Source organism: Streptomyces sp. NPDC102402 (assembly GCF_044765765.1).
GTDB lineage: Bacteria > Actinomycetota > Actinomycetes > Streptomycetales > Streptomycetaceae > Streptomyces.
This window is the reverse complement of the sequence record NZ_JBIWKR010000007.1, coordinates 96,629-154,299: the sequence shown is the minus strand read 5'-3', so window position 1 is coordinate 154,299 and position 57,671 is coordinate 96,629. Positions and strand designations below refer to the sequence as shown.

The window sequence follows — 57,671 nt, the reverse complement described above, 5'->3', positions numbered from 1 at the left end:
TGACGGACTGGTCGGCCCGCATCAGCTGGGTCCTCGGACTGGCCCTGTTCATCGCGTTCGTCTACTGGCTGATGCGCCAGGGATGGAAGTGGCGCGGCAGGCTGCAGTCCGGCCTCCCCGAGCTCGCGAGCACCCCCGAGGGGTTCGCGGACGGCGAGAGGATCCTCACCCTCACCGGGCGGTACCACGCCTCGACGACCGCCGGGCAGTGGCTCGACCGGATCGTCGCGCACGGCCTCGGGACCCGCAGCCGGGTCGAGCTGACCCTGACCTCGCAGGGCCTGGACGTCGTACGCCCCGGGGCGGCCGACTTCTTCGTACCGGCCGCCGCCCTGCGTGAGGCCAGGCTCGACAAGGCGCTCGCCGGCAAGGTCCTGCCCGAAGGCGGCCTGCTCGTCATCACCTGGGTGCACGGCGACACGATGATCGACTCGGGCTTCCGCTCCGACCACGCGGCCGAGCACCAGGCGTGGGTCGACGCCGTCACCCACCTCACCGGCGCGGCCGGCGAGAACCTCACCAGCACCACCACCAGCACGACGGAAGGCACCGCACGATGACGATCTCCACCCGGGGAGCCGGAAAAGCTCCCGCCGTACTCGTACTGGAGGACGGCCGCTCCTTCCGCGGCCGCGCCTACGGGGCCGTGGGGGAGACCTTCGGAGAGGCGGTGTTCTCGACCGGCATGACCGGCTACCAGGAGACGCTGACCGACCCCTCGTACCACCGCCAGGTCGTCGTCATGACCGCCCCGCACGTCGGCAACACCGGTGTGAACGACGAGGACCCCGAGTCGAAGCGGATCTGGGTCTCCGGCTACGTCGTGCGCGACCCCGCCCGGGTCCCCTCCAACTGGCGCTCCCGCCGCTCGCTGGACGAGGAGCTCGCGAGCCAGGGCGTCGTCGGCATCAGCGGCATCGACACCCGCGCCCTCACCCGCCACCTGCGTGAGCGCGGCGCGATGCGCGTCGGCATCTTCTCCGGCAACGCCGTCCAGGACGAGGGCGTGCTGCTCGCCAAGGTGCGCCAGGCCCCCGAGATGAGCGGAGCCGACCTCGCGGCCGAGGTCGCCACCAAGGAGGCGTACGTCGTCCCCGCGGTCGGCACCAAGAAGTTCACGGTCGCGGCGATCGACCTCGGCATCAAGGGCATGACCCCGCACCGCATGGCCGAGCGCGGCATCGAGGTGCACGTCCTGCCGGCCACCGCGACCCTCGACGAGGTGTACGCGGTGAAGCCCGACGGAGTCTTCTTCTCCAACGGCCCCGGCGACCCGTCCACCGCCGACCACCCGGTCTCCGTCATGCGCGGTGTCCTGGAGCGCAAGACCCCGCTCTTCGGCATCTGCTTCGGCAACCAGATCCTGGGCCGCTCGCTCGGCTTCGGCACCTACAAGCTGAAGTACGGCCACCGCGGCATCAACCAGCCCGTGCAGGACCGCACGACCGGCAAGGTCGAGGTCACCGCGCACAACCACGGATTCGCCGTGGACGCTCCGCTCGACAAGGTCTCCGACACGGAGTTCGGCCGGGCCGAGGTCTCCCACGTATGCCTGAACGACCAGGTCGTCGAGGGGCTGCAGCTGCTCGACCAGCCGGCCTTCAGCGTCCAGTACCACCCCGAAGCAGCCGCGGGCCCGCACGACGCCGCGTACCTCTTCGACCGTTTCGTCACCCTGATGGAGGGCCAGCGTGCCTAAGCGCTCCGATATCCAGTCCGTCCTGGTCATCGGCTCCGGTCCGATCGTCATCGGCCAGGCCGCCGAGTTCGACTACTCCGGCACCCAGGCCTGCCGCGTGCTCAAGGCCGAGGGCCTGCGCGTCATCCTGGTCAACTCCAACCCGGCGACGATCATGACCGACCCGGAGATCGCCGACGCCACGTACGTCGAGCCGATCACCCCCGAGTTCGTCGAGAAGATCATCGCCAAGGAGCGCCCCGACGCGCTGCTCCCGACCCTGGGCGGCCAGACCGCGCTCAACACCGCGATCTCCATGCACGACAACGGTGTGCTGGAGAAGTACGGCGTCGAGCTCATCGGCGCCAACGTCGAGGCCATCAACAAGGGCGAGGACCGCGACCTCTTCAAGGGGGTCGTCGAGGCCGTCAAGGCGAAGATCGGCTACGGCGAGTCCGCCCGCTCCGTCATCTGCCACACCATGGACGACGTCATCGCCGGTGTGGACACCCTCGGCGGCTACCCCGTCGTCGTCCGCCCCTCCTTCACCATGGGCGGCGCCGGCTCCGGCTTCGCCCACGACGAGGACGAGCTGCGCCGCATCGCGGGACAGGGCCTCACGCTCTCGCCGACCACCGAGGTGCTCCTGGAGGAGTCCATCCTCGGCTGGAAGGAGTACGAGCTGGAGCTGATGCGCGACAGGAACGACAACGTCGTGGTCGTCTGCTCCATCGAGAACTTCGACCCGATGGGCGTCCACACCGGTGACTCGATCACCGTCGCCCCGTCGATGACGCTCACCGACCGCGAGTACCAGCGGCTCCGCGACATCGGCATCGCGATCATCCGCGAGGTCGGCGTCGACACCGGCGGCTGCAACATCCAGTTCGCGATCGACCCCGCCGACGGCCGGATCATCGTGATCGAGATGAACCCGCGCGTCTCCCGCTCCTCGGCGCTCGCCTCCAAGGCCACCGGCTTCCCGATCGCCAAGATCGCCGCCAAGCTGGCCGTCGGCTACACGCTCGACGAGATCCCCAACGACATCACCGAGAAGACCCCGGCCTCCTTCGAGCCGACCCTCGACTACGTCGTGGTCAAGGCCCCGCGCTTCGCCTTCGAGAAGTTCCCGTCGGCCGACTCCACCCTCACCACCACCATGAAGTCGGTGGGCGAGGCCATGGCCATCGGCCGCAACTTCACCGAGGCCCTGCAGAAGGCCCTGCGCTCCCTGGAGAAGAAGGGCTCGCAGTTCGCCTTCACCGGCGACCCGGGCGACAAGGCGGAGCTCCTCGCCGAGGCGGTGCGCCCCACGGACGGCCGTATCAACACCGTCATGCAGGCGATCCGCGCCGGCGCCACCCAGGAAGAGGTCTTCGACGCCACGAGGATCGACCCGTGGTTCGTCGACCAGCTCTTCCTGATCAAGGAGATCGCCGACGAGCTGGCCTCCGCCGAGCGCCTCGACACCGAGCTGCTCGCCGAGGCCAAGCGGCACGGCTTCTCCGACGCACAGGTCGCCGACATCCGTGGCCTGCGCGAGGACGTCGTACGCGAGGTCCGGCACGCGCTCGGCATCCGCCCGGTCTACAAGACGGTCGACACCTGTGCCGCCGAGTTCGCCGCGAAGACGCCGTACTTCTACTCCTCCTACGACGAGGAGAGCGAGGTCGCGCCCCGCACCAAGCCCGCGGTGATCATCCTCGGCTCCGGCCCGAACCGCATCGGCCAGGGCATCGAGTTCGACTACTCCTGCGTCCACGCCTCCTTCGCCCTGAGCGACGCGGGCTACGAGACCGTGATGGTCAACTGCAACCCGGAGACCGTCTCCACGGACTACGACACCTCCGACCGGCTGTACTTCGAGCCGCTCACCCTCGAGGACGTCCTGGAGATCGTGCACGCCGAGTCGCTGGCCGGCCCGATCGCCGGCGTCATCGTGCAGCTCGGCGGCCAGACCCCGCTGGGCCTGGCGCAGGCGCTCAAGGACAACGGCGTCCCCGTCGTCGGCACCTCCCCGGAGGCGATCCACGCCGCCGAGGACCGCGGAGCCTTCGGCCGCGTCCTCGCCGAGGCGGGGCTGCCCGCTCCGAAGCACGGCACCGCCACCACCTTCGGCGAGGCCAAGGCCATCGCCGACGAGATCGGCTACCCCGTCCTCGTCCGCCCGTCGTACGTGCTCGGCGGCCGCGGCATGGAGATCGTCTACGACGAGACGCGCCTCGCCTCGTACATCTCCGAGTCCACCGAGATCAGCCCCACCCGGCCGGTCCTGGTCGACCGCTTCCTCGACGACGCCATCGAGATCGACGTCGACGCGCTCTACGACGGCACCGAGCTCTACCTCGGCGGCGTGATGGAGCACATCGAGGAGGCCGGTATCCACTCCGGCGACTCCGCCTGCGCGCTGCCCCCGATCACCCTCGGCGGCTACGACATCAAGCGGCTGAGGGCCTCCACCGAGGGCATCGCCAAGGGTGTCGGCGTACGCGGACTGATCAACATCCAGTTCGCGCTCTCCGGCGACATCCTCTACGTCCTCGAAGCCAACCCGCGCGCCTCGCGGACCGTCCCCTTCACCTCGAAGGCGACCGCGGTGCCGCTCGCGAAGGCCGCCGCCCGCATCTCGCTGGGCGCGACCGTCGCGGAGCTGCGCGAGGAGGGGCTGCTGCCGAAGCAGGGCGACGGCGGCACCCTGCCGCTCGACGCGCCGATCTCCGTCAAGGAGGCCGTCATGCCGTGGTCGCGCTTCCGCGACATCCAGGGCCGCGGCGTCGACACGGTCCTCGGCCCGGAGATGCGCTCCACCGGCGAGGTCATGGGCATCGACTCCGTCTTCGGCACCGCGTACGCCAAGTCGCAGGCCGGCGCCTACGGACCGCTGCCCACCAAGGGCCGCGCCTTCATCTCGGTCGCCAACCGCGACAAGCGCACGATGATCTTCCCGGCCCGCGAGCTGGTAGCCCACGGCTTCGAGCTGATGGCCACCTCCGGCACCGCCGAGGTCCTCAAGCGCAACGGGATCAACGCCACGGTCGTGCGCAAGCTGTCCGAGGGCGAGGGTCCGAACGGTGAGAAGACCATCGTCCAGCTGATCCACGACGGCGAGGTCGACCTCATCGTCAACACCCCGTACGGAACGGGCGGCCGGCTCGACGGCTACGAGATCCGCACCGCGGCCGTCGCACGGTCCGTGCCGTGCCTCACCACGGTCCAGGCGCTCGCCGCCGCCGTCCAGGGCATCGACGCGCTCAACCACGGCGGGGTCGGCGTACGTTCCCTCCAGGAACACGCCGAGCATCTGACCGCGGCACGCGACTAGAAGCCAGCACAGGGGGACACCGGAAACGGTGTCCCCCTCTTCATGAGGACACCGTGATGTACAAACTCTTCTTCCAGCTGGTCTTCAAGCGGATGGACCCCGAGCAGGCCCACCACATGGCCTTCCGCTGGATCCGCCTCGCCGCCCGGGTCCCCGTGCTGCGCACCTTCGTCGCCGCCGTGCTCGCCCCCCGGTACGAGGAACTGCGCACCGAGGCCCTCGGCCTGCGGATGCACGGTCCCTTCGGCCTCGCCGCCGGCTTCGACAAGAACGCCGTCGCCGTCGACGGCATGTCGATGCTCGGCTTCGACCACGTCGAGATCGGCACCGTCACCGGCGAGCCGCAGCCCGGCAACCCCAGGAAGCGGATGTTCCGCCTCGTCCCGGACCGGGCGCTGATCAACCGCATGGGCTTCAACAACGAGGGCTCCGCGGCCGTGGCCGAGCGCCTCGCCGCCCGCACCCCGGTCTTCCGTACGACCCTCGGCGTCAACATCGGCAAGACCAAGGTGGTCCCCGAGGCAGAAGCCGTCGGCGACTACGTGAAGTCCACCGAGCGGCTCGCCGCCCACGCCGACTACCTCGTGGTGAACGTCTCCTCACCCAACACGCCCGGCCTGCGCGACCTCCAGGCCACCGAGGCGCTCCGCCCGCTGCTCACCGCGGTGCGCGAGGCCGCCGACCGCACCGTCACCGACCGGCGCGTCCCGCTGCTCGTCAAGATCGCCCCGGACCTCGCGGACGAGGACGTCGACGCGGTGGCCGACCTCGCCGTCGAGCTCGGTCTGGACGGCATCATCGCCACCAACACCACCATCGCCCGCGACGGGCTCGGCCTGACGTCCGACGCGTCCCTGGTCCAGGAGACCGGCGGGCTCTCCGGCGCGCCCCTCAAGGAGCGCTCCCTGGCGGTCCTGGGCCGCCTGTACGCCCGTGTGGGCACCCGGATCACCCTGGTGGGCGTCGGGGGCATCGAGAACGCCGAGGACGCCTGGCAGCGCATCCTGGCGGGCGCCACGCTCGTCCAGGGCTACAGCGCCTTCGTCTACGAGGGTCCGTTCTACGCCAGGGCGATCCACAAGGGCCTGGCCGCGCGCCTCGCCGCATCCCCGTACGCCACCCTCGCCGAAGCCGTCGGCGCCGAGACTCGGAAGGCCACGCAGTGACCCCTGAACCCTTCGGCGCGCGCCTGCGCCTCGCCATGGACACCCGCGGGCCGCTCTGCGTCGGCATCGACCCGCACGCCTCCCTGCTCACCTCCTGGGGCCTGAACGACGACGTCGCCGGCCTCGAGCGCTTCACCCGCACGGTCGTCGAGGCCCTGGCCGACCGGGTCGCCGTGCTCAAGCCGCAGTCCGCGTTCTTCGAGCGCTTCGGCTCGCGCGGCGTCGCCGTCCTGGAGAAGGCCGTCGAGGAGGCCCGCGCGGCGGGGGCCCTCGTGCTCATGGACGCCAAGCGCGGGGACATCGGCTCCACGATGGGCGCCTACGCGGCCACCTACCTCGACAAGGACTCGCCGCTCTTCTCCGACGCGGTCACCGTCTCGCCGTACCTCGGCTTCGGCTCGCTGCGGCCGGCGCTCGACGCCGCCGCGGTCTCCGGCGCGGGTGTCTTCGTGCTCGCGCTCACCTCCAACCCGGAGGGCGCCGAGGTCCAGCGCGCCACCGCCGCGGACGGGCGCTCGCTGGCCCAGCTGATGCTCGACCACATGGCCGCCGAGAACGCGGGCGCGACACCGCTCGGCTCCGTCGGCGCGGTGGTCGGTGCGACGCTCGGGGACACGGGAGCCGATCTGTCGATCAACGGTCCGCTGCTCGCTCCCGGGATCGGTGCCCAGGGCGCCACTCCGGCGGATCTGCCCCGCGTCTTCGGCGCCGCGGCGGGCAACGTCGTACCGAGCGTGAGCCGGGGCGTGCTGCGCCACGGACCGGACGCGTCAGGGCTGCGCGAAGCCGCCGGACGGTTCGCGGAGGAGATCCGTGCGGCCGTCTCGGAAGCTTGACCATGCCACGTAACTGCCTGTTGGCGGAATCCTGACCAAAATTCCGGGTTGTTATGGCCGGAATGTCCGGCTCAGTTGAGGCTGACCAGGACTTTTCCGCTGTTCTCGCTGACTCAGGCGGCCTTGGCCGCTAGTCTCCGTCGAGAGCCAACGAGTACACGTTGTTCGTTGGCTCACCAGGTGCGGAGCCATCAGGTTCCTCGCCGGTCCGTATCCGACAGATCGACATCCGAGGTGACGTAGGCGTGGCTCTTCCGCCCCTTACCCCTGAACAGCGCGCAGCCGCGCTCGAAAAGGCCGCCGCGGCTCGCCGGGAGCGGGCCGAGGTCAAGAATCGACTCAAGCACTCCGGCGCCTCGCTCCATGAGGTCATCAAGCAGGGCCAGGAGAACGACGTCATCGGCAAGATGAAGGTCTCCGCTCTTCTCGAGTCCCTGCCGGGCGTGGGCAAGGTCCGCGCCAAGCAGATCATGGAGCGTCTCGGCATCTCCGAGAGCCGCCGGGTCCGGGGTCTCGGCTCCAACCAGATCGCATCCCTGGAGCGTGAGTTCGGCGGCAGCGCCGCCTGACGTTCTCAGGCACTCCTGAGAGCGGGGATAATCGCCCCATGGCTGCAACATCCCGGGGGACGTCCCCCGTACCCCCGGACGTACGTCCGCGGCTGACCGTGCTCTCCGGCCCCTCCGGGGTCGGCAAGAGCACGGTCGTCGCTCATATGCGCACAGTGCACCCCGAGGTGTGGCTCTCGGTGTCGGCGACGACCCGCAAGCCGCGCCCCGGCGAACGCAACGGTGTCCACTACTTCTTCGTCGAGGACGAGGAGTTCGACAAGCTGGTCGCCAACGGCGAGCTGCTGGAGTGGGCCGAGTTCGCCGGCAACCGGTACGGCACGCCCCGCCGTGCGGTGCTCGACCGCCTGGAGGCGGGCGAGCCGGTGCTGCTGGAGATCGATCTGCAGGGTGCCCGGCTGGTCCGCCAGTCGATGCCCGAGGCGCAGCTGGTCTTCCTCGCGCCGCCCAGCTGGGACGAGCTGGTGCGCCGGCTCACCGGCCGGGGGACGGAGGCACCCGCCGTGATCGAGCGCCGGCTCGCGGCGGCGAAGGTCGAGCTGGCCGCGGAGGCCGAGTTCGATACGACGCTCGTCAACACCTCTGTCGAGGACGTGGCGCGCGAGCTGCTAACGTTGATGCTGCAGGCTTCCGGCCTCCACGGTACCGACGGCTGACCTCAGCGGTCGCCCCGCCGGTCCGCGGACGCAGAGCATCACCACTGCGGAACCAGCATGATCAAAGATCTCTTTGATCTCTATCCCCTTCGGAAGGCAGAGAGTGTCCTCTTCCATCACCACGCCCGAGGGCATCATCAACCCGCCGATTGATGAGCTCCTCGAGGCCACCGACTCGAAGTACAGCCTCGTGATCTACGCCGCCAAGCGCGCGCGCCAGATCAACGCGTACTACTCGCAGCTCGGTGAAGGCCTCCTCGAGTACGTCGGTCCGCTCGTCGACACCCACGTGCACGAGAAGCCGCTCTCGATCGCGCTCCGCGAGATCAACGCGGGCCTGCTGACCTCCGAGGCCATCGAGGGCCCCGCGCAGTAAGCAGGCGTCACGCAGGAAACGCACCTTCACCACAGGCCCGGCGGTCGGTACCCGCCGGGCCTGTGGTGTGTCCGGTGCCGGACCCGCCGGTGGGAGCGCGGTGCGGTGAGGCAGCATGGAGGGCGTACGTCACGAGGCCGCACGCGAGTGCGCGGAGACACGAGTGCGGGGAGACGCAGTGGAGAAGCCGAAGGTCGTCCTGGGGGTCAGCGGAGGCATCGCCGCGTACAAGGCGTGCGAACTGCTGCGCAGGCTGACCGAGTCCGGCCACGACGTGCGGGTCGTCCCGACCGACGCGTCGCTGAACTTCGTCGGGGCGGCCACCTGGTCGGCCCTCTCCGGGAACCCCGTGTCGACCGAGGTCTGGGACGGCGTGCACGAGGTGCCGCACGTACGGATCGGCCAGGCGGCCGACCTGGTCGTGGTCGCCCCCGCCACCGCCGACCTGCTCGCCAAGGCGGCCCACGGCCTCGCCGACGACCTCCTCACCAACACCCTGCTCACGGCGCGCTGTCCGGTCGTCTTCGCCCCCGCGATGCACACCGAGATGTGGGAGCACCCCGCCACCCAGGAGAACGTGGCCACGCTGCGCCGCCGCGGCGCCGTCGTCATCGAGCCCGCCGTCGGCAGGCTCACCGGGGTGGACACCGGCAAGGGCCGGCTGCCCGACCCGGGGGAGATCTTCGAGGTCTGCCGCCGTGTCCTGGCGCGTGGTCCCGTCGTCCCGGACCTCGCCGGCCGTCACGTGGTGATCAGCGCGGGCGGCACCCGTGAGCCGCTCGACCCGGTGCGCTACCTGGGCAACAGGTCCTCGGGCAAGCAGGGCTACGCCCTCGCGCGCACCGCCGTCGCCCGCGGGGCCCGGGTGACGCTGATCGAGGCCAACACGGGGCTCCCCGATCCGGCGGGAGCCGACGTCCTGCGGGCCGGCACCGCCGTGCAGCTCCGTGAGGCGGTGCTGAAGGCCGCGGCCGACGCCGACGTGGTCGTGATGGCCGCGGCGGTCGCCGACTTCCGTCCGGCCGCCTACGCCACAGGGAAGATCAAGAAGAAGGACGGCCAGGAGCCGGCCTCCGTCGCGCTCGTCCGCAACCCCGACATCCTCGCCGAGGTCGCTGCGGACCGGGCCCGGCCGGGACAGATCGTCGTCGGATTCGCCGCGGAGACCGACGACGTCCTGGCCAACGGCCGCGAGAAGCTCCGCCGCAAGGGCTGCGATCTGCTCGTGGTGAACGAGGTGGGGGAGCGCAAGACCTTCGGGTCCGAGGAGAACGAGGCGGTCGTGCTCGGGGCCGACGGCGGCGAGACCACTGTGCCGTACGGGCCCAAGGAGGCGCTCGCCGACACGGTGTGGGACCTGGTCGGGGCGCGTTTCCGTTAGATTGCGTAAGCGCCGTTCCGTCGGGAAGGAACCCACGGCAATCGGCTCTGTCGCGCACCCGGAAGGAGGGATTGTCGTACTGCAGTCAACAGTGCCGCAGGTCACAGACCTCCCAAGGGGCGAGACGCGTGACCCAAACACCGGAAGCGACCGATAAACTGGTCGACGGAATGTGCCGGGCGCAGCTCCCGGAGTTCCATCAATGATCAGCCAGCAGCCGCTGCAACCCCAGGGAGCGATGTGTCCCGCCGTCTCTTCACCTCGGAGTCCGTTACCGAGGGCCACCCCGACAAGATCGCTGACCAGATCAGCGACACGATTCTCGACGCGCTCCTGCGTGAGGACCCCTCCTCGCGCGTCGCCGTCGAGACCTTGATCACCACCGGTCTGGTGCATGTCGCGGGTGAGGTCACGACCAAGGCCTACGCCGACATCCCCAACCTCGTGCGCAACAAGGTGCTGGAGATCGGCTACGACTCCTCCAAGAAGGGCTTCGACGGAGCCTCCTGCGGCGTCTCGGTGTCCATCGGGGCGCAGTCCCCGGACATCGCCCAGGGCGTCGACACGGCCTACGAGAAGCGCGTCGAGGGCGACGAGGACGAGCTCGACAAGCAGGGCGCCGGCGACCAGGGGCTGATGTTCGGCTACGCCTGCGACGAGACGCCCGAGCTGATGCCGCTGCCGATCCACCTGGCGCACCGGCTCTCGCGCCGGCTCTCCGAGGTCCGCAAGAACGGGACCATCCCGTACCTGCGCCCCGACGGCAAGACCCAGGTCACCATCGAGTACGACGGTGACAAGGCGGTCCGCCTCGACACGGTCGTCGTCTCCTCGCAGCACGCGAGCGACATCGACCTCGACTCGCTGCTCGCACCCGACATCCGCGAGTTCGTCGTCGAGCACGTGCTGAACCAGCTCATCGAGGACGGCATCAAGCTGGACACCGAGGGCTACCGCCTGCTGGTGAACCCGACGGGCCGTTTCGAGATCGGCGGCCCGATGGGCGACGCCGGCCTGACCGGCCGCAAGATCATCATCGACACCTACGGCGGCATGGCCCGCCACGGTGGCGGCGCCTTCTCCGGCAAGGACCCGTCCAAGGTCGACCGCTCCGCCGCCTACGCCATGCGCTGGGTCGCCAAGAACGTCGTGGCGGCCGGGCTCGCCACCCGTTGCGAGGTCCAGGTCGCCTACGCGATCGGCAAGGCCGAGCCCGTCGGCCTGTTCGTCGAGACCTTCGGCACCGCCGCGGTCGACACGGAGAAGATCGAGCACGCCATCGGTGAGGTCTTCGACCTCCGCCCGGCCGCGATCATCCGCGACCTCGACCTGCTCCGTCCGATCTACGCCCAGACCGCGGCGTACGGCCACTTCGGCCGTGAGCTCCCCGACTTCACCTGGGAGCGCACCGACCGCGTGGACGCCCTGCGCCAGGCGGCGGGGCTCTAGCACCGCCTGCCGTCCTTCACGCCGGGGCCCGGACGCCGTAGAGGTGTCCGGGCCCCGGCGTGTCCGGCTGCTCCGGGCGGCCCGGGGGTGTCAGTGGTGTCTGGTAGGAATGTGGCTGTGAGCAGCGACGACGAGGGGCCCGACGAGCCCGGTTCCGGGGCGCCGGAGCAGCTTGCGCTCATCCGGGAGACGGTGCGCCGGGCCAAGGTGCCGCGCGCCAAGCCGCGGACCTGGCGGGGCGCCGCGCTCGCCGGGGAGCTGCCGGTCGCCCGTGTCCTGGTGAACAAGGGCGCGCTCCACCTCGACCAGTACTTCGACTACGCCGTACCCGAGGAACTGGACGCGGACGCACAGCCGGGTGTCCGGGTCCGGGTCCGCTTCGGGGCCGGAGGGCGCCAGGTCCGCGGCGGGCGGCGCGAGGGCGGCGGGCTGATCGACGGCTTCCTGATCGAGCGCCGCGCGACCTCGGACTACCAGGGAGCCCTCGCGGCCCTCGCCTATGTCGTCTCACCCGAGCCGGTCCTCGGGCCGGAGCTTCTGGAGCTCTCGCGAGCCGTCGCCGACCGCTACGCCGGCAGCCTCGCGGACGTGCTCCAGCTCGCCGTGCCCCCCAGGAACGGCCGCGCGGAGGGCAGACCGTCGCCCGACCCGCTTCCGCCTCCCCCCGTCCCGTCACCCGGCACCTGGGAGCGCTATGCGCAGGGGCCCGGTTTCCTGCGGGCGCTGGCCGAGGGCGGGGCGCCCCGGGCCGTGTGGACGGCGCTGCCCGGACCTCACTGGCCCGAGGAGATCGCCCGTGCCATGGCCGCGACCCTCGCCTCGGGCCGGGGCGCACTCGTCGTCGTGCCGGACGGCCGGAGCGCGGGGCGTGTCGACGCCGCGCTCACCGCTGTCCTGGGGGAGGGGCGCCACGCCCTGCTGACCGCCGACTCCGGACCGGAGAAGCGGTACCGGCAGTGGCTGGCCGTCCGGCGGGGCTCCGTGCGCGCGGTGGTCGGGACCAGGGCCGCGATGTTCGCCCCGGTCGCCGATCTGGGCCTGGTGGCCCTCTGGGACGACGGGGATTCCAGCCACAGTGACGACAACGCCCCCTTCCCGCACGTCAGGGAGGTCCTCGAGCTGCGGGCGGCACACGGCCGCTGCGCGTTCCTGCTGGGCGGGATGAACTGCACGGTCGAGGCCGCCCAGCTCGTCGAGAGCGGCTGGGCGCTGCCCCTGCGTGCGGACCGGGAGCAGCTGCGGATCGCCGCCCCCCTCGTGCGTACGGTCGGCGACGGGGAGCTCGCGCGCGACGGTGCGGCACGCTCGGCGCGACTGCCCAGCCTGGCCTGGCAGACCGTACGGGACGGGCTGCGCACCGGCCCGGTGCTCGTCCAGGTGCCGCGCCGGGGGTACGCTCCCCGGCTGGCCTGCGAGCGCTGCCGGGAACCCGCGCGGTGCCGGCACTGCGCGGGGCCGTTGCAGGCCCCGGACCAGCGGGACCTCGACTGCGCCTGGTGCGGGCGGGCGGAGACGGCCTGGAACTGCACGGCCTGCGGCGGCGTGCGGCTGCGGGCGCAGATCGTCGGTGCCCGCAGGACCGCGGAGGAGCTGGGGCGGGCGTTTCCCGCGGTGCCCGTGCGGACGTCCGGACGGGACCATGTGCTGGATTCCGTGCCGGACCAGCCCGCCCTCGTCGTGAGCACGCCGGGGGCGGAGCCGGTGGCCGAGGGGGGCTACGCGGCCGCGCTGCTGCTGGACGGCTGGGCGATGGTCGGCCGGCCCGACCTGCGGGCGGGCGAGGAGGCGCTGCGGCGCTGGACGGCGGCGGCCGCGCTGGTGCGGGGGCAGCCGGAGGGCGGCACGGTCGTGATCGTGGCCGAGCCGACCCTGCGGCCCGTGCAGGCGCTGGTGCGCTGGGATCCGGTCGGTCACGCCCGCCGCGAGCTCGCGGAACGCGCGGAGCTCGGCTTCCCGCCGGTGTCCCGGATGGCCTCGGTGACGGGCCCGCCGGAGGCGGTGGCCGCGTATCTCGCCGGTGCGGAGCTGCCCCCGGAGGCGGAGGTGCTCGGCCCGGTGCCGGTACCGGGTGCCGCTTCCGGCAGACCCCGCAGGCAGGGCGACGCCCCACCCGGAGAGACCTGGGAGCGGGCGCTGGTCAGGGTCCCACCGGGGAGGGGAGCGGCACTGGCGACCGCCCTGAAGACGGCTCAGGCGGCCCGGACGGCCCGGGGGACCGGGGATCCCGTACGGATCAGGATCGACCCGCCGGACATCGGCTGACACGGCCGGGAGCGGGCACGGCACCGGCACGCGAACCCGGTGTGCGGCGGCCGAGCGTCCTCGACCGCCGTCCCGGCCAGGGGCCGGCTCTCCTCGCCCGTCGTCCCGGCCGTCCCCGCCGCCGCTTCGTCAGCCGTTGCGCGGGCCGGGGAAGGCACCCGGCCGGTCCGAGGGCTGCGGGGGCATGGAGCGGGCCGAGGGCACCACGGGGGAGGAGCCGGGCCCCGCGGGCACCGCGCGGTTCACGGTCTCCGGAGCGGCCTCCGCCGCCCCCGGCTGCGGTGTGGCTCGGCGCGCCCCGTACCGCCGGTGCACCGCCTGCTTGGTGACCCCGAGGGCGGAACCCACCGCGTCCCACGAGAAGCCCAGCGAGCGGTCGAAGTCCACCGCCGCGGTGACCAGCGTCTCGACACTGTCCCGCAGTTCCTGGGCCAGCCGTACCGTCGGGGCCGGCGCCCTGCCGTAGACGACGAAGCCCGCGGACGGGCCGGAGCGGCGGGGGCGGTAGACGTTGCCCAGCTGCGCGGTGAGCGTACGCAGAGCGTCCACCTGCCGCCGGACCCGCTCGATGTCCCGCACCAACAGGTGCAGACTGGCACGCGCTTGGGCGTCGTGGGTTGCGTGGTCGGCCATGAACAAGCCTCTCGAACCGGCGTTGAAAGGGATCGGACCGCGCGGCGGCGGTCCACTTCGGTCAATCTCACTTGACCAACGCGTCACCCGGCCCTGTGGTCACGCATCAGGGGCGTATGTGCATATGCGCGGGGCGCACAGCCATGCGTACGCCCCCTGGCCGCGGGGTCCGGGCGGGCCGGGGCGGGCCGCCCGGCACCCCCTAGACTGGTGTGCTGCTCGCCACGTACGTTCCGGCCCGAGAGGCAGTCCGCCACCCATGAAGCTCGTCTTCGCAGGCACCCCCGAGGTCGCCGTTCCCGCTCTGGACGCCCTGATCGCCTCCGACCGCCACGAGGTGGCGGCCGTGGTGACCCGCCCCGACGCACCGGCCGGGCGGGGACGCCGGCTGGTGGCCAGCCCCGTGGCCGAGCGCGCCGAGGAGGCGGGCATCGAGGTCCTCAAGCCCGGCAGGCCGCGGGACGAGGACTTCCTGGCGCGGCTGCGGGAGATCGCGCCCGACTGCTGCCCGGTGGTCGCCTACGGCGCGCTGCTGCCCAGGACCGCGCTGGACGTGCCGGCCAGGGGCTGGGTCAACCTGCACTTCTCGCTGCTGCCCGCCTGGCGCGGGGCCGCACCCGTGCAGCACGCGGTGATGGCCGGCGACGAGGTCACCGGCGCGTCGACCTTCCTGATCGAGGAGGGCCTGGACTCGGGACCGGTGTACGGCGTCCTGACCGAGGAGGTCCGGCCCACCGACACCAGTGGTGACCTGCTCACCCGGCTCGCCTTCGCGGGCGCGGGACTGCTCGCGGCGACCATGGACGGCATCGAGGACGGCACCCTGCACGCCGTGCCCCAGCCGGCCGAGGGCGTCACCCTCGCCCCCAAGATCACCGTCGAGGACGCCCAGGTGCGGTGGTCCGCGCCCGCGCTCCGGGTCGACCGCGTGGTGCGCGGCTGCACGCCCGCCCCGGGGGCCTGGACCCTCTTCCGAGGGGAACGCCTCAAGCTGGTCCAGGCCGTGCCCGTCCTGGACCGCACCGATCTGGCCCCGGGCGAGCTGTCCGCCGGAAAGAACAACGTGTACGTCGGCACCGGCTCGCACGCCGTGGAGCTCCTCTGGGTCCAGCCCCAGGGCAAGAAGCCCATGAGGGCCGCCGACTGGGCCCGCGGCGTGCGCATCGCCCATGGGGAGCTGCTGGGCCTCTGAGGGCCCGGAGGCGGGCCGGACGGGGCTCGGGACCAGGTGACGCGGGGCGGCGACGTACGCTGGACGGGTTCGCCCCCTCACCATCAGCGGAGCACCTTTCACGTGAACGACCAGCAGCGTCGACGTCCCGCCAAGCCCCATCGCCGCCCGCAGAAGGACCCGGTCCGGTTCCTCGCCTTCGAGGTTCTCCGGGCGGTCGACGAACGCGACGCCTACGCCAACCTCGTCCTGCCCCCGCTGCTGAAGAAGGCGCGGGCCAAGGGCGACTTCGAGGGCAGGGACGCGGCACTGGCGACCGAGCTGGTCTACGGGACCCTGCGCCGTCAGGGCACGTACGACGCGATCGTCGCCGCGTGCATCGACCGGCCGCTGCGCGAGGTCGACCCGCCGGTGCTCGACGTGCTCAACATGGGTGTCCACCAGCTGCTCGGCACCCGCATCCCGACCCACGCGGCCGTCTCGGCCAGCGTGGAGCTGGCGCGGGTGGTGCTGGGCGAGGGCCGCGCCAAGTTCGTCAACGCGGTGCTGCGCAAGGTCTCCGCCCACGACCTCGAGGCGTGGGTGGAGCGCGTCGCGCCCTCGTACGAGGAGGACGCGGAGGAGCACCTCTCGGTCGTCCACTCGCACCCCCGCTGGGTCGTCTCCGCCCTGTGGGACGCCCTGGGCGGCGGCCGCGCCGGGATCGAGGACCTGCTGGAGGCCGACAACGAGCGGCCCGAGGTGACCCTGGTGGCCCGCCCCGGCCGCTCGACCCCCGACGAACTGCTGGACGCCCTCGGCGAGGAGAGCGGCCTCCCGGGCCGCTGGTCGCCCTACGCCGTGCGGATGGCCGAGGGGGGCGAGCCGGGCGCCCTGGCCGCCGTCCGGGACGGCAGCGCCGGAGTGCAGGACGAGGGAAGCCAGCTCGTCGCCGCGGCCCTGGCCAACGCTCCCGTCGAGGGCGAGGACACCCGGTGGCTGGACGGCTGCGCCGGTCCGGGCGGCAAGGCCGCGCTGCTGGCCGCCCTCGCCGCAGGACGCGGCGCGACGCTGCTCGCCGCGGAGAAGCAGCCGCACCGCGCGCGGCTCGTCGAGCGGGCGCTGGCCGGCAACCCGGGTCCGTACCAGGTGATCACCGCCGACGGGACGCGGCCGCCCTGGCGGCCCGGTTCCTTCGACCGGGTCCTCATGGACGTACCCTGCTCCGGACTGGGCGCGCTGCGGCGGCGCCCGGAGTCCCGCTGGCGGCGGCGCCCGGCGGACCTGGAGAGCTTCGCCCCCCTGCAACGCGGCCTGCTCCGCGAGGCGTTGAAGGCCGTCCGGATCGGCGGGGTCGTCGGCTACGCGACCTGCTCGCCGCATCTCGCGGAGACCCGCGTCGTCGTCGAGGACGTGCTCAAGGGGCGCGGCGGAGCGCCCGCGGAGGCGGAGTGGATCGATGCCCGTCCGCTGCTCCCCGGTGTGCCCGCTCTGGGTGACGGACCCGACGTCCAGCTGTGGCCGCACCTGCACGGCACGGACGCGATGTACCTCGCGCTGCTGCGCCGTACGGCCTGACCGGGGGGAAAAGGGCGGGATTGCGCGAACCGTGATGATCCCGTGAGGCTTTGAGGCGCACCGGGGCGGGGAAGTGGCCCGGAGCATGGCAGGCTTGGGTGCATGGCCCAGATCAACCCCAGCATCCTGTCCGCCGACTTCGCCCGTCTCGCCGAGGAGGCGAAGGCCGTGGAAGGCGCCGACTGGCTCCATGTCGATGTCATGGACAATCACTTCGTGCCCAACCTGACGCTGGGCGTGCCCATCGTGGAGGCGCTGAGCAAGGCCACGGACACCCCGCTGGACTGCCATCTCATGATCGAGGACGCGGACCGCTGGGCACCGCAGTACGTCGAGGCCGGCGCGGGCTCGGTCACCTTCCACGCGGAGGCCGCCGCCGCGCCCGTGCGTCTGGCCCGGGAGATCAGGGCCAAGGGTGCCCGCGCCTCCATGGCGCTGAAGCCCGCGACGCCCATCGAGCCGTACGAGGACCTGCTCCCCGAGCTCGACATGCTGCTGATCATGACGGTGGAGCCTGGATTCGGGGGGCAGGCGTTCCTCGACATCATGCTGCCGAAGATCCGCCGCACCCGTGAGCTGATCTCGAAGCACGGCCTGGAGCTGTGGCTCCAGGTGGACGGCGGTGTCTCCGCCGCCACGATCGAGCGGTGCGCCGAGGCCGGCGCGGACGTCTTCGTCGCCGGCTCCGCGGTCTACGGCGCCGAGGACCCCGCCGAGGCGGTGCGGGCGCTCCGCGCGCAGGCCGACTCGGTCACGGCTTCGGCGTCCTGGGCATGCGGCCACTGAACCAAGCTGAGATGAACGCGGCCCGACGGGCCTGATCAAGGATCGCCGGATCTGACAGGATGGACGGCGTATCGAGCGTGTGAACAGCAGTGAGGAGATCGCGGTGTCTGGCATCTCGGCGGGTCGGTCAGCCATGCGGATGGGACCCGCGGAGCTGGTCCAGGCGGCGGCCATGGCCCGCCGGTTCTACCTTGAGGGAAAGTCGAAGATCCAGATCGCCGAGGAGTTCGGCGTCAGCCGCTTCAAGGTGGCCCGGGTTCTGGAGACCGCCCTCGAGCGTGATCTCGTACGGATCGAGATCCGGGTACCGGCGGAGCTGGACGCGGAGCGCTCCGACGCGCTCCGCGCCCGCTACGGCCTGCGGCACGCGGTCGTGGTCGAGTCCCCGGCGGAGGAGCAGGACGACGCGGCCGACCCGGAGAACCTGGGCGAGGTCGCTGCCGATCTGCTCGGCGAGCTGGTGAACGAGGGCGATGTGCTGGGGCTGGCCTGGGGCCGCTCCACCATCCACATGGCCGCCGCCCTCGACCGGCTGCCCCCGTGCACGGTCGTCCAGCTGACCGGGGTCTACGACGCGGGGACGGCCGAGCGCGGCTCGGTCGAGGCGGTCCGCCGCGCCGCGCAGGTGTCGGGCGGCGAGGCGCACCCCATCTACGCGCCGATGCTGCTCCCCGATCCGGCGACGGCGGCGGCGCTGCGCCACCAGACGGGCATCGCCCGCGCCTTCGAGTACTTCGACAAGGTGACGGTCGCCGCGGTCTCCATCGGTTCCTGGGAGCCCGGGATCTCCACCGTCCACGACATGCTCTCGGACGAGGAGCGGGCCCACTACGCCTCCCTGGGCGTGGCGGCGGAGATGTCCGCCCACCTCTTCGACACCGAGGGGCGCCGGGTCGGCCGGGACCTCGGCGAGCGCTGCATCACCGTGGAGGCCGACCGGCTGCGCCGGATCCCCGAGGTCGTGGCCATCGCCGGCGGACAGCGCAAGGCGGCCGCGATCGGCGCGGTGCTGCGTTCGGGCCTCGTCACCAGCCTGGTCACGGACACGGCGGCGGCCGACTACCTCCTGACGGAGTCCGCGGCGGGCCAGCGGCCCGCGCTGGAGCGGGCCGACCCCGACGACTGACACCGGCCACGACGACTGGCACCGGCCACGACGACTGGCACCGGCCACGACCCGACGAGGTCATGACGGAGGCCGGGCACCTGCGCGGTGCCCGGCCTCCGTCATGACCTCCTCAGCCCGGGCCGTGGCCCGCTCCCAGCCGCGCCTCGCCGCTGTCCCGCCGCACCGGGTCCGGGACCGGCGGGATGCCGCCGGAGCCGGGCCGCGGCGGACTCGCGCTCACGCCGAGGACGGACTCCTCCAGATACGCGTCCGGCTCCGCGTACTGGCTGACGTCCGCCGGGTTGTAGCGGGGCGTCTGACGTGACCAGTCGAGGTTTCCGCGCATCCAGCTGCGCATCCCGTCGAGATACGGCACCAGCAGTCCGGCGAGCTCGGGATAGAGGCGGAGCAGCTCGCCCTCGGCGGTGAGGAACCGTGTCGTCTCGGCGGCTATCTCCGCGCACACGTGCTCGAGCGCCTGCTGCTTGCCGTAGCCGCGGTGATGACGGACCAGGTGCACGAGGTTGTGGATCTCGCCCAGCACCTGTTCCTTCTCGTAGGAGTAGACGTCGTTCGCCCAGCACACGACGTTGCAGGAGGCTTCCAGCGCGGTGATGAACCGGGCGTCGTTGTGGACCGACTCGGGCGCCCCGACTCCGGCCACGATCTCTATCAGGTCCATGCACACGTGGATCGCCCCGGTGTGCCGTCGCCGGGCGATGTAGGTCTCCTCGGACGGCACGACACCGTCGGCCCGGTTCCCCGCCTCCCAGGTGGTGGCGGTCGTCAGGTACGTCATGAGGTGCCAGGTGAAGCGGGCGCGCCAGTGCGGGGAGGCCTGCGGGACCGTACGTTCCCACAGGTCCGCGAGGGCGACGAGTGCGGCGGGAGCCTCCTCGCCCGGCAGGGGGCCGGGGGCCCCGCCCTCGACCACGTCACGCATCCGCTCGACCACGTCGCGTACGCGTTCGGGGCTGCGGCCGAGGTGTCCGTCGTCGAGCTGGTCGTCGACGAGGAAGAGCCAGACGAACCAGTCGGCGACCAGGTCGAGGTGCTCGCCGTCCGCCGTGGGATAGACCATGCCCACGAAGGCGCCGAAGTCGGCCTGCTCGAAGCGTCGCCGCGCGGACGGGCGGTGGACCAGGCCGGTGTGCCGCGTCCATGTGTCGAGATGCTCGCGGGTGTGCTCCACATGCGGGTTGCTCCGTCGGGGGAACGGGCAGTAGATGTCGGGCAGTTCGCTCTCCACAGGCGGATCCCCATCCTCTCCGGCCAGACGCGCGACAGGTGTTCCCGGCCTTTCGGCGCTGCACCGCCTCCTGCGGGACGACCTGCGGATTTGAAGCTACCTGACCCCTCGTCACTCGGTCCAGGGATGGTGATCACGAAGGATCGAATCCTGTTCGGGTAGGGTCCCTGGGTAAGGCAGGTTTCCACTTGCCCCGCCCCCGGGCGGTTTCCTTGGAGGAACCGACGAACGCGGGGGCGTATCGCTGTGTCTTCGTGGAAGCGACCTGCACCGTTTCGTATGAAAAAATGAGTGTTATGCGTTTTCTTGAGCCCGGTACCGGTCGCTACACGACCTCTCCCTCGGTCCCTTACGACCTCACGTACGACGACGTCTTCATGGTCCCCGGCCGCTCCTCGGTCGGGTCCCGGCAGGCCGTGGATCTCTCCTCGCCGGACGGCAGCGGGACCACCATCCCGCTCGTGGTCGCGAACATGACGGCCATCGCGGGCCGCCGGATGGCGGAGACGATCGCCCGCCGCGGCGGCCTGGTCGTGATTCCCCAGGACATCCCGATCGACGTCGTCACCGAGGTCATCGGCTGGGTCAAGAAGCGCCACCTCGTCCTCGACACGCCGATCGTGCTGGCTCCCGGCCAGACGGTCGCCGACGCGCTGTCGCTGCTGCACAAGCGGGCCCACGGTGCGGGCGTCGTCGTCGACGCGGAGAACCGGCCCGTCGGTGTCGTCACCGACCACGACCTGACCGGCGTGGACCGCTTCACCCAGCTGTCCGAGGTCATGTCCAAGGACCTGGTCGTGCTCGACGCGGACATCGACCCGCGTGAAGCCTTCAACAAGCTCGACGGCGCCAACCGCAAGCTCGCTCCGGCGGTCGACGCGGACGGCCGCCTCGTCGGCATCCTCACCCGGAAGGCCGCGCTGCGCGCGACGCTCTACACCCCCGCGACGGACGCGGACGGCAAGCTGCGGATCGCCGCGGCCGTCGGCATCAACGGCGACGTGGCGGGCAAGGCCAAGCAGCTCCTGGACGCCGGTGCCGACGTGCTCGTCGTCGACACCGCCCACGGGCACCAGGAATCCATGATCAGCGCGGTGCGGGCCGTCCGGGCGCTCGACCCGCGGGTCCCGATCGTCGCGGGCAACATCGTCGCCGCCGAGGGCGTGCGTGACCTGATCGAGGCGGGCGCCGACATCATCAAGGTCGGTGTGGGACCCGGCGCGATGTGCACCACCCGGATGATGACCGGCGTCGGCAGGCCGCAGTTCTCGGCCGTGCTGGAGTGCGCCGCCGAGGCGAGGAAGCACGGCAAGCACGTCTGGGCCGACGGTGGCGTCCGCCACCCGCGTGACGTGGCTATGGCACTCGCCGCCGGCGCGTCCAACGTCATGATCGGTTCCTGGTTCGCCGGCACGTACGAGTCGCCGGGCGACCTCCAGCAGTCCGCCGACGGGCGTTACTACAAGGAGTCGTTCGGGATGGCGTCGGCGCGCGCGGTCAAGAACCGCACCTCCGAGGAGTCCGCCTACGACCGGGCCCGCAAGGCGCTCTTCGAGGAGGGCATCTCCACCTCGCGGATGTTCCTGGACCCCACCCGTCCCGGTGTGGAGGACCTGATCGACTCGATCATCGCGGGAGTCCGCTCCTCCTGCACCTACGCGGGTGCTTCCTCGCTGGAGGAGTTCGCCGAGAAGGCGATCGTCGGCGTGCAGAGCGCAGCGGGTTACGCGGAGGGCAAGCCGCTCCACGCCAGCTGGCAGTGACACCGCGGGCCGTACGGCCCCCTCGTCACAGGTGCCCCTCCCGGGCGTGCGCGCCGGGAGGGGCACTTCTGCGTGCGGACCCGACGTGGAGACCGGTGCCCGCGCTCATGGGGCGGGACCCGCGTGGAGCCCGTCAACTTGTAGGCCCTTCAACTTGGTTGAAGGATAAGTAATATGAGTCGCAATCAGCTGCCCGCCCCTCTGCGGTAAGGGATTCCATGCCTTCCTTCTTCACCGACCTGGCCCAGCAGTACATCGACGGCGAGTGGAGGCCGGGGAAGGGGGCCTGGGACATCATCGACTTCAACCCGTACAGCGGGGAGAAGCTCGCCTCGATCACCGTCGCGACGGCCGGTGAGGTCGACCAGGCGTACCGGGCCGCGGAGCGGGCGCAGCCCGGGTGGGCGGACACGAATCCGTACGCCCGGCGGACGGTGCTGGAGAAGGCGCTGCGCGTCGTCGAGGACCGCGAGGCCGAGATCGCCGAGGCGATCGTCGCGGAACTCGGCGGGACCCGCCTCAAGGCCGGCTTCGAGCTGCACCTGGCCAAGGAGTTCATGCGGGAGGCCATCCAGCTCACCCTGCGGTCCACCGGGCAGATCCTGCCCTCGCCCACCGAGGGCAAGGAGAACCGCGTCTACCGCCTGCCCGTCGGTGTCGTGGGTGTCATCAGCCCCTTCAACTTCCCCTTCCTGCTGTCGCTCAAGTCGGTCGCGCCCGCGCTGGCCCTCGGCAACGCCGTGGTCCTCAAGCCGCACCAGAACACGCCGGTCTGCGGCGGCACCCTCATCGCCAAGGTGTTCGAGGAGGCGGGGCTGCCCGCCGGGCTGCTCAACGTCGTGGTCACCGACATCGCGGAGATCGGCGACAGCCTGCTGGAACACCCTGTCCCGCAGGTCATCTCCTTCACCGGCTCGGACACCATCGGCCGCCACGTCGCGACGGTCTGCGCGGCCAACCTCAAGCGCGCGGTGCTCGAACTGGGCGGCAACAGCGCGCTGATCGTCCTTGACGACGCCGATGTGGACTACGCCGTCGACGCGGCCGTCTTCAGCCGCTACATCCACCAGGGCCAGGTCTGCATGGCCGCGAACCGCATCCTGGTGGACCGCTCGGTGGAGCGGGAGTTCACCGAGAAGTTCGTCGCCAAGGTCGCCTCCCTGCGCGTCGGGGACCCGGCGGACCCCGCGACCCACATCGGCCCGCTGATCAACTCCTCGCAGGCCGACGCGGTGTCCAAGCTCGTCGACGAGACGGTGGAGGCGGGCGCCACGGCACTGCTGCACGGCCGGGCCGACGGCAATGTGGTGAGCCCGTCCGTGCTGACCGGCCTCCCCGCCGACTCGCCCGTCCTGCAGCAGGAGATCTTCGGTCCGGTGGCCCTCCTCGTCCCCTTCGACGGCGAGGACGAGGCCGTCCGGATCGCCAACGACACCCCGTACGGGCTGAGCGGCGCGGTGCACACCGCCAACACCGAGCGCGGCGTACGCGTGGGACAGCGGATCCGCACCGGGATGATCCACATCAACGACGGCACCGTCCACGACGAGCCCATCGTGCCCTTCGGCGGGGAGAAGAACTCGGGGCTCGGGCGTCTCAACGGGGAGTCGATGCTCGAGGCCTTCACCACGCAGAAGTGGATCTCGGTCCAGTACGGGCGCTCGCAGTTCCCCTTCTGACCGGCCGCTCCCCGCGGCGGGCGCGTCCCCCGCGGCGCGCCCGTGGTCTACTTCGGGGGCGGCCCGTGCCGCCCCCGAACCCCACCGCCGCATAGATAGCGATCCGCCCGAAGTGCGCCTGAACGACCTCGACGAACGCATCGTCCACGCCCTCGCCGAAGACGCCCGCCGCTCCTACGCCGACATCGGCGCGCTCATCGGACTCTCCGCTCCCGCGGTGAAACGCCGGGTGGACCGGCTGCGCGCGGAGGGCGCGATCACGGGGTTCACCGTGCGGGTCGACCCGGCGGCGCTCGGCTGGGAGACCGAGGGGTTCATCGAGATCTACTGCAGCCGCAACACCGCCCCCGAGGCGATCAAGCGGGGCCTGGCCGCCTATCCGGAGATCGCGTCGGCCTCCACGGTGACCGGTGACGCTGACGCGATCGTGCAGGTCTTCGCGGCCGACATGCGGCACTTCGAGCAGGTGCTGGAACGCATCGCCGGCGAGCCGTACGTCGAGCGGACCAAATCGGTCCTCGTGCTCTCCCCGCTGCTGCGGCGGTACTCGCCGGCTCCGCCGGCCTGACCGGAGCCCGTCGCGGGAGCCGGGCCCCGCCGTCCACCCGGGCCGCGTCCCGGGGAGACCGAAATCACTCGCCTGACCTGCGAAGACGCCGTACGCAACGAATCGCCGCCCGATCCGCCTCCCACGCAACGGATCGACCGTGCACGCGCAACATCCGCGGCTTGTCGGCCCTGATCCCCGCGCCGTACCTTCGATACGTCTCCCCACCCCGCCCGTCCCGCCCGAGGTCAGCCATGCCGTCGTTGCGCACCGCCCTGCTCCAGAGCTCCGGACGGACCGGCTCCGTCGACGCCAACCTCGCCGCGCTCGACGAGGCCGCCGGGCGCGCCGCCGCAGCGGGTGCGCGACTGCTGGTCTGCCCGGAGCTGTACCTCACCGGATACGCCATCGGCGGGGCCGTCCCCGAGCTCGCGGAGTCCGCCGACGGTCCCTCCGCCCGCGCGGTCGCCGACATCTGCGCGCGCCACGGCCTCGCCGTCCACTACGGCTATCCGGAGCGGGCCGGCGAGGCGGTGTTCAACGCCGCGCAGCTCATCGGCCCCGACGGCACCGCGCTCGCCAACTACCGCAAGACCCACCTCTTCGGCGGCTTCGAGGAGGAGTGGTTCACCCCCGGGGACACGCCCGTGGTGCAGGCCGAGCTGGACGGCGTACGGGTGGGACTGCTCATCTGCTACGACGTCGAGTTCCCGGAGAACGTACGCGCGCACGCCCTGGCCGGCACCGATCTCCTGCTGGTCCCGACCGCGCTGATGCACCCGTTCCCCTTCGTCGCCGAAGCCGTCGTGCCGGTCCGCGCCTACGAGAGCCAGCTGTACATCGCGTACGTCAACAGGACCGGCCCGGAAGGCGGGTTCGACTTCACCGGGCTGAGCTGCCTGGCCGGCCCCGACGGCACGGTCCGCGCCCGCGCCGGGCGTGGCGAGGAGCTGCTCGTCGGTGAGGTCGACCCCGGCCTGCTCGTCACGTCGCGCGCCGCGAACCCGTACCTCCGGGACCGCGTCCCGGGCCTGTACGGCTCCCTGGTATGAGCACCCACCCCCTGATCCACGCTTCCCCGCAAGGAGTCCGTACCCCATGACGTCCACGGTGCCCACCGCCGTCCAGCACACCGACGCGCAGCCGCCGATCACCATGTTCGGGCCGGACTTCCCCTACGCCTACGACGACTTCCTGGCCCACCCGGCCGGGATCGGGCAGATACCGGCCACCGAGCACGGCACCGAGGTCGCCGTCATCGGGGGAGGGCTCTCCGGCATCATCACCGCGTACGAGCTCATGAAGATGGGCCTGAAGCCCGTCGTCTACGAGGCCGACCGGATCGGCGGACGGCTGCGCACCGTGGGCTTCGACGGCTGCGACCCGTCGCTCACCGCGGAGATGGGCGCCATGCGCTTCCCGCCGTCGTCCACGGCGCTCCAGCACTACATCGACCTGGTCGGCCTCCGGACCAAGGCGTTCCCCAACCCGCTCTCCCCGGCCACCCCGTCGACCGTCGTCGACCTCAAGGGGGAGTCCCACTACGCGCGGACCATCGACGACCTGCCACAGGTGTACCGCGAGGTGATGGACGCCTGGAACTCCTGCCTCGAGGAGGGCGCCGACTTCTCCGACATGAACCGCGCGATGCGCGAGCGCGACGTGCCGCGCATCCGCGAGATCTGGGCGAAGCTCGTCGAGAAGCTCGACGACCAGACCTTCTACGGCTTCCTCTGCGGCTCCGAGGCCTTCGCCTCCTTCCGGCACCGCGAGATCTTCGGACAGGTCGGCTTCGGTACCGGTGGCTGGGACACCGACTTCCCCAACTCGATCCTCGAGATCCTCCGTGTCGTCTACACCGAGGCGGACGACCACCACCGGGGGATCGTCGGCGGCAGCCAGCAGCTGCCGCTGCGCCTGTGGGACCGTGAACCGCAGAAGACCGTGCACTGGCCGCCCTGCACCTCGCTGTCCTCCCTGCACGGCGGGGAGCCGCGCCCCGCCGTGACCCGGCTCGACCGCACCGCCGGGAACCGCATCACCGTCACCGACGCCACCGGCGACATCCGCACCTTCAGGGCCGCGGTCTTCACCGGCCAGTCCTGGCTGCTGCTCTCCAAGATCGCCTGCGACGACGCGCTCTTCCCCATCGACCACTGGACGGCGATGGAGCGCACCCACTACATGGAGTCGTCCAAGCTGTTCGTCCCGGTCGACCGGCCGTTCTGGCTCGACAAGGACGAGGTGACCGGCAGGGACACCATGTCGATGACGCTCACCGACCGGATGACCCGCGGTACCTACCTCCTCGACGACGGGCCCGACAGGCCGGCCGTCATCTGCCTCTCCTACACCTGGTGCGACGACAGCCTGAAGTGGCTGCCGCTCTCCCCGAACGAGCGCATGGACGTCATGCTCAAGTCCCTCGGCGAGATCTATCCCGGTGTCGACATCCGCAAGCACGTCATCGGCAACCCGGTCACCGTCTCCTGGGAGAACGAGCCCTACTTCATGGGCGCGTTCAAGGCCAACCTGCCCGGCCACTACCGCTACCAGCGGCGCCTGTTCACCCACTTCATGCAGGACCGGCTGCCCGCCGACAAGCGCGGCCTGTTCCTCGCGGGCGACGACATCTCGTGGACGGCGGGCTGGGCCGAGGGCGCCGTGCAGACCGCGCTGAACGCCGTATGGGGCGTGATGGCGCAGTTCGGCGGCTCCACCGACCCGGCGAACCCCGGTCCGGGCGACGTCTTCGACTCGATCGCGCCGGTCGAGCTCCCGGAGGGCTGAGAGGGCGGCCGAGGAACGGCACACGGGACCGCCGGGGGCCGGGCGAAGCGTTTCAGCGGCACGGGGTGAGCAGGAAGCGCCCCACCAGGCCGGTCCCGGCATCCAGCCGTGCCCTGAACTCCTCGGCCAGGGGCGGCACTCCCCGCAGCCGCCACAGCATCCGGGCCGCCGACCACGACGCCTCACGGGCCCTCTCCAGGCTCCAGGCCCCCGCGAGGTGGGTGAGCGGATCGGCGACCTCCAGCAGATCGGGACCCGGCATCAGATCTTCGCGGATCTGCTCCTCCAGCAGGACGAGGAGATCGCCCACCCGGTCGAACTCCTCCTCCAGGTCCGCCGGAGCGCAGCCGAGCGTACGGCAGGTGTCCACGACGGCCAGTGCGAGATCGTGCCCGATGTGCGCGTTGATACCGGCCAGTGCGAACTGCAGCGGGCGTACGCCCGGATGGCGCCGGAACTGGAACAGGGGGCGCCAGCAGGCGGGCGGGCAGCCGCCCGAGCCGGCCGTGTCCACCGCCGTCAGATAGTGCTCGGCGAACCGCACGTCCAGCGCGGACACGGCCTCCGGTCCGGGAAGGCGCCGTCGGTGATGTGCCGGCGCAGGGTCTCCGTGACCGTCAGATAGACCTGGTTGAAGACCGCGACGCCGTCCCCGGGCGGCCAGCCGGAGCGGAAAGCACGCATCCGCTCGATCACCGCGCCGACATCGGTCACCGTGCCGGCCGCGCCGGCCGGACTTGCGAACTGCTCGATCCGGTCCATGCGGGCAGCGTCCCAGCCATAGGCTCGCCACGGCGCCGACGGGCCGGAGACTTCATCGGAACGGACGAACACCGGGCGCCGGGGGAGGGGACCAGGGGTGTCGGGCGTACGCGCGGGGGACAGGGCCGAGGTGAGGCGCGGGAGGCGCGCCGCACGCCGCCACGCCATGGCGGCGCTGGCCACCGCCGTCGTGGCCGCCGGTGCGGCGACGGGGGTGCTGGCGGCCGCCGCGGAGGACGGCGAGCGCACGACCGCCCGCCCGGACACGAGTGCCTCCACGGTCCTGGAACCGCTGCCCGCCGTACCCTCCCCGTCGGTGTCGCCACCGGCCTCCGTGACCGCGTCGCCGTCCCCGGGCGCCACCCGCGGAGCGAGCAGGAGCCCGGCCCCGGCCGTGTCACCGGCGCGGCCGTCCGGGCCCGCAGTGTCCGCCGGGCTCTACCGCCATCCGCGGTCCCAGGTCCTGGACTGGGTCGGTGCCCACCGGGGCGACCCGCGCCGCCCGCTGATCGAGTCCAGGATCGCGGCGCAGCCCGCCGCGGTCTGGTTCCCCGCGTACAACCCGGGTGCCGTGACCGGACAGGTCCGGGGTGTGACGGCCGCCGCGGCAGCCGCGGGCCGCACGCCCGTGCTCGTGCCGTACGCCATCCCCGACCGGGACTGCGGCGGGGCCTCCGAGGGAGGCGCGCCCGGCCTGGACGCCTACGACGCGTGGATGGAGGACTTCGCCGCGGGGCTCGGCGGCGGCCCGGTCATCGTCATCCTGGAACCGGACGCCATCGCCCTGTCCGACTGCCTCACGGCCGGGCAGCGGGCCGACCGCTTCGCTTCACTGGCCCGCGCGGGCCGCACCCTGCACAGGGCGAACCCGCGGGCCAGGGTCTACTTCGACGGAGGGCACTCCGGCTGGCACGGTCCGGCGAAGCAGGCCGCCGCGCTCCGCGAGGCGGGAGCCGCGACGGGCGGCGACGGCATCTTCACCAACGTGTCCAACTTCCACGGCACGGCCGACGAGACGGCGTACGCCCGCCGGGTGCTCTCGGCCCTCGGCGGACCGCCCGGTCTGGGTGCCGTGATCGACACCAGCCGCAACGGCAACGGAGCACCTGAGGCCGGCGAGTGGTGCGACCCGGCGGGCCGGGCGCTCGGCAGGACCCCGACGACGGACACCGGTCTGCCCGGCATCGACGCGTACCTCTGGGTGAAGCTGCCGGGGGAGTCCGACGGCTGCAAGGGGTCGGCCGGTTCGTTCACCCCGGACTACGCCTACGAGCTCGCCACGGGCTGAGCGGTGCCGCCGGGGCGAGCGGGCCCGGAGAGGTCCGGTCGCCCCGGCGGGGCGGGACGGGTGACCGCGGAGTGGGGCCGAACCGTGGCCGGCATCGAACGGTGCCACCGCGAGCGGAGCGCTTCGGGGGTGGAGTTCCGGAGCACGGAGTCCCCGGCCTCGCCGATCGACCAGGGCGGAGCTCCGCTGCTCCCCGCGTGATCCGGACGGCCGTCCCGTCGAGGCCGGTCAGGGCGCGGGACCGCCGCGGGGAATCCTCGCCGGCCGGCCCGGGGGTTCCGGCTGAGACAGCTGTCAGGCATCCCTGCCGGCGGCTTCTCGCCGTACCGCGACGCGCCCGGGTCCGGCGTGGAGCGTCACGATCCAGGACGGTGTGGCGTATGTGACTGGATGCCAGCTTTCAGGCCAGAGTTGTCGCTTTCTGGACGGAAGCACTGGTTTTTCTTTACATAGGTGTCAGCGCCAATCAAAAATGACCGGAGAGCTGACGTCCGTTTCATTGCTCGGTGCGGCTGAGTACACCGCTGACGTTCAGAACCTCGTGGCATCCCTGCGCTTTGCGGCCGGTGGCCGGAGTGCCCGGCTCGGAACAGGTCACTTCGATGGTCACGGTGTCGTTCGCGGGGATTTTGATGGGGGTGACCCAGTGGTAGTCCTGGTTGCGGAAGGTCTCCAGGGCGATCGTGGTGATCTTGCGGTCACCGAAGCTGATCGTCATCACCCCTTCGTCACCCTGGAAGTTGGCGACGACGATGTCCGTGACACCGAAGACGCTCTTCTCGGGCACCTTGTAGGTACCGGTCTCGGTCTGCCCGCCGGAGGTCTTGAGGTCGATGGTCGCCGAACTCTGCTGACCGCCCCCGGCCGAGATGCCGTCACCGCCCTCTCCGGGCCCCTGCCCCTGGCCTTGGCCCTGCCCCTGACCCGATCCCGGGCCGGTGGGCGAGGTGCTCGCGCCGCCGGAACCGCCGCCCGGCGTCTCCCCCTCGCCGCCCTGCTCTCCGGCGGGCGCGGGGCGCGGCTGGACCACCTGGGTGGCCGCCTCCTTCGCGGCGCTGCGCACCGCCGGGCGGACCAGCGCGAACCAGGCGAGCAGCAGCGCGAGCAGCGCCGCGAGCACGATGAGCAGCCACTTCGGGAAGACGGGGATCTGGACGAACTCCGCGTCCAGCGACGACCGGACGGCGCTCTCGTCGGTCCCGGCCTCGTCCTGCTCACCGGTCTCGGTGGTGGTCAGCGTGAACGGCCACACCACCGGGGAGCCGAACCAGACGGGCTTGCCCGTCCGGACCCGCAGCCCGACCTCGACCGACTCGCCGGGCTCCAGCTTCGGCCCGGCCGGGTTGAAGGCGAACGCCAGCTCCTCACCCGCCTGACCGGCGGTGAAGCCCGCCTGCACCGGGGTGTTGCCCTCGTTGCGCACGGCCAGCCGGTAGCGGCCGCGCAGCCAGCCGCGGCGACGGCGTGGCTGCACCTCGGTGCGCAGTTCGTGGAACTCCTCCACGTGCACGGTGGTCTCGGGAACCCGTACCGCGTCGGGATGCTCGGTGGGCAGGACCCGTACCGCGAGGGGCATCTCGCCGGCCCGGACATCCGGGGAGCGCGGAGGATCCAGACGGATCGTCACCGTCTCGGAGGTGCCGGGGTAGAGGGAGACCCGCGCGGGTTCCACGGTGGTCCAGGAAGCGCAGTCCCCGACGACCTCAAGGCTGTAGGCCTCGACGATGTCGCTGTCGTTGCGGACCGTCAGGCTGGTCGTGGCGGTGCCGCCCGGGGTCACTGTCACGACAGGGATGTCGAGTCCGGGCGCACCGGGGCCGGAAGAGGCTGGAGGAGGCGTCACACCGCCACGCTAGAGACCCCCGCCCGGGTGTGCCGAGGGGCGGGAGGGCAAGACCCGGGCAGTCGTGGTGCCCGCGACGTCACCGCCGGCCCGCCCGTGGAGGTGGGTGGTTGATGTCACCCGACGACGCCCGCGCGCCGCCTTCCGGTGTTTCTCCCGCCCCTGCGATCCTCCCCCACGAATTCATGAACAGGTAACCCTCATGTCCTGCCCAGAGGAGAACACTCAGGCCATGCCTGCCTCCACGTCCCATGTGCCCGCCGCCGCCGTCGGTTCCGGGCACCGGATCCCGCCCACCGGAGGGACGGAACGGGTGACCGTCGCCGTCTACGCCGCCGATCCGATCCTGCGCGTCGGCGTCGTCCAGCAGTTACGCCAGCGTCCCGAGATCGACCTGCTGGCCGACGCCGACGCGGAGACCGCCCAGGTGTCGCTGGTTGTGGTGGACCACGTCGAGGACGACGTCGCCGCCCTGCTGCACCGGCTCCGGCTCAACTCCGCCACCCGCGTGGCGCTCGTGGTCGCCACCCTCGGCTCCGGCGCGCTGCAACGTGTCATCGAGTGCGGCGTCCCGGCGGTGCTGCGGCGCGCCGACGCCGACCAGAACCGGCTCGTCCACCTGGTCCTCGCGACGGCCAACGGTGAGGGGGTGCTTCCGGGCGACCTGCTCGGCAAGCTGCTCGCCCACGTCGGGAGCCTCCAGCGCTCGGCGCTGGATCCGCATGGCCTGTCCCTGTCCACGCTGACCACACGGGAGGCGGACATGCTGCGGCTGGTGTCGGAGGGACTGGACACCGCCGAGATAGCCCGCAAGACCGCCTACTCGGAACGGACCGTGAAGAACGTCCTGCACGAGATCACCAACCGCCTCCAACTGCGCAACCGGGCCCATGCGGTGGGCTACGCGCTGCGGAACGGGCTCATCTGACGACAGCCGGGTACCCCGGTGCTGCCCGAAAGCACACCGGGACCTTCCCCCGGGTACGGCCCCGCCGCCCTGCCGCGCCGCGCGCGGCCGTCGCATGGTGGCAGGGGCACATCCGCGTGCCGCACGGACCGCGAGGGGGACTCCATGGGAACCGCTGGCCGAGGCGGTCGGTACCGCCCAGGGAGACTCGGCACGTCGTTGCTGCTGCTGGTCCCGCTGCTCGGGGTGACGGCGGCCTCCGGGCAGAGCGACGCAGAATCCGCGCCACGGGCCGCGGACGACACCCCGGTCACCCGGATCGCGTACGCCGGCACCCGGCACCGCAGTCTCGGCGAGGTGGCCACCACGACCTCCAGCACCCCGCTGTTCGGCGAGGGCGCGGCCCACCAGGACGTCCAGCCGTCCGCCCTCGGTGACCGGATGGTCTTCGCGAGCCTGCGCGACGAGGCGACCCCCCAGATCTACCTCCGGTCGGCGGACGGTTCCGTGACGCGGCTGACCGAGGGAATGGACGCCGAGCACCCCCGGCTGACCCCGGACGGCGCCTCCGTGGTGTTCGACGCCGCCGGGTCCGGCGGCCCCGGCGGCGGGACACAGCGCGACCTGTGGCGGGTGCGCCTCGACGGCTCTCCTCCGACCCGGCTGACCGACACCCCCGCGAACGAGGAGAGCCCGACCGTCTCGCCCGACGGGCAGCGGCTGGCGTACGCGAGTGACGGCGACGCGGCGGCCGGGGAGCAGATCTACGTACGGCCCCTGAACGGCGGCGCCGCCAACCGCGTCACCTCCCCGGCGAACGGGACGGCCGGCGAACCGGCGTGGAACCCGGTGGACGACGACGAGAACCGGGACTGGATCGCGTACACCGCCACGACCACCGTCGACGGGCGGAGCGTGCCCCGGCTTCGGGTGACGAACGCGAACGGCACCGGTGACGAGCCGCTCCTCGGGGGCGATCGGGCGCAGTGGCGTGCCCACGGGGCAGCGTGGCTGCCCGACGGGGACCAGGTGCTGTTCCTGAGCCCCGAGATCACGTGTGAGTGCGAGGGCGACTGGGACCACGTGTTCAGGGCGACCGCCCACGACGCCGGCCAGGTTCCCCCGCTCGTGCTGAACGAGGACCGGGAGGTCTCCTCGGTCACCTGGTCCGGTCCGCTCGACGGCGGCGGCGCGGTGGTCGAGCGCACCTCGGCGCCGGCCCCCGACAAGGAGCACTCCGGCGCTCACGTGGTGACGCTCCAGGACATCCGGGCGGACGGGGCCGATCCCCGGGACCTGGGGGTGCCGATCCTCAACGAGGATCCGGCAGCCGACACCAACACCGATCCCGCCAAGGACCCGCTGTTCGAGCCCGCGGCCGGGTACGACCCTTGGACCGAGCGGCAGAGCTACACCCCCGACGGCCGCCGGATCGTGCTGACGCGCTTCGAGGACGGCCCCCAGGGCCGGATCGAGCGGATATGGACCGCCGACGCAGACGGGACGAACGCCCGGCCCATGCCGCTCACGGAGCGCGGTGAGACGGACCGGGACACCGACCCCACCTTCTCCCCGGACGGCAGGTACCTCGCCTTCACCCGGACGTCACCGGGCGCCGGTCCCAGCCGCATCCTCATCGCGGACGCGGCCGACGGCGAGATCACCGGGCGTATCACCCCGCCGGCCGGGCGGCAGACGGGCGTCGACGCCCAGCCCACCTGGTCCTCCGACGGCACAACCCTCGCGTTCACCCGCACCGAGGTGATCGACGGCAACGGCGGCAACAAGCACATCTGGACCGTGCCCCTCGACAGCCTGGGCCGGCAGCACGACCTGAGCGCCGAGAACTGCCCCGGCGCCTGCGAGGTCATCGACGACAGCCCGGCGTTCTCGCCGGACGGCACCACCATCGCCTTCAACCGCAAGAGCGGCGGCGGCCGGGCCGACCAGGGCGGCGGCATCCTGCTCACCTCCCTCACGGGCGACGACTGCCGGGTGCTGACGCCCGCCACGGCCCTCGACCTGCCCGGGGCCTGCGGCCGGCAGCTGCCGGACCCCCCGGCCACCGGCCCGTTCCAGCCGCGGGACGCCGCCTGGACGGCCGACGGCAAGAGCCTGGTGATCAGCTCGCGGGCCGAGGCGGCGATCAACAGCCCGGAGCAGCTGGGCGTGCTGGACGTGGACTCCGGCGGCCTCACCCCGCTCACCGGTGCGCTCCCCGGCCGGCAGAAGGAGCCCAGCGTCCAGCAGTCCGTCGACCTCGCCGTCGACGCGCCCGGCACCACCCCCGAGGTCACGGTCGGCACGTCCACCACCGTCCGCGTCGGCCTGGTGAACAACGGCCCCGCCGCTTCCCCGGGCACCACCCTGACCATCGCCCCGCCGGCCGGTGTCCAGGTCACCGAGGTGACCCACCCCGGCGACACCTGCGACGCCGCCACCCTCCAGTGCGACGTCGGCGTGGTGGAGCCAGGCACCACCGTCACGGTGAACGTCACCCTCACCGGCCTCACCACCGGCGACCAGCCCGTCGACTGGTCGGTCACCGGCACCGTCATCGATCCGGAGCCCAGCGACAACGCCGGCCGGACCGTGGTCCCGGTGGGCGAGGCGGCACCGACCCCGACCCCGACCCCGCCGACCCCGACCCCGACCCCGGAACCACCGTCGCCTTCCCCGGACCCGCCCACCCCGCCCACCCCGGACCCGCCGGCCCCGACGCCCACCGTGCCCGCCGAGCCACCGGCACCCGACGCCGGACCCGGCGTGCGGGTCACCGCCCAGCCCAACCCGGGATACGTCGGCGGACGCGTCGTGGTGACCTACACCGTCCGCAACGGCCGCAACGCGCTCGCGACCGGGCTGCGGCTGCGCATCGGCCTGCCCCGGGGCATCCCGGACAACGGGCGGCCGCCAGGCTGCGACAGCTCGTGGGTGTGCGCGCTGCCGGACCTGAAGCCGCGCGCGAGCACCGTCGTACGGGTCGTCCTCAGCCCGGACAAGGCGATGACCGGCAGTGTCACGGGTGAGCTCACCACGACCGGCACCGACGCCGACAGGGGCGACAACACCGCACGGCAGCGGCTGCGCATCCTCCAGCCGCGTATCGTCGCGGTGCCGGACATCGGCAAGCCCGGCTTCGTCACCTCCGTGCGCGGCAAGGACTTCCCGCCGGGAGCGCCGGTGCGGTTCAGCTGGAAGCCGGGGATCACCGCGGCGGCGGCGCCGACCGTCCCCCTCCCGGACGGCACCTTCATCGGCCAGCTGCTCATCCTCGCCAAGGACCAGACCGGACCGCGCGTCATCACCGCCAGGGGCCGCGGGTTCTCGCCGGTGAAGACCGACTTCCTGGTGGTCAGCGGCACCTTCCAGCCGCCGGGCGAGGTGACCCGCCGGTGATCCACGAAGTCGACGAGGGCCTGCGCCGGCTGCTCGGCGAGTCCGGCCTGGAGGCGGCGGGCGTCGAGGTGGCCTTCGACGCCCCCACCCGGGACTGGGCGGCACGCCGCAGCGCCCCCACCGTCTGCGTCTTCCTCTACGACATCCGGGAGGACGCCACCCGGCGCGGCAGCGGCGCCGGGGAGGTCTACGACGCCGACGGGTATCTGGTGGCACGGCGCACCCCGCCGCGCTGGTTCGAGCTGACATACCTGGTCACGGCGTGGGCGAGCCGCCCGCAGGACGAACACCGGCTGCTCTCCCAGGTGCTGGCGACCCTGATCGGCGCCGACACCCTGCCCGCCCGGCTGCTCACCGGCACGCTCGCCGACCTCGGTCTGACGGTGGGAATGGACGCCGGCGGGGCCGGGCTCGACGCTCCCGCCGCCGCCGACGTGTGGTCGGCGCTCGGCGGCGAGCTGAAAGCGTCCTTCCAGGTCCGGGTGAAGGCGCCGCTCGCCGGTGTGACCAGCGTGACGGCGCCGCCGGTCACCGAGGGTCTCGTCGTGCGCACCGCCACCAGGAGCGAGGGAGCGGAGGCGACGCCCGGCCGCCGCCTGCGCTACGCGGAGGCCACCGACCCGGGCCCGGACGGCGGCCTCGCGGGCCCGCGCGAACGGGGCCCCGCCCCCGCCCGCCGCCGCCACCGAGGAGACCGCCAGCCGTGACACACACCGTCGAACCCGTCGCCGCCGCCGACCGGGTGTCCGTCGACGCCGGATCCGTGGCCACCGGCGTGGATTCCCTGTGGGACCGGCTCCGGCTGGTCGAGGACCGGGTGCGGCACGCCGTCGCCGTCCGGCGCGCCGCCGACCCCGACCCCGACGACCCGTACCGAGGCCAGTACCTCACCCCCGACGCCGTCGCCCGCATCCTGGACGAGCATGGCGGACTCGGCGTGCCCGGCCACGAGCCGTGGCAGCCGGCCGCCGGTTCCGTGCTCGACGGACTCGCCCGGCGGTTCGGCCTGTCCCCGCTGGACCTGGACCTGCTCCTGGTCGCGGTGGCACCGGACCTCGACGCACGGTTCGAGCGGCTCTACGGCTTCCTCAACGACGACCTGACCCGGCGTCGCCCCACGGTCGGGCTCGCCCTGGAGCTGTGCGGGCTGGCCGGGGCGGCGTCCGCCCGGTTCCGGCTCGCTCCCGGAGCGCCGCTGGTCGAGGGCGGCCTGGTGGAGGTCACCGAGCCCGAACGGCCGCCGCTGTCGCGGGTGCTGGCTGTGCCTGACCGGGTCACCGGGCACCTGCTCGGCAGCGCCCTGCCCGACTCCAGACTCGCCGGGGTGCTCGGCGAGGCCCGTGAGGACCCGACCGCCGAGCCGGCGGTGGTCCGGCGGACGGCGGCCGCGGCCGGCACCGGCGTCGGCCTCGTCCATCTGCGCAGCCGAGGTGGCGACGCGGCAGGGCTGGCCACCGCCGCCCTGGACACGGCCGGCCTGCGCCCACTCGTCCTGGACGCGGTGGCGCTCGCCCGCCGCCCCGGTGACGTACCGGAACTCGCCAGGATCGCCGCCCTCGAAGCTCGTCTGACCGGCGCCGGAGTCGTCCTCGGCCCCTTGGAGGCGCTACCCGGGGAACCCGCCGAACGGGCCCGCACGCTCGGGGCGTTGTGCGCGGCGTTGCGGGGCACCCCCCTGTTCACGCACGGCACGGTCGGCTGGGCCCCGGAGTGGGCGGCCGACACCCCCGTCGTCCTGATCGTGCCGGCGCCCTCGCCCGAACGGCAGGCCGCACGCTGGCGGTACGCCCTCGACGATGCCGCAGGCCAGGGCATGGTGACCGGTGACGTGGCGGCGCTCGCCGAGGCCGTGGCCGCACACCGCCTGGACTCCGGGCAGTTGCACCGTGCCGCCGACGTGGCGGTGCGCACGGCCGCCCTCGACGGCCGCCCGGTCCGCCCCGACGACCTGCGCACCGCCGTACGCGCTCAGAACGGCGCGGGGCTCGACCGGCTCGCCCGCCGGGTGGAGCCGGGCGTCGGCTGGGACGACCTGGTGCTGCCGCCCACCACGGAGCGGCGGCTGCGCGAACTCGCGCTGCGTGCCCGTCACCGCGAGCAGGTGCTCGGGCAGTGGGGGATGCGGCCCGGCGGCGGCCGGGGGCGAGGGGTGATCGCGCTGTTCGCCGGCGAGTCGGGCACCGGCAAGACCATGTCCGCCGAGGTCGTCGCCGCAGACCTGGGCATGGACCTGTACGTGGTGGACCTGTCCACGGTCGTGGACAAGTACATCGGGGAGACCGAGAAGAACCTGGAGCGGATCTTCACCGAGGCCTCCGCGGTCAACGCGGTGCTGCTCTTCGACGAGGCCGACGCGATCTTCGGCAAGCGCTCGGAGGTGAAGGGCGCGAACGACCGGCACGCCAACATCGAGTCGGCATATCTCCTGCAGCGCATGGAGTCGTTCGACGGCATCGCGGTGCTGACCACCAACCTGCGGGCCAACCTGGACGAGGCGTTCACCCGGCGCCTCGACGTGGTGGCCGACTTCCCCGTGCCCGACTCGGGTCAGCGGCTCGCCTTGTGGGAGCGGTGCCTGGGCGACCGCCTGCCCCGTGCCGACGACCTGGACCTCGCCTTCTGCGCCGACCGTTTCGAGCTCGCCGGCGGCTCCATCCGCGCCTGCGCGGTGACCGCGGCCTACCTGGCCGCGGAGTCCACCGGCCCGCTCACCATGAGGCAACTGGTGACGGCGGTCGCCCAGGAGTACCGCAAGCTGGGGCGGCTGGTCCTGGAGGGGGAGTTCGGTCCGTACCTGGACGCGGCCGCCGCGGCGTGAACCGCGGCTGCCCGAACCGCCCCGGCGGTCAGGAGCCGGTGGACATCTTGTCCTCGTAATCCGAGTCGGAAGCGCTGTTCTGCGACCCGAAATCGATGGTCGCGATCGGCTGCCCCGGCGACGGCGGCTGGGAACCGTCGGACATCTCGGCGTCGGACTCGCTGCTGGAACCGCTGTCGCTGTCGGGCGCCGGTGCCGGGACGTCGAGCAGGGTGTACGTCGTGCCGGCCTTGGTCACCCAGCCCGCGGCGATGTACGACTCGATCTGCTTGTCCCGGCGGTCCTTGGGGATGTCCGTGCGGGTCATGGCCTGCGCGTGGGCGTCCGCGGTGATGGTGGCGGGGGTCTTGCCCTGAGCCCTGTGTTCCTCGTAGTCCTTGTACGCGAGGAAGGTGCCCTTGTCCTGGGACAGCGCCACCAGGGCGAAGCTCTGCATCTCGTCCTCGGTCAGCTGTGTCCTGCCACCGAGCGCTTCCTTGGCGTACGTGTAGTAGTGCGCCAGGTCGCTCGGGTCGCTGCCCGACCTGATCAGGTCGTTGATGTCCGGCTCGTTCTCCCACGTTCGGTAGTGGGCCTTGTCCAGGTAGATGTCGATGCCGACCGGAATCATCACGTGGTGGTGATTGCCCGTGGCCGCCGCGTACCTCACCTCGAAGCGGAGGTCGCCCTTGCTGACCCCCACCAGTGCCTGCTCGATCCGGCGCCACATGCCGGTGCCCTGGTTCAGCGACCACTGGGGGACGATGTTCTGCGCGACGTCGTCGCCGCCCACCTCCAGTCCCATGACATGGCCGCGGTCGTAGCCGGCCCCGCCGAACAGGTCCTTCCACACCTGCGGCTCGGTGGGCGCCGCCGTGCCCTTGCGTTTCTGCCCCTTGTAGGCCTGGTGCAGGGACTTGACGGCGATCGGGTTCGGGGCCGCCGCCCGCCCCTTCGTGCCGGTCGGATTGATGGGACCGGTCACGCGCTGCGGGCGTTTGATCTTCAGGGCGTACGCGGGATCGGCGTTCTCCCTGGAAGGCGCGTAGTGGGTGACGGTCGCGTCCTCCAGTGTGGTGACGCTCTTCCGCTGCACCGCCTCCGTCTGTACCGACCCCGCCTGCGCCGGCGCCGTGTGCCCGCAGTCCTCCGGCGCGCGCTGGACGTCCGGTGCCGGCCCGGACAGGACCTTGCGGGCGTTGGCCTCGGCGGCCCGCTCGAAGCGGTCGCCCGGATCCGACACCGAGAACCCGTGGTCGGTGGCGGTGCCCGACACCGGCCCCTCGCGCTGCTGCACGACATGGGTGAGCTCATGCGCGAGGGTGTGCTTGTCGCCGCCGCCCGCGCCGATCACGACATGGCTGCCCGAGGTGTACGCGCGCGCTCCGATGGCCTGGGCCGAGCGGGCGGCCGCGGCCCCCGTGTGCAGTCGTACGGCGGAGAAGTCGGTCCGGAAGCGGGACTCCATGTCCCGGCGGACCGGCGCGGCGAGCGGCTTGCCGGCCGAGCGCAGCACCTCGTGCACCCCGGGGTCCGGCGCCTCCACGACGGGCCCGGGGCGGGCGCGGCGGGCGATCATCGCGGTCACCGCGGCGTTGCCCGCGCCACGCTGTCCCGCCCGGAGGGCGGCGGCGGTGAGCGGCGGCGGTACGGCGGAGCCGAGGGAGGTCTCCTGGCGGGCCGCGGCCGGCCCACGCGTGGCGGACGGCCGGTTCTCCTGCTGCTCGGCGTGCGCCCCGGACGTCCGCAATTGGTTGCCTCCTCGTCGGCACGGCACTCCCGCTCATTCCAGTCGACCGCGCGGCCGTGCGAGCTGTCCAGGCCCGTACGGGCACCACGAGGGCAGGTCCGGGCGACGGCCGGACGGGTCGCACGGGCAGAGGAAGGCAGCGATCCTGCCCCTGATCATGCCCCCGCGTCCCTGTCGTCCCGGCGGACCCCCGCGCAGACTCGACCTGGACACAGGTGAACGACCCGCAGGACGCGAAGGAGCGAGCATGCCGACGTACCTCACCCCGGGCGTGTACGTGGAGGAGGTGCAGTCCGGTGCCCGACCGATCGAAGGGGTCGGCACCGCCGTCGCCGCGTTCGTCGGGTTCGCCAGGAGCGGCCCGTTCCACGCACCGACACTGGTCACCAGCTGGGACCAGTACACCCAGACGTTCGGTGGCTTCAGCGAGGGCGCCTATCTGCCCCTCTCGGTCCACGGCTACTTCGCCAACGGCGGCGGCGCCGCGTACATCGTGCGGATCGGCGGCCAGGCCGAGGACGCCTCCGCCCCGTCGGCCGACGGCGGGCGGCGCGCGCCCGAGCCGGTGGCGCTCGGCGGCTTCCTCGTCGCAGCCAGGCAGGGCGTGACCGGCGTGTCGGTCGAGGTCGCCGACGTGGACGGCGAGAACCCGCCGGAGGACCGCTTCAAGGTCCTGGTCCGCCAGGGCGACCAGGTCGTGGAGACCTACGAGGCCTCCACCCGCAAGAACGTCAAGGGATACCTGGTCAGCCAGGCCCGCGCCTCCAAGCTGATCCAGGTCACCGAGCAGCAGGGCGCCGCCCAGGCCAGGCCCGCCGCCCAGACCCTGGCCGTGCCCGACGCCCCGGCCGCGCCCGCGCCGGGCGGCTCGGGTGAGGTGGCCCGCCTCGACCCGGCGGAGTACGTCGGCGACGCCGCCGCCCGCACCGGGTTCGGCGGCCTGGAGACCATCGACGAGATCACCATGGTCGCCGTGCCGGACCTGATGAGCGCCCATCAGCGCGGCGACATCGACGCCGAGGGCGTGCGCACCGTGCAGCTCGCGGTGATCTCACACTGCGAGCAGATGGGCGACCGCGTCGCCGTCCTGGACGCCCCGCCCGGCCTGGGCGCCCAGCAGGTGCGCGCCTGGCGCAACGACGAGGCCGGCTACGACTCCCGGTACGCCACCCTCTACTACCCCTGGATCCGCGTCTTCGATCCGGCCACCGGACGCAACACCACCGTCCCGCCGAGCGGCCATGTCGCCGGGGTGTGGGCACGCAGCGACGGCGAGCGCGGTGTGCACAAGGCGCCGGCCAACGAGGTCATCCGCGGAGCGGTGGACCTGGAGCTCCGGCTCAGCAAGGGCGAGCAGGACCTGCTCAACCCGATCGGCGTCAACTGCGTGCGGGCCTTCCCCGGACGCGGCATCCGCATCTGGGGTGCCCGCACCCTCTCCTCCGACCCGGCCTGGCGCTACCTGAACGTGCGCCGCCTCTTCAACTACCTGGAGGAGTCCATCCTCCTGGGCACCCAGTGGGTGGTCTTCGAGCCGAACGACGACCGGCTGTGGTCCAGCATCCGGCGTAACGTCACCGCGTTCCTCACCGAGGAGTGGCGTAGGGGCGCGCTGTTCGGCCGCACGGCCGAGGAGGCGTTCTACGTCAAGTGCGACCGGGACAACAATCCGCCGGAGTCCATCGACCAGGGCCGTGTCATCTGTGAGATCGGCGTCTCGCCGGTCAAGCCCGCCGAGTTCGTGGTGTTCCGGCTGGCCCAGTTCTCCGACAGCACCAGCCTCATCGACGAGTGACCCCGTACCGGAAGAACGAACAGCTCAGCAAGGGAAGGTGACTGACAGTCATGGCAACGGGCGATGCTCTTTCCACCCATGTCTTCGGCGTGCAGCTCGGCGGCTACCTGGTCGAGTCGGTCCAGGAGATCAGCGGGCTGACCGTCGAGGAGGAGGTCGTCGAGGTACGCCAGGTCAGCGCGGAGGGCAAGCAGATCATCCGCAAGCAGCCCGGCGCCCGCCAGGCCGGTGAGATCACGATCACCCGAGGGCTCGACCAGAGCGGTGAGTTCACCGACTGGATCAAGGAGACCCTGAACAACGGCGCCGTGAACTCCGCGCGGCAGAACCTCACGATCGAGATCAAGGACAGCGAGGGCAACACGGTCCGCCGTATCCAGCTGATGCAGGGCTGGGCCTCCAAGTGGGAGGGGCCCTCCCTGAAGGCGGGCGAGTCGGCCGCGGCCACCGAGTCCGTGACGATCGTGTTCGAAGAGATCATCGTCGAATGAGGCGCCGTACCGTCACCGCGGGCAACCTGGAGGAGATCCTCCAGGCCACCGCGCCCGCCCCGGCGCCGGAGCAGGCGGCGGCACCCCCCGCCCCCGCCGCTCCGGTGCCGCACCGGGAGGAGAACGCGCTGCGCACCGAGTTCGAGTTCGAGCTGCCGCGCGGCTATGTGGACGAGGCGGGCACCGTGCACCGGCACGGCTCGATGCGCCTGGCCACCGCCCGTGACGAACTGCGCCCGCAGATCGACCTCAGGGTCAAGGAGAACCCGGCGTACCTGAGCGTGGTGCTGCTGAGCCAGGTGATCACCCGGATCGGCACCGTCACCGATGTGCACGCCGGGGTCGTGGAGCGAATGTACGCCACCGACGTCGCCTTCCTCCAGGACTTCTACCGCCGGGTCAACAGCGAGGGCCACACCAGGGCCGCGGTGACCTGCCCGCACTGCGAGGGCGGCTTCGAGGTCGACCTCTCGGGTGGGCGCCTGGGGGAATCGTGACGTACGCCCTTCCCCGGCTCCGGGAGGAGATCGCGTACATCGCCTATCACTTCCACTGGCAACGCGAGGAGATCCTCGACCTGACCCACGGCGAACGGCAGCAGTGGGTGGCCGAGATCGCCCGTATCAACACCCGCGTGAACGAAGGCGGTTGAGCACATGGGATGGCGCGACAGGCTGCGCCGCCGGGGCGCGGCGCCTGCCGCGGCCCCGGCCCAGGGGGCGCCCGGCACGCCGGGTGCCGCCGCGCCCGACGTCCCGGCGCCTTCCGTGCCCGGTGACTGGGACGGAGGCTGGCGCCGCACCGCCGCGCCGGAACTCACCGTGTCCCGCGCCCCGCTGGGCGTCAGCGACGGCCTCGCCTTCCGCGCGGGCCTGGCGGCCTGGCAGAACCCGTCGTTCGGCAGCGGCCTCGGGCACGCGCTGCTGCCCGCCGCTCCCGCCGGCGTGGTGCGCGGCGTCGCCCGCACGGCGGCTCCGCGCGCCGCGCACACCGCCGGGGGACCGCTGCTGCTGAGGGCGCTGCGGCCGGAAGGCACGGAGGGCATGGCGACGGCCGACGGGGCGCCCGAGGCCGCCCGGCGGCCGGTCGCGGGGGAGCGGAAGCCGGGCGCGACGGGATCACGCCCGGGCACCTCCGCCGCAGGGCCGTCCGGCGCCGCTGACGGCACCCGCGCGGGAAGGGCGGGGCAGAGTGGCGCGGTTGTCCGGTCCCGTGGCCTCACGGCCGCGGATTCCCCCGCCGTCCTCGGGGCCTCACCGGCCGCCGTCCAGCGGGCCGTGGAGCCGGGCACGAGCCCGGTCGTGGCCCCCTCCGGCACCGGCCGTCCGCCGCTCGCCGCCAGGACTCCGCCCGCCGCCAGGACTCCGCTCGTACGGCGGGTGGCGGTCGTGCCGCCCGCAGCCGAGGTCCGGCCCCCCTCCGAACCTGACCCCGGGCGGGCGCCCGCGGCCCGGAGCGCCTCCGGGCGCCGTACGCCTCCGGACCCCACGGCCCGACGCGGCGTCACGGAGGTGCTCGGGCCGCACCCGGAACCATCCCGTACGCCCGGCGCCGACGGGTCCCGCACGGCGGTCCGGCCCAGCCCGGGGCCTCGGCTGACCGTCGCCCGCCGCCCGGCCGGACCCGTGCGCCGCGTCGCGGCGGTGCGGCCCGCGACCCCTCCGGCGCCCACGCGCGACGTCTCCGGCACCACCGCCACACCCGTCGGCAGGAGCGCGGGGTCCTCCGGGCCCGCCACACCGGCCGGCACGAGTGCCGACCACTCCGCCCCCGTGCAGCGCGCCGCCACACCCTCGCGCGGTCGCGCCCCGCTCGGCGCCCCTTTCGCTGAACTGCCTTCTACGGCAAGGCCGTTGGGGCGCGATGCCGCGCCCGGCGCCGAACCGGCGCCCGGCCCGACCCTGCCCGTCGTCCAGCGCCAGGGCGGCACACCCGTGCCGTACGACAGCGGTACGAGCGCCACCGGGGGAGCGGCATCCCCGGCCCCGGCCGACGCCCCGCGCCGGACCCCGGCCGACCCCCCGCGCCGGACCGCGGCCCCGCGCGCCTCGGGTGCCCGCACGCGCGGTGGCCTGGGAGCTCCGCTGCCCGAGCTGCCACCGAGCGCCGCGCTGCCCGGGTCCGTCGCGTCCCCTGCCCCTCGTGACTCCCGCGCCTCTGGTACGGGACCCGTTCCGGACGTTCAGCGCGCTCCCGGAGCGGACGCTCCGCTGCTGGGGACGGCCGACGGCCGGCGCAGCCTCGTGGAGCACTCCACCACCGGCGGCACCACCACCGGCGGCACCACCACCGGGGCCACTCCCGAGGCCCACGGAAACGGACCCGCCACGCCGCTGGTGACGACCTCCCAGGCCGCCGCCCCCGACCGCCCGGATCCGGCGAACGCCGTAGCCGCGGCAGGGGCGGCAGCGGCAGGAAAGCCGTCCGGTGGGGTGAGCGCGGGCGGGACCGGCTCGGGCGGACCGCGCGCTGACGGGCCGGCCTCCGGCCACCGGGCGGACGGACCGCGCTCCGGCGGGCACTCCGGTGGGCATCGGCCCCGTCGCCCCGCCGTCCCGGGCCCCGTCGTCGTGGCCAGAGCCGTGTCACCGGGCACCGCCGGTATCCGGACCGCAGGCTCGGCAGACCCGCGCCCCCTCACTTCGACCGGCTCCGCGGCACACTCGGCCACGGCGGCTCCCCGCACGCTCTCGCTCCTGGCGGCCCGCCCGCTCACCCTGAGCTCCCGGCTGCCGGACGGGGCGGCACCGCCCGTCGTCGCCCGCTCCGGCGGCCGTCCCGTGGTGGCGGCGCGATGGCCCGGTGCACCGGCCGCCGCCCAGGGCGACACCCCGTCACCGCACGGGGCGCCCGCACACCGGGCCGGCCGGTCGCCCGTCTCCCCGGCCGCTCGCCCAGGCGGCTCCGGGACACCCGTGAGCCCGCTGCCCGGCCGGCCCGCGCCCGCCCCGGCCACACCGCGGGTCCAGCGAGCCGCGACCACGCACTTCGAACCGGAGGGCACGCCGGGCAGGCCGAGCGCACCGGGCCGTGACGCGGGCGCGGAGCCGTCCGGCTCCCCGGCCCCTGTTCAGCGCGTCCCGGTCGTGCGCCCCGCGCCGCCCCGCCCCGTGACCGCGGGCGGGGCCGTCGCCGTGCCCCCGAAGCCCCTGCCGGTGACCGCCCCGCAGGCGCCGCCGCTCGCCGACCGCCCGGTGGGCGTCCCGGCACCGGTGGGATCCCTCCCGGGATCACTTCCCGCGGTCCGGCCGAGGACGGTCGTCGCGCCGGGCGCGAACGACCCGGTGCAGCGCGACGCCGTCGCCGGCCTGCCCAAGGGCGTACAGGCCAAGGAGACTCCGGCGCGCGGCCGTCCGCGGTCGTCGTCCGCGCCCCCCGCCCCCACCCCGGCCTCCACCTCGGGCAAGGCGGCTTCCCGCCGCCGTCCCGAGAGCCCCCAGGACGACCCCGGCCTCGACCTCGACGACCTGGCACGCCGTCTGATCGACCCCGTGTCGCGGCTGCTGCGGACCGAGTTGCGGCGCGGCCGGGAACGCACCGGCCGCCCCCACGACGGACGCCGCTGAGGCACGCCATGGACGATGACCGACCGGACGACGAACGATTGACGGGCGAGTGACGGACCGATGACCGACAGCATCTTCGCGACGAGCGTGTTCTTCCGGCTCGCGATCGGCGGCAACGACCTGGGCGCCTTCCACACGTGCTCCGGCATGGGCGCCGAGGTCGAGATGGAGACGTACGCCGAGGGCGGGAACAACGGTTTCACCTGGCAGCTGCCGGGCCGCGTGAGCTGGTCCAACATCACGTTCACCCGGCCCGTCACCACCGACACGGCGAAGATCGCCCGCTGGCTCGACGAGACGCTGAAGCGGGTGGAGCCCAAGGACGGCGAGATCGTGGCGCTGAAACCGGATCTCACGCCGATCATCAGCTGGCAGGTGTCAGGGATCGTCCCGGTGCGCTGGCAGGGCCCGTCCTTCGACCCCGCCACCTCCCAGGCGGCGGTGGAGACCCTGGAGATCGCCCACCAGGGCCTGCGCACGTCCTGACCCGGTCCCCTCACACACACCGCCCCCGACCAGCGCCCCGACAGCCGTCACAGGAAAGGAGGTCCTGCCGTGTCCCCAACACGCTCCAGCCGGGCCAGGGCCCAGCTGACCCTGAAGGAGCCCCCCACCTCCGTCGGCGCCAAGCCCGGCGGGACCATCGCCCGGCTGAACCTCCAGTTCAACCCCTCCACCCTGGAGCTGGGCAAGAGCACCGAGTGGCGGCGCACCCCGTCCCGGATGGCGGGTCAGTCGGCGCTGCCGGAATTCGTCGGCAGCGGCCCGCGCACGCTCAGCCTGGAGGTGTTCCTGGACGCCACCGCCACCCACGACAACTCCGTGGAGCTGGCGGTCGAGAAGCTGATGAAGGGGTGCGTGCCGACGCCGGCCAGCCTGGGCCGCAAGAAGCCCGCCAGCCCGTGGGTGCGGTTCGAGTGGGGTACGGCGCGTACGACGTCGTTCGACGGGGTGCTGTCGAGCCTGTCCGTGAGCTACACGCTGTTCGACGTGGACGGCAGACCGCTGCGGGCCACCTGCTCGCTGTCCATCGAGGAGGCGAGTGTCGACCCGGCGGGCCAGAACCCGACGTCCGGATCGCGCACCGCCCGCAGCACGCACACCGTGGTGGCGGGCGACAGCCTGGCCTTGCTGGCCTGGCGGGAGTACGGCGACGCGACGGCCTGGCGGGTCATCGCGGAGGCCAACGACATAGACGACCCGATGGCTCTCGTACCCGGCACCGAACTGGTGCTGCCGGGGCTGCGTGACGCGGGCGCCGAGGAGGACCAGTGAGCACACCCGAGGCGCCGGGCGGCCGGTCGTTCGCGGCCGACCCGGTCATCGAGACACCCGCCGAACTCCCGCGGATCTGGGCCGCCCAGCTGGTGAACTGCGTGGTCGACGAGAACGTGGGCCTGCCGGACTCGGCCGTCCTCACCTTCCGGGACCCCGACCACGAGTTCCTCCAGAAGACCGGCATCACCATCGGGACCCCGCTGAAGGTGTCGGTGGTGACCGTCTCCGGGCAGGCACGCGAGCGGCTGTTCAGCGGCGAGGTGACCGCCCTGGAGCTGGACCGGGACCGCACGGGTTCGTTCACGGTGGTGCGCGCCTACTCCAAGGCGCACCGCCTTCAGCGGGGCCGCAAGGTCGTGGCGTACCGGAACATGACGGCGGCGGCGATCGTCCGCAAGGTGGCCGCCGGGGCCGGGCTGACCTGCGGGACGGTCGAGGCCGAGCCGGTCACCTACCAGCAGCTGTCGCAGGCCAACGTGTCCGACTGGGACTTCCTGCAGTTCCTCGCGGGGGAGAGCGGCGCGCAGGTGCGGGTCGACGACAAGGGGCTGCTGCAGTTCACCAAGCCGCGGAAGGCGTCCGGCGCGCCCGCCCCGTCGACCCCGGCGACGCGCAGCCCGATGGTGCTGGAGTACGGGCGCAACCTGCTGGCGCTGCGGGCCTCCCTGTCGGCCGCGGACGGCGCGCAGCAGGTGGAGGTGCGCGGGTGGGACGTCGCCAACAAGCAGCCGCTGGTGGCCCGCAAGGCGTCGGTGGACAGCGACACGGTGGTGCCGGGACTGAGCCCGGCGTTCGCCGCCCGCTTCGGCAAGTCGTCGAAGCTGACCGTCACGGACACCCCGTACCGCACCCACGCCGAGACGAAGGCGGTCGCGGACGCCACGGCCGCCGAAGTCAGCGCCGGGTTCGCCGAGCTGGAGGCGCTCGTCGAGGGCAACCCCAAGCTGCGTGCGGGTAAACCGGTGGCGCTCGGCAACGTCGGGCAGGCGTTCTCCGGGAAGTACACGACGACCGCGGTGCAGCACGTCCTCGAACCGCACGGCGGATTCCGGACGACGGTGTGGGTGAGCGCCAGTCCGGACCGCTCCCTGACGGGCCTGGTGACCGGCGCGAACGCGCCCGGCCGCGGACCCCGCATGCCCGGCCTGGCCATCGGGGTGGTGACCGACGTACGCGAACCCGGCGGCGCCGAGTCCGGCGGCGTACGGCTGAAGTTCCCCTGGCTGGACGACACCTACGTCACCGACTGGGTGCGCACCGTGCAATGGGGCGGCAAGGGCGGTGGCGGCGTGTTCAGCCCCGAGGTCAACGACGAGGTACTGGTCGGCTTCGAACAGGGCCTCCTGGACAGTCCGTACGTCATCGGCGGGCTCTACAACGGCGTGGACAAGCCCTCGCCGCACGACGTCCCGCTGGTCGACAGGACCACCGGGAAGGTCAACCGGCGCTCCCTGGTGTCGCGTTCGGGGCACCGGGTGGAGCTGCTGGACGCGCGGGCGCCCGGCAGCTCAGGGGTGCGGCTGACGAGCGCCGACGAGCGCCTCGAAGTGTTCCTGGACAACCGGCGGGGCCGGATCGAGCTGACCGTCTACGCCGCGAAGGGGCGTCAGCGGCCCCTCAGCTCCGTCCTGCTCGACAAGAAGGGCATCACCCTGGACGCGGGGCGCGGCGACGTGAGCGTGTCGGGGCGGAACGTGGACATCCAGGGCCGGGTCGGGGTGAAGATCGGCGGCCGCACGGTGAGCGTCAACGGTTCGTCGGACGTCACCGTCGACGGCGGTCTGCTGGGCGTCCTCAAGGCCAAGCTCATCCGGATCAACTGACCTCCGTCCCCCCGACGGTCCCACCATCCCCAAGGAGTCCGCATGCCGGCCGCAGCCCGTACCGGTGATCCCACCAACCACGGCGGCGTGATCGCCCTGCCGGCCGGTCCCGCCGCCCAGGCGGTGCTGCGCGTACTGATCGGCGGCCGTCCGGCGGCCGTGACCACGGGTCTCCCCGGCCCCCCGGGCAGCGTGCACGCCTGCGTCATGCCCCCGCACCTGGCCCTGGGGCCGGGCAACGTGGTCATGCCCGACCCCGCCGCGCTCGCCCGGGGCCAGGTCCTCATCGGCGGGCTGCCGGCCGCGAAGATGCGCGACAGGACCACGTGCGGCGCGATGATCTCCGGCGGTGCCCTGAACGTCCTGATCGGGGGCGTGTGATGAGCGACCGGTTCATCGGCCGCGGCTGGGCGTTCCCGCTGCGGGTCGGGCCGACAGGCGGGATCGGCATGGTCGAACGGGAGCGTGAGATCGAGGAGGCGATCCGCCTGGTCCTCGGCACCGCTCCCGGCGAGCGGCCCATGCGCCCCGAGTTCGGCTGCGGCATCCACGACTACGTCTTCGCGCCCGGCGACGGTGCCACCGCCGGGCGGATCGCCCAACGGGTGCGCGAGGCCCTGGAGCGGTGGGAACCGCGCATCACGGTGGACGACGTGGTGGTCGCCTTCGACGCCATCGAGGACGGCACCCTCTACATCGACGTGCACTACACCCTGCGTTCCACCAACGACCGGCGCAACCTGGTCTTTCCCTTCTACACGATCCCCTCCGAGGAGGGGGCCGAGGAATGGGGCGCCGCCTGATGGCCCTGCCCTCCCCCAACCTTGACGACCGGCGGTTCCAGCAGCTCGTCGACGAGGCGAAGCGGTACGTGCAGCAGCGTGCCCCGGAGTGGACCGACCACAACGTCTCCGACCCGGGCGTCACCCTGATCGAGACGTTCGCCTACCTCGTGGACCAGCTGCTGTACCGGCTGAACCGGGTCCCCGACAAGAACTACACCGCCTTCCTGGACCTGCTCGGCATCCGCCTGTTCCCGCCGGCCGCGGCGGTGGCCGAGGTCGACTTCTGGCTTTCGGCGCCGCAGCCCGACACGGTGACCCTGACCCCGGGCACCGAGGTGGCCACCGCGGGAGGGGAGGCCGAAGAGGCCGTGGTGTTCACCACCACGGACGAACTGCGGATCGTGCCCAGTGAGTTGATCCGCCTGGTGACCGCGTCCCGCGCCGGTGAGCAGACGGACCGGACCGGTGAGCTCACCGAAGGCCGCGACATCCCCGCCTTCCAGGCGGCACCCCAGCCCGGTGACGCGCTGCTGTTCGGCATGCCGACGGCGGTGCCGCGCTGCGTGGTCGCGGTGAACCTGGACAGCCGCGTGGAGGGCATCGGCGTCGACCCCCGCCAGCCGCCGCTGGTGTGGGAGGCGTGGGACGGAGGCGGCTGGCAGGTGTGCGAGACCGGTGAGGACTCCACCGGAGGCCTGAACCGGCCGGGCGAGGTCATCGTGTACGTACCGGCCGGACACACCGCGTCGGTGATCGGCGGGACCCGGGCCGGCTGGCTGCGCTGCCGGGTCACCGAGGCGGAGCCGGGCCAGCCGTTCTACTCGGAGTCGCCGACGGTGCGCGAGGCGTCCGTGTTCACCGTGGGCGGCACCATGACCGTCGAGCACGCCGAGAGCGAGACCGACGTACCGCTGGGCACCTCGGAGGGCGTAGCCGGGCAGACGTTCCGGCTGGGCCGCCCGCCGGTCCTCCTCGACCGCGAGCCCCCGGTGGTGGAAGCGTCCTCGGCCGACGGCTGGCAGCGCTGGGACGTGGTCGAGCACTTCGGCCGCTCGGGCCCGGCCGACCGGCATGTCCAGGTCGACGCCACCACCGGCGAGTTCACCTTCCCGCCGGTGCTGCGCGAACCGGACGGCACCCTGCGGCAGTGCGGCGCCGTGCCGCCCAAGGGAGCCCAGATCCGGGTGGCCCGCTACCGCACCGGCGGCGGCCCCGCGGGCAACGTGGCCCGCGGCGCGATCTCCGTACTGCGCAGCTCCGTCCCCTACGTCGCACGGGTCGTCAACCGGGAGTCGGCCGGCGGCGGCGTCGCCGGCGAGACCCTCGCCAACGCCCGGCTGCGGGCACCGGACGCGCTGCGCATGCAGGAACGGGCCGTCACCGCCCGGGACTACGAGATCATCGCGGGCCAGGCCGCGCCCTCGGTGCGCCGGGTCCGCTGCCTGCCCGCCGCCGAAGGCGCGGGCGCCGTACGGGTGCTGGTGGTCCCGGACGCGGTGGCCGACGAGGGGGACGACCGCCTCCGCTTCGAGCAGCTCATCCCCTCCGACCAGGTCCTGCGGACCATCACCGCGAGCCTCGACGAACGCCGCCTCATCGGCACCCGCCTGGTGGTCGAGCCGCCGGTCTACCAGGGCGTCACCGTGGTCGCCAGGCTGGCGGCGGCCCCCGCCGACACCGACCGCGTCCGCGAGGCGGCCCTGGCCGCCCTCTTCCGCCACCTCAACCCGCTGGTCGGCGGCCCGGACGGCACCGGATGGCCCTTCGGCCGGCCGGCCCAGTACGGCGACGTCTTCGGCGTCCTCCAACGCGCCACCGGCAACGCCCTGATCGAGGAGATCCTGCTGTTCCCCGCCGACCCGGTCACCGGGCGGCGCGGCGCGCCGACGGACCGCGTCGACGTGGCCGCGGGCGCACTGGTCTTCTCCTACCAGCACCAGGTGGTCGTCACGGCCCTGGAGCCGGAGGGACGGGGATGAGCCGCGCCGCGATACCCGGTCTGCCGAGCCGGTACCCGATCGGCGGGCAACTGCCCGCGCTGTACGCCGACGACGACTTCGCCCAGCGCTTCACCGCGGGACTGGACACCGTCCTCGCCCCGGTGTTCGCGACCCTCGACAACCTGCCCGCCTATCTCGACCCCCGGGTGGCGCCGGCCGATTTCCTGGCCTGGCTGGCGACCTGGGTGGGTGCCGACGACGACCCGGAGTGGCCGGTGGAAAGGCGCCGCGAGACGGTCTCCCGCGCGATGGAGCTGCACCGCTGGAGCGGTACCCGGCGCGGCCTGGTCGAGGCGCTGCGGCTCGCGCTCGGCGTGCACGCCGAGGTCGTCGGGGACGGCGGCGCGGTGTGGTCGAGCACCCCCGGAGCCGATCTGCCGCCGGAGCCCCCCGCCGAGGTCCTGGTGCGGGTGTGGCCGGACCACGGGGCCCGGGCCGACCCGGCCAGGGTCCACGAGGTCGTCAGGGCCATGTGCCCGGTGCACACCGTCTGCCGGGTGGAAGTCCTGCCCGGCCCGCCCACCGACGAAGGGAGGTGACGCCATGCGTGCCTGTCCCGCGTGCGGGGCGTCCAACGGCTCCACGGACGACTTCTGCGGCAACTGCGGTGCGTACCTGGGCTGGTCGGACCGTTCGGCGCCTTCGGGCACGTCGTCGGAGCCCCCACCGCCGAGTACGTCCGCCGACCCCTCGTCCAGCACGCCGGCGGAGCCCTCGGCCCCCGGGACGTCCTCGGGGCCGTCGGTCCCTGGTACGTCGTCGGCGCCGTCGGCCACAGGCGCACCCGGCCCCACGGCTTCGGAGCCGCCGGCCCCCGGAGCGCACGCCGAACCCCCGGCCGCACCGCACGTCCCCCCGCCCGACGCCGCCCGCCCGGCCGCCGCTCCGGCGCCGCCCCCGGCCGAGGAACCGGCATCGCCCCCGGCCACCGCTCCGGCATCGCCCCCGGCCGAGGGACCGGGGTCCGCCGAGCGGGGCCGTGGCTCGTCGCTCCGCAGCCGGCTGACGGGACGCGGCCGAGGCGAGGCGCACCGCACGGGCACGGCACCCGCCGCGGGCTCACGCGGCAACGACAGCGAGGGCTCCGGGACCGCTTCCGAGCAGGGCGGGACGCCAGGCCCCGTGCCCCGGCCCGGCCCCGACGGTGCCGGATCCGCACCCTCCGCACCCGCCTTCCGCCCGACCACCGGCTCGGCGTCCCGCGCCGGTGAACCCGCCGTCACGGGCGAGGCGGCCACGGCCCGCGCCCCCCACCCCGTTCCGACTCCTCCACCCGCCCCGGTCCCCGGGAACCCGCCGGGCCCCCGGCCCCCGGCCACCCCTGCCTCCGACCCGTCGGCTCCCGCCCCCATCCAGCCCGTACGCCCCGCGAAGCCGGTGGCACGCCGCCCGGTCGTGCGCCCGGTGGAGGCTCCCGACGAGGTGGCGGGCGCGCCCTGCCCCTCCTGTGGCACCCCCAACCCGCCCGGCCGGCGGTTCTGCCGACGTTGCGCGGCCGAGCTGAACCCCGCCGCGAAGCCCGAGCCGCTGCCGTGGTGGCGCAGGGTGTGGCCGTTCCGCCGCCGGGTGCGGGCGAGTTCGGGCAGGGCGGTGCGGTTCCTGGTGATCCTGGCCGTGGTGGTGGCGCTGTGCGCGGGCGCTCTCCTGCTGCTCCCCGCCGGACGCGCCCTGTTCGAGGACACCCGGGACAAGCTGGGCAAGGCCAAACCCATCACCCCGCTGAGCATCGAGGCGAGCGCCGCATCGCCCCGGCATCCGGCCAAGAACACCACGGACGGGCTGAGCAACAGCTACTGGGGCGCACCCGCGGCCGGCGCCTCGGTGACGTACACCTTCCGCAAGCCGTTCCGACTGGTCGACCTGATCATCACCAACGGCCCCTCCAAGGAACCGGAGGACTACACCAGCGAGGCACGCGCACTCCGGATCGACCTGGAGGTGACGACGCGGGACGGCGAGCAACGGCACAAGGAACTGGCCCTCAGCGACAAGCCGGGCCCGCAGACGATCCATACCGCCCTCAGTGACGTGAAGACGGTACGCCTGACCCTGCGGGAGCCCGTGGAACTGACACCGGGACGTCAACTGGCTCTGGCGGAGGTGGAGTTCTTCCAGCGCGGCTGACCCTGGACCGGCCGGCCGCGACGGGTTCACGACGGCCGGTCCGGCTGGTCCTCCGATCCGCCCGCGGGACGGCGGGCGCTGCTCCGGCGGTCGTACGCCGCCTGGGCCGCCGCCCGCAGCCGTACGTAGAAGGGGTTCTCCTGGCCGGTCTGCCACATGTGCAGGTAGATCAGCATCTGGTTGAGTACGGTGTCGTACTCGACCAGGGTGCCGGAGGCGTTTCCGGCCGCCTTGCCCCAGCCGACCAGGCGCTCCTTCTGCGCGGCGGTGATTTTGCCCGCCTTTTCGAAGGAGCTCGCGTACTGCTCCAGCTTCTGCGGCTGGGCGCCGTACACCAGCTTCTCCTCCAGCATGCTCTGCTGGAAGTCGTCGAACTCGGCGTTCCCGGCCAGGGCAGCCTTCAGATCGGCGAGCGTCTGCTTGCGTTCCGCCGCCAGCGCCGTGACCTCCTGGTCGGTCGCCCCGGACTGCACCAGCTCCATCACCGGGCTGCTGCCGAAGGCCTGATGGGCCGCGACATGGGTCAGCTCGTGGGCGATGTGCCCCAGCAGGAAGGACGTGCCGCCCCTTGCCTGGGTGTCGACGTTGAACGTGAACGCCGGGTCGCCCTCCGAGGCGGCCGGGTCGAGCTTCATGCCGCCCATGCCACCCCTCGGGTACTGCATCACGGTCACGAGCGGAACGACGGCCATCAACTCCCCGATGACGGACCGCGTCTCCTCGGGCAGCGTCCCGTCCTCGCGCAGCGCCCCCAGCTTCCGGACGAAGTCCCCCATCATCGTGTGGAACGTGTCCGCGGGGATGGACTGGGCCGCCCGCTGGGCCTCACCGGCGGGCATGCGGAGGTCGAGGTCCGGGTTCTTCCCCTCGTCCCTCACCTGGTCGATCTCGGTCAGAAGGTCCCGGAAGACCGCCTCGGGATCCAACTGCCCCTGCGCCGCCTGAGCCTGCTCGCCGAGCCGCTGCGTACCACCGACCCGTGAGCCCGCGTCGCCCTTGTGAGCGACGTAGTCGCCACACGCCCTGACGATGTCCTTGAGGGCGAGGAGCCGTGCCCCCTGTCTGGCGTCGGGCAGCGCGTAGAACGCCCTGAGCGCCCTGTCCACCTTGGTGATCTCGGAGCGGCCTCGCAGTGCCGTGCCCCCCGTGCCCTGCTTGAACTCGTCCTCGGTCATCATCCGGGACGCGGTGACCATCCGGCTGACGACCGTGTTGCCCGCGGAGCCCTGTAACGCCCCGGGGGTGCGAGGTCCACGGCTGGTCCGCGCAGGCGTCACGTGCGGCGTGCCGTGGGTCGGCCCGGCGGCTTCATGGGTACGCATGGGCCCACGCTACCGTCCGGGACCGACGCCCGGGGGGCCCGCGGGATCCGGAGGGAAGCCTCCGGTCAGGAGGCGTCGGCCGGAGGCTTCTCGTCGTACTGCGACGTGCCCGAGTCCAGCAGGGGTTCCTGCGTCTTGAGGTGCGCCGGGGCGAACGCCCGCAGCGCGTGGTAGCCGGTGATCACCACGAGGGTGCCGAGCGCGATGCCGCTCAGCTCGAAGTTGTCGGTGATCTTCAGGCTGACCCCGCCGACGCCGATGATGATGCCCGCGGCAGCCGGCACGAGGTTCAGCGGGTTGCGCAGGTCCACCTTGGCGTTCAGCCAGATCTGGGCGCCCAGCAGGCCGATCATGCCGTAGAGGATGACGGTGATGCCGCCGAGCACGCCGCCGGGGATCGCGGCGACGACCGCGCCGAACTTGGGGCAGAGGCCGAAGAGCAGCGCGAAGAACGCGGCAGCCCAGTAGGCGGCGGTGGAGTAGACCCGCGTCGCGGCCATCACACCGATGTTCTCGGAGTACGTGGTGTTCGGCGGGCCGCCGACGGCCGTGGACAGCATCGAGGCGGCGCCGTCCGCGGCGATGGCGGTGCCCAGCTTGTCGTCGAGCGAGTCGCCGGTCATCTCGCCGACGGCCTTGACGTGCCCGGCGTTCTCGGCGATCAGGGCGATGACGACCGGCAGTGCGACGAGGATCGCCGACCACTCGAAGCTCGGCGCGTGGAAGGCGGGCAGCCCGACCCAGTCCGCGTCCGCCACAGCCGACAGGTCGAGCCGCCAGTGGTCGACCGCCTCGGCCCCGCCGGCCGGGGAGTGGATCTTCCCGAAGACGAGGTCGAGCACCCAGGACAGCACGTATCCGAAGACGAGGCCCAGGAAGATCGCGATGCGTGAGAAGAACCCGCGCAGACAGACCACGGCCAGACCGGTGAAGAGCATCACCAGCAAGGCAGTCCACTGATCCTGGGGCCAGTACGTCGACGCGGTCACCGGCGCCAGGTTGAAGCCGATCAGCATGACGACGGCGCCGGTCACCACGGGAGGCATCGCGGCGTGGATGATCCGCGCGCCGAACCGCTGCACCATGAGCCCCACGAGGAACAGCACGGCGCCGACGACCAGGACCGCGCCCGTGACGGTGGCGCTGGTGCCCCCGCTCGCGCGGATCGTGGCGGCCACCCCCACGAAGGAGAGCGAGCACCCCAGGTAGCTGGGCACCCTGCCCTTCGTCGCCAGGAGGAAGATGGCGGTGGCGACACCGGACATCATGATGGCGAGGTTCGGGTCCAGGCCCATCAGGACGGGCGCCACGAAGGACGCACCGAACATGGCCACCACGTGCTGGGCGCCGAGACCGAACGTGCGGGGCCAGGTGAGCCGTTCGTCGGGGCGTACCACGGCCCCCGGTGCGGGGGTCTTCCCGTCGCCGTGCAAGGTCCAGCGCACGCCGAGGCCCATGGTCGCTCCCTGATTGGTGTGTGCGGTGCGCCCTGGGGGTCCATCCGCGGAAAAAGATCAGAGCCATGGTAGTGCCGGAGGCCGGGTAGCTCGCGCTCGGCCCCGCCGGAGGCGGAATCTATCGTTCCGCCTCCGGCTCTCCGTCCGTCAGGCGCCGTGAGCCGCTGCTTCAGCCGCCCGCCTGGCTGCGGGTCGGCGCAGGCTGCGGAAGCCCGGCCTCCGCGACCTTGCGGTCGCCGGCCCGCAGCACCCCGGCACCCAGGACCAGTCCGAAGGCCAGCACCGTCACCACACCGAACGACACCAGCAGGGAGGTCGCCTCCGCCAGTGAGCCGATCGCGGACGGGGCGATGAGCCCCGAGGTGTAGGTGATGGTGGCGACGCCCGCGATGGCCCGGCTCGGGTTCGTGCCGCTGCGTCCGGCGGCCGCGAAGGCCAGCGGTACGACGACCGCCACGCCGAGGCCGAGCAGCCCGAAGCCGCACAGCGCGAGGGCCGGGCCGGAGGCCAGGACCACGAGCAGTCCGCCGACCGTGGCCAGGACGCCTCCGACGCGCACGGTCCGTACGGCCCCGAAGCGGTCGACGACCTTGTCGCCGGCGATCCGGGCGACGGCCATCATGAGGGCGAACGCGGTGGTCGACGCCGCCGCGAGCCCGGCCGAGCTTCCCATGATGTCCCGGAGGTAGACCGCGGACCAGTCCATGCTGGCCCCCTCGGCGAACACCGCGCAGAAGCCCACCGCACCGATGACCAGCGCGGACTTCGGCGGCAGGGTGAAGCGCGGCGGCGGCTCCTCGTCCGGCTCGCTGCGCAGGTCGAGGACGCCCTGGCAGGCGGCCAGGCCGAGCACCGTCAGCACCAGTGCGGCCACGGTGTGGTGCAGTCGTGCATCGGCCCCGGTGTGTGCCGCGACCGTGCCCGCCGCCGAGCCGACCAGGGCGCCCACGCTCCACATGCCGTGCAGTCCCGACATGATCGACCGGTCGAGGCGGTTCTCCACCTCCACGCCCAGCGCGTTCATCGCCACGTCCGACATCCCCGCCGCCGCCCCGTACGCGCACAGCGCGAGGCAGAGCGTGAACAGGTTGGGGGCCAGGGCGGGCAGTATCAGCGCCAGTGTCCAGAGCGCCAGCAGTCCGCGCAGGGCCGCACGGGTCCCGAAACGGTGACTGACGCGGCCGGCCAGCGGCATGGACAGCGAGGCCCCGATGGCGGGGAAGGCGAGTGCGAGGCCGAGCTGGCCCGCGCTCACCGACGCGTGCTCCTGGATCCACGGGACCCGGGTCGCGAAACTGCCGGTCAC

45 protein-coding genes and 1 pseudogene (2 of these 46 running past the window's edge) are annotated in these 57,671 nt (G+C 72.8%); 38 read left to right on the top strand and 8 right to left on the bottom strand.

Annotated elements, in window-relative coordinates:
- From ACIRJR_RS21630 to ACIRJR_RS21580, 11 genes are all read left to right on the top strand, one after another.
- Window positions 1–560, top strand: the 3' portion of a protein-coding gene (locus tag ACIRJR_RS21630; RefSeq protein ID WP_403783198.1) for a hypothetical protein. It extends 55 nt beyond the left edge of the window; 560 of the gene's 615 nt are visible here — the last part of the coding sequence; its start codon lies off the left edge, out of view; it ends in the stop codon at window positions 558–560.
- Complete coding sequence (gene carA, locus ACIRJR_RS21625) at window positions 557–1,699, top strand: glutamine-hydrolyzing carbamoyl-phosphate synthase small subunit (protein WP_403783195.1); 1,143 nt, start codon at window positions 557–559, stop codon at window positions 1,697–1,699. Before ACIRJR_RS21630 ends, carA begins: the two co-directional genes overlap by 4 nt.
- Window positions 1,692–5,000, top strand: a complete 3,309-nt coding sequence (gene carB, locus ACIRJR_RS21620) for a carbamoyl-phosphate synthase large subunit (RefSeq protein WP_403783191.1) — start codon at window positions 1,692–1,694, stop codon at window positions 4,998–5,000. Before carA ends, carB begins: the two co-directional genes overlap by 8 nt.
- A gap of 56 nt (window positions 5,001–5,056) precedes the next feature.
- On the top strand, window positions 5,057–6,166 hold the full coding sequence (locus ACIRJR_RS21615; RefSeq protein ID WP_403783188.1) for a quinone-dependent dihydroorotate dehydrogenase: 1,110 nt from the start codon (window positions 5,057–5,059) through the stop codon (window positions 6,164–6,166).
- The gene (gene pyrF / locus ACIRJR_RS21610) at window positions 6,163–7,002 is read left to right on the top strand and encodes an orotidine-5'-phosphate decarboxylase (RefSeq protein ID WP_403783185.1); all 840 of its coding nucleotides are present in this window, start codon (window positions 6,163–6,165) and stop codon (window positions 7,000–7,002) included. Before ACIRJR_RS21615 ends, pyrF begins: the two co-directional genes overlap by 4 nt.
- Window positions 7,003–7,247: 245 nt before the next feature.
- Window positions 7,248–7,571, top strand: a complete 324-nt coding sequence (locus tag ACIRJR_RS21605; RefSeq protein ID WP_014157387.1) for an integration host factor — start codon at window positions 7,248–7,250, stop codon at window positions 7,569–7,571.
- A 38-nt stretch (window positions 7,572–7,609) separates the two neighbouring features.
- Window positions 7,610–8,227 carry a guanylate kinase gene (gene gmk, locus ACIRJR_RS21600; RefSeq protein WP_403783182.1) on the top strand — a complete coding sequence of 206 codons (618 nt, stop codon included), beginning with the start codon at window positions 7,610–7,612 and terminating at the stop codon, window positions 8,225–8,227.
- 103 nt (window positions 8,228–8,330) lie between these two features.
- Window positions 8,331–8,603, top strand: a complete 273-nt coding sequence (gene rpoZ, locus ACIRJR_RS21595) for a DNA-directed RNA polymerase subunit omega (protein ID WP_003970369.1) — start codon at window positions 8,331–8,333, stop codon at window positions 8,601–8,603.
- 178 nt (window positions 8,604–8,781) lie between these two features.
- Window positions 8,782–9,984: a bifunctional phosphopantothenoylcysteine decarboxylase/phosphopantothenate--cysteine ligase CoaBC gene (gene coaBC, locus ACIRJR_RS21590; protein ID WP_403783179.1), complete on the top strand. Its 1,203-nt coding sequence runs from the start codon at window positions 8,782–8,784 to the stop codon at window positions 9,982–9,984.
- A 240-nt stretch (window positions 9,985–10,224) separates the two neighbouring features.
- Window positions 10,225–11,433, top strand: a complete 1,209-nt coding sequence (gene metK, locus ACIRJR_RS21585; protein WP_403783176.1) for a methionine adenosyltransferase — start codon at window positions 10,225–10,227, stop codon at window positions 11,431–11,433.
- A gap of 117 nt (window positions 11,434–11,550) precedes the next feature.
- A complete protein-coding gene (locus tag ACIRJR_RS21580; protein WP_403783173.1) occupies window positions 11,551–13,695 on the top strand; it encodes a primosomal protein N' in 2,145 nt (714 codons plus the stop codon).
- A gap of 129 nt (window positions 13,696–13,824) precedes the next feature.
- On the opposite strand, the gene ACIRJR_RS21575 is transcribed toward ACIRJR_RS21580, so the two are convergent.
- Window positions 13,825–14,328 carry a hypothetical protein gene (locus tag ACIRJR_RS21575; protein ID WP_403783170.1) on the bottom strand — a complete coding sequence of 168 codons (504 nt, stop codon included), beginning with the start codon at window positions 14,326–14,328 and terminating at the stop codon, window positions 13,825–13,827.
- A gap of 259 nt (window positions 14,329–14,587) precedes the next feature.
- Between ACIRJR_RS21575 and fmt the strand changes: the two genes are divergently transcribed.
- From fmt to ACIRJR_RS21555, 4 genes are all read left to right on the top strand, one after another.
- The gene (gene fmt / locus ACIRJR_RS21570; protein ID WP_403783167.1) at window positions 14,588–15,520 is read left to right on the top strand and encodes a methionyl-tRNA formyltransferase; all 933 of its coding nucleotides are present in this window, start codon (window positions 14,588–14,590) and stop codon (window positions 15,518–15,520) included.
- Window positions 15,521–15,622: 102 nt separating this feature from the next.
- Window positions 15,623–17,056 (top strand): RsmB/NOP family class I SAM-dependent RNA methyltransferase, encoded by a 1,434-nt coding sequence (locus ACIRJR_RS21565; RefSeq protein ID WP_403783164.1) that lies wholly within the window; start codon window positions 15,623–15,625, stop codon window positions 17,054–17,056.
- A 102-nt stretch (window positions 17,057–17,158) separates the two neighbouring features.
- Window positions 17,159–17,842: a ribulose-phosphate 3-epimerase gene (gene rpe / locus ACIRJR_RS21560; RefSeq protein ID WP_403783161.1), complete on the top strand. Its 684-nt coding sequence runs from the start codon at window positions 17,159–17,161 to the stop codon at window positions 17,840–17,842.
- A 139-nt stretch (window positions 17,843–17,981) separates the two neighbouring features.
- Window positions 17,982–18,968 carry a sugar-binding transcriptional regulator gene (locus ACIRJR_RS21555; protein WP_403783643.1) on the top strand — a complete coding sequence of 329 codons (987 nt, stop codon included), beginning with the start codon at window positions 17,982–17,984 and terminating at the stop codon, window positions 18,966–18,968.
- Between the two features lie 112 nt (window positions 18,969–19,080).
- Here ACIRJR_RS21555 and ACIRJR_RS21550 read toward each other — a convergent pair whose 3' ends face one another.
- On the bottom strand, window positions 19,081–20,199 hold the full coding sequence (locus ACIRJR_RS21550; protein WP_403783158.1) for a terpene cyclase: 1,119 nt from the start codon (window positions 20,197–20,199) through the stop codon (window positions 19,081–19,083).
- A gap of 296 nt (window positions 20,200–20,495) precedes the next feature.
- Between ACIRJR_RS21550 and ACIRJR_RS21545 the strand changes: the two genes are divergently transcribed.
- The 5 genes from ACIRJR_RS21545 to ACIRJR_RS21525 all read left to right on the top strand — a co-directional run bounded on the left by ACIRJR_RS21545 (window position 20,496) and on the right by ACIRJR_RS21525 (window position 26,978).
- The gene (locus ACIRJR_RS21545) at window positions 20,496–21,962 is read left to right on the top strand and encodes a GuaB1 family IMP dehydrogenase-related protein (RefSeq protein WP_403783154.1); all 1,467 of its coding nucleotides are present in this window, start codon (window positions 20,496–20,498) and stop codon (window positions 21,960–21,962) included.
- Between the two features lie 218 nt (window positions 21,963–22,180).
- The gene (locus ACIRJR_RS21540; protein ID WP_403783151.1) at window positions 22,181–23,641 is read left to right on the top strand and encodes an aldehyde dehydrogenase family protein; all 1,461 of its coding nucleotides are present in this window, start codon (window positions 22,181–22,183) and stop codon (window positions 23,639–23,641) included.
- 112 nt (window positions 23,642–23,753) lie between these two features.
- The gene (locus ACIRJR_RS21535; protein ID WP_403783148.1) at window positions 23,754–24,209 is read left to right on the top strand and encodes an Lrp/AsnC family transcriptional regulator; all 456 of its coding nucleotides are present in this window, start codon (window positions 23,754–23,756) and stop codon (window positions 24,207–24,209) included.
- Between the two features lie 233 nt (window positions 24,210–24,442).
- Window positions 24,443–25,240: a carbon-nitrogen hydrolase family protein gene (locus ACIRJR_RS21530; RefSeq protein WP_403783145.1), complete on the top strand. Its 798-nt coding sequence runs from the start codon at window positions 24,443–24,445 to the stop codon at window positions 25,238–25,240.
- 46 nt (window positions 25,241–25,286) lie between these two features.
- Window positions 25,287–26,978, top strand: a complete 1,692-nt coding sequence (locus ACIRJR_RS21525; RefSeq protein WP_403783142.1) for a flavin monoamine oxidase family protein — start codon at window positions 25,287–25,289, stop codon at window positions 26,976–26,978.
- A 52-nt stretch (window positions 26,979–27,030) separates the two neighbouring features.
- Here ACIRJR_RS21525 and ACIRJR_RS21520 read toward each other — a convergent pair.
- Window positions 27,031–27,740: pseudogene (locus ACIRJR_RS21520) on the bottom strand (DUF5995 family protein).
- Window positions 27,741–27,837: 97 nt separating this feature from the next.
- Between ACIRJR_RS21520 and ACIRJR_RS21515 the strand changes: the two are divergent.
- A complete protein-coding gene (locus ACIRJR_RS21515; RefSeq protein ID WP_403783139.1) occupies window positions 27,838–29,028 on the top strand; it encodes a glycoside hydrolase family 6 protein in 1,191 nt (396 codons plus the stop codon).
- A 496-nt stretch (window positions 29,029–29,524) separates the two neighbouring features.
- On the opposite strand, the gene ACIRJR_RS21510 is transcribed toward ACIRJR_RS21515, so the two are convergent.
- Complete coding sequence (locus tag ACIRJR_RS21510) at window positions 29,525–30,814, bottom strand: hydrolytic protein (protein WP_403783136.1); 1,290 nt, start codon at window positions 30,812–30,814, stop codon at window positions 29,525–29,527.
- A 289-nt stretch (window positions 30,815–31,103) separates the two neighbouring features.
- On the opposite strand from ACIRJR_RS21510, the gene ACIRJR_RS21505 reads away from it, so the two are divergent.
- The 4 genes from ACIRJR_RS21505 to ACIRJR_RS21490 all read left to right on the top strand — a co-directional run bounded on the left by ACIRJR_RS21505 (window position 31,104) and on the right by ACIRJR_RS21490 (window position 37,995).
- Window positions 31,104–31,799: a response regulator transcription factor gene (locus ACIRJR_RS21505; RefSeq protein ID WP_403783133.1), complete on the top strand. Its 696-nt coding sequence runs from the start codon at window positions 31,104–31,106 to the stop codon at window positions 31,797–31,799.
- 144 nt (window positions 31,800–31,943) lie between these two features.
- Window positions 31,944–35,177 carry a hypothetical protein gene (locus tag ACIRJR_RS21500; RefSeq protein WP_403783131.1) on the top strand — a complete coding sequence of 1,078 codons (3,234 nt, stop codon included), beginning with the start codon at window positions 31,944–31,946 and terminating at the stop codon, window positions 35,175–35,177.
- A complete protein-coding gene (locus ACIRJR_RS21495; RefSeq protein WP_403783128.1) occupies window positions 35,174–35,884 on the top strand; it encodes a DUF4255 domain-containing protein in 711 nt (236 codons plus the stop codon). Before ACIRJR_RS21500 ends, ACIRJR_RS21495 begins: the two co-directional genes overlap by 4 nt.
- Window positions 35,881–37,995: an ATP-binding protein gene (locus ACIRJR_RS21490; RefSeq protein WP_403783125.1), complete on the top strand. Its 2,115-nt coding sequence runs from the start codon at window positions 35,881–35,883 to the stop codon at window positions 37,993–37,995. The genes ACIRJR_RS21495 and ACIRJR_RS21490 overlap by 4 nt, the downstream gene beginning before the upstream one ends.
- A 28-nt stretch (window positions 37,996–38,023) precedes the next feature.
- Here the strand turns inward: ACIRJR_RS21490 and ACIRJR_RS21485 are convergent, their stop codons facing one another.
- Window positions 38,024–39,724, bottom strand: coding sequence for a DUF4157 domain-containing protein (locus ACIRJR_RS21485; protein ID WP_403783122.1), 1,701 nt, complete (start codon window positions 39,722–39,724; stop codon window positions 38,024–38,026).
- A 247-nt stretch (window positions 39,725–39,971) separates the two neighbouring features.
- Here ACIRJR_RS21485 and ACIRJR_RS21480 point away from each other — a divergent pair, with 247 nt between their 5' ends.
- The 13 genes from ACIRJR_RS21480 to ACIRJR_RS21420 all read left to right on the top strand — a co-directional run bounded on the left by ACIRJR_RS21480 (window position 39,972) and on the right by ACIRJR_RS21420 (window position 53,586).
- Window positions 39,972–41,519, top strand: a complete 1,548-nt coding sequence (locus tag ACIRJR_RS21480) for a phage tail sheath family protein (protein ID WP_403783119.1) — start codon at window positions 39,972–39,974, stop codon at window positions 41,517–41,519.
- 50 nt (window positions 41,520–41,569) lie between these two features.
- On the top strand, window positions 41,570–42,010 hold the full coding sequence (locus ACIRJR_RS21475; RefSeq protein ID WP_376377545.1) for a phage tail protein: 441 nt from the start codon (window positions 41,570–41,572) through the stop codon (window positions 42,008–42,010).
- Entirely contained in the window at window positions 42,007–42,507 is a 501-nt protein-coding gene (locus ACIRJR_RS21470) for a hypothetical protein (protein ID WP_386857028.1), read from the top strand. Before ACIRJR_RS21475 ends, ACIRJR_RS21470 begins: the two co-directional genes overlap by 4 nt.
- The gene (locus tag ACIRJR_RS21465) at window positions 42,504–42,662 is read left to right on the top strand and encodes a DUF6760 family protein (protein ID WP_164992666.1); all 159 of its coding nucleotides are present in this window, start codon (window positions 42,504–42,506) and stop codon (window positions 42,660–42,662) included. The genes ACIRJR_RS21470 and ACIRJR_RS21465 overlap by 4 nt, the downstream gene beginning before the upstream one ends.
- 4 nt (window positions 42,663–42,666) lie before the next feature.
- The gene (locus ACIRJR_RS21460) at window positions 42,667–45,576 is read left to right on the top strand and encodes a hypothetical protein (protein WP_403783116.1); all 2,910 of its coding nucleotides are present in this window, start codon (window positions 42,667–42,669) and stop codon (window positions 45,574–45,576) included.
- A gap of 60 nt (window positions 45,577–45,636) precedes the next feature.
- Window positions 45,637–46,062, top strand: coding sequence for a phage tail protein (locus ACIRJR_RS21455; RefSeq protein ID WP_403783113.1), 426 nt, complete (start codon window positions 45,637–45,639; stop codon window positions 46,060–46,062).
- Window positions 46,063–46,131: 69 nt separating this feature from the next.
- Window positions 46,132–46,851, top strand: a complete 720-nt coding sequence (locus tag ACIRJR_RS21450) for a LysM peptidoglycan-binding domain-containing protein (RefSeq protein ID WP_403783110.1) — start codon at window positions 46,132–46,134, stop codon at window positions 46,849–46,851.
- Window positions 46,848–48,677: a VgrG-related protein gene (locus tag ACIRJR_RS21445; RefSeq protein WP_403783107.1), complete on the top strand. Its 1,830-nt coding sequence runs from the start codon at window positions 46,848–46,850 to the stop codon at window positions 48,675–48,677. The genes ACIRJR_RS21450 and ACIRJR_RS21445 overlap by 4 nt, the downstream gene beginning before the upstream one ends.
- 42 nt (window positions 48,678–48,719) lie before the next feature.
- The gene (locus ACIRJR_RS21440; protein ID WP_403783105.1) at window positions 48,720–49,058 is read left to right on the top strand and encodes a PAAR domain-containing protein; all 339 of its coding nucleotides are present in this window, start codon (window positions 48,720–48,722) and stop codon (window positions 49,056–49,058) included.
- Window positions 49,058–49,480, top strand: a complete 423-nt coding sequence (locus ACIRJR_RS21435; RefSeq protein ID WP_376529553.1) for a GPW/gp25 family protein — start codon at window positions 49,058–49,060, stop codon at window positions 49,478–49,480. Before ACIRJR_RS21440 ends, ACIRJR_RS21435 begins: the two co-directional genes overlap by 1 nt.
- Complete coding sequence (locus ACIRJR_RS21430; protein WP_403783641.1) at window positions 49,480–51,441, top strand: putative baseplate assembly protein; 1,962 nt, start codon at window positions 49,480–49,482, stop codon at window positions 51,439–51,441. The genes ACIRJR_RS21435 and ACIRJR_RS21430 overlap by 1 nt, the downstream gene beginning before the upstream one ends.
- Window positions 51,438–52,001, top strand: a complete 564-nt coding sequence (locus ACIRJR_RS21425) for a phage tail protein (RefSeq protein WP_403783101.1) — start codon at window positions 51,438–51,440, stop codon at window positions 51,999–52,001. Before ACIRJR_RS21430 ends, ACIRJR_RS21425 begins: the two co-directional genes overlap by 4 nt.
- A 4-nt stretch (window positions 52,002–52,005) precedes the next feature.
- Entirely contained in the window at window positions 52,006–53,586 is a 1,581-nt protein-coding gene (locus ACIRJR_RS21420; protein WP_403783098.1) for an NADase-type glycan-binding domain-containing protein, read from the top strand.
- A gap of 26 nt (window positions 53,587–53,612) precedes the next feature.
- Here ACIRJR_RS21420 and ACIRJR_RS21415 read toward each other — a convergent pair whose 3' ends face one another.
- From ACIRJR_RS21415 to ACIRJR_RS21405, 3 genes are all read right to left on the bottom strand, one after another.
- Window positions 53,613–54,908 (bottom strand): hypothetical protein, encoded by a 1,296-nt coding sequence (locus ACIRJR_RS21415; RefSeq protein ID WP_403783095.1) that lies wholly within the window; start codon window positions 54,906–54,908, stop codon window positions 53,613–53,615.
- Between the two features lie 65 nt (window positions 54,909–54,973).
- A complete protein-coding gene (locus ACIRJR_RS21410) occupies window positions 54,974–56,365 on the bottom strand; it encodes a uracil-xanthine permease family protein (RefSeq protein WP_403783091.1) in 1,392 nt (463 codons plus the stop codon).
- A gap of 169 nt (window positions 56,366–56,534) precedes the next feature.
- Window positions 56,535–57,671 carry the 3' portion of an MFS transporter gene (locus ACIRJR_RS21405; RefSeq protein ID WP_403783088.1) on the bottom strand. The gene runs 93 nt beyond the window's last position, so the window shows 1,137 of its 1,230 coding nt (coding positions 94–1,230); its start codon lies beyond the right edge, outside the window; its stop codon occupies window positions 56,535–56,537.

Coding starts and splice junctions, on each gene's coding strand:
- carA (WP_403783195.1), top strand. CDS start 557: ATGACGATCTCCACCCGGGGAGCCGGAAAAGCTCCCGCCGTACTCGTA.
- ACIRJR_RS21615 (WP_403783188.1), top strand. CDS start 5,057: ATGTACAAACTCTTCTTCCAGCTGGTCTTCAAGCGGATGGACCCCGAG.
- gmk (WP_403783182.1), top strand. CDS start 7,610: ATGGCTGCAACATCCCGGGGGACGTCCCCCGTACCCCCGGACGTACGT.
- ACIRJR_RS21575 (WP_403783170.1), bottom strand. CDS start 14,328: ATGGCCGACCACGCAACCCACGACGCCCAAGCGCGTGCCAGTCTGCAC.
- fmt (WP_403783167.1), top strand. CDS start 14,588: ATGAAGCTCGTCTTCGCAGGCACCCCCGAGGTCGCCGTTCCCGCTCTG.
- rpe (WP_403783161.1), top strand. CDS start 17,159: ATGGCCCAGATCAACCCCAGCATCCTGTCCGCCGACTTCGCCCGTCTC.
- ACIRJR_RS21555 (WP_403783643.1), top strand. CDS start 17,982: ATGGGACCCGCGGAGCTGGTCCAGGCGGCGGCCATGGCCCGCCGGTTC.
- ACIRJR_RS21545 (WP_403783154.1), top strand. CDS start 20,496: ATGCGTTTTCTTGAGCCCGGTACCGGTCGCTACACGACCTCTCCCTCG.
- ACIRJR_RS21540 (WP_403783151.1), top strand. CDS start 22,181: ATGCCTTCCTTCTTCACCGACCTGGCCCAGCAGTACATCGACGGCGAG.
- ACIRJR_RS21530 (WP_403783145.1), top strand. CDS start 24,443: ATGCCGTCGTTGCGCACCGCCCTGCTCCAGAGCTCCGGACGGACCGGC.
- ACIRJR_RS21525 (WP_403783142.1), top strand. CDS start 25,287: ATGACGTCCACGGTGCCCACCGCCGTCCAGCACACCGACGCGCAGCCG.
- ACIRJR_RS21505 (WP_403783133.1), top strand. CDS start 31,104: ATGCCTGCCTCCACGTCCCATGTGCCCGCCGCCGCCGTCGGTTCCGGG.
- ACIRJR_RS21500 (WP_403783131.1), top strand. CDS start 31,944: ATGGGAACCGCTGGCCGAGGCGGTCGGTACCGCCCAGGGAGACTCGGC.
- ACIRJR_RS21480 (WP_403783119.1), top strand. CDS start 39,972: ATGCCGACGTACCTCACCCCGGGCGTGTACGTGGAGGAGGTGCAGTCC.
- ACIRJR_RS21475 (WP_376377545.1), top strand. CDS start 41,570: ATGGCAACGGGCGATGCTCTTTCCACCCATGTCTTCGGCGTGCAGCTC.
- ACIRJR_RS21470 (WP_386857028.1), top strand. CDS start 42,007: ATGAGGCGCCGTACCGTCACCGCGGGCAACCTGGAGGAGATCCTCCAG.
- ACIRJR_RS21460 (WP_403783116.1), top strand. CDS start 42,667: ATGGGATGGCGCGACAGGCTGCGCCGCCGGGGCGCGGCGCCTGCCGCG.
- ACIRJR_RS21455 (WP_403783113.1), top strand. CDS start 45,637: ATGACCGACAGCATCTTCGCGACGAGCGTGTTCTTCCGGCTCGCGATC.
- ACIRJR_RS21440 (WP_403783105.1), top strand. CDS start 48,720: ATGCCGGCCGCAGCCCGTACCGGTGATCCCACCAACCACGGCGGCGTG.
- ACIRJR_RS21435 (WP_376529553.1), top strand. CDS start 49,058: ATGAGCGACCGGTTCATCGGCCGCGGCTGGGCGTTCCCGCTGCGGGTC.
- ACIRJR_RS21430 (WP_403783641.1), top strand. CDS start 49,480: ATGGCCCTGCCCTCCCCCAACCTTGACGACCGGCGGTTCCAGCAGCTC.
- ACIRJR_RS21425 (WP_403783101.1), top strand. CDS start 51,438: ATGAGCCGCGCCGCGATACCCGGTCTGCCGAGCCGGTACCCGATCGGC.
- ACIRJR_RS21420 (WP_403783098.1), top strand. CDS start 52,006: ATGCGTGCCTGTCCCGCGTGCGGGGCGTCCAACGGCTCCACGGACGAC.
- ACIRJR_RS21415 (WP_403783095.1), bottom strand. CDS start 54,908: ATGCGTACCCATGAAGCCGCCGGGCCGACCCACGGCACGCCGCACGTG.
- ACIRJR_RS21410 (WP_403783091.1), bottom strand. CDS start 56,365: ATGGGCCTCGGCGTGCGCTGGACCTTGCACGGCGACGGGAAGACCCCC.